Source organism: Gracilibacillus alcaliphilus, assembly GCF_016909015.1.
GTDB lineage: Bacteria > Bacillota > Bacilli > Bacillales > Amphibacillaceae > Gracilibacillus > Gracilibacillus alcaliphilus.
In genome coordinates this window covers 1-57671 of record NZ_JAFBFA010000033.1, presented here as the reverse complement: position 1 = coordinate 57671, position 57671 = coordinate 1, and the positions used below count along the sequence as shown (strand labels likewise).

The window sequence follows — 57671 nt, the reverse complement described above, 5'->3', positions numbered from 1 at the left end:
GGAAGCAAGAGTAGCGGATGTGGCAAATGATTTTGTTTATTACTACACGGCTTTCGGCGAAAAAGGATTAAATTCTCTTATTGGTTATTATCATAAAGCAGACGGTAAGACATGGCCATTAATGAAAGAACATGTGTTGGAACTTGCGGCAGCGTATTTTCCAATCGAAATTGCCGAGTTTGCCATTGCTTCTGGAACAGAAGAACATGAAAAACTGGCAAAAAAATTATTGGGTGTATCCCAAAGTATTGATAACTAATTACCTTGAAAGTCAAAGTATTGTATGGCCTTTTTGATGAGATGATAAACACTTTCTAATTAAGGAAATACTGCACTAATCCAAAGCAAGGAACGAGTGATATAGATTGATATCCAGCGTGGTATTGCATTGTTCGGAATATTGACCACTAGTATGATATTATTTGTATCTATAATGATGGATTGGAATTGTACGGAGAAGTGGGTGACTTAACAGGATTCTTATTGACATGTGTCATTTTTGCAATCAGTTATCAGCAAATATTGGATGCGTCACTTTCACTTTGGTTCATGCAAATGGTTGTGGCATTTGTTGACCTATGGAAAATAGTAAAGCAACAGATTGAAATGATATTAGAAGTCTCGAATGGATATATTTAAGTAGAAGGTATAAATCTAAATCCAAGTAATGGACAGATTAGAGTCAAAAAAATAGGGTTTGTTCGAACCGATGTTAAGTTGAGTTCGAACAAACCTTGTTTTTTAAATATAAAGTTTATAGCAAAATGGATTGATTGTTATCCAAAACTATGATAAATTAATATAGATACACTAAAATATTATTATATTTGTCTAAACTTACCCTATCTTAATTATAGAACATTTAATCCTACTTAGTCAACCCTTATTTTTAAATTTTTTTTGGAGGGTTTAGTACTAAGAAAATAGAATTGCAGAAACGGAATTATCAATAAATAGGAGAATAACTTGGTTTAGTGCTGGACAAATGGGAGGGGAAAAATGAAAACATTCGTAGCAAAGTTTTGGGAGTTGGATAAAACACAGCTTATGCACGTTGGAGGCAAAGGATTAAATTTAGGAGAACTATTAAAAATTCCTGATCTTCAAGTGCCTGAGGGTTTTTGTATAACGACAGCCGGATATCAAAATGTTATCAGCAAAAATGATATATATATAAAATTATTGAATCAGCTAGTCGAGTTAAAAGCGGAAGACCGAGAAAGAATTAGCGAAATTAGCCAAAAGTTACGCCAAACGATTACAGAAACCGAAATCCCTTCCAATATGGTGAAAGAAGTCTTCCAGACACTCTCTGAATTTGGAGAAGAACATGCTTATGCAGTTCGATCCAGCGCAACTGCTGAGGATTTGGCAAATGCTTCTTTTGCCGGCCAATACGACACGTATTTAAATATTATTGGTAAAGAAGCTATTTTACAGCATATTAAAAAATGTTGGGCTTCCTTATTTACGGATCGTGCAATTACTTACCGGATACAAAACGGATTTGACCACAGTCAAATTTATTTATCTGTAATTGTACAAAAAATGGTCTTCCCTCAGGCTTCGGGTATTTTATTTACAGCAGATCCTGTTACTTCCAACCGAAAACAGCAATCCATCGATGCAGGTTTTGGGCTGGGTGAAACGTTTGTTTCTGGTTTGACATCAGCTGATTACTATAAAGTAGAAGAAGGAAAAATCATTGAAAAGATAATAGCAGATAAAAAATTAGCTATCTACGGACGAAAAGATGGAGGGACAGAGACACAACAGTTGAACCTAGAACAAAGAAAGGTTCAAACACTTACGGATCAGCAAATTTTACATCTAACCAGAATCGGAAGAAAAATCGAAACTCACTTTGGGCAGCCGCAAGATGTTGAATGGTGTCTTGTTAATGATACGTTTTACTTTGTCCAAAGTCGTCCTATTACCACTTTATATCCTATCCCTGAAGTGAATGATACAGATAAGCACGTTTATTTATCTGTTGGCCATCAGCAAATGATGACAGACGCGTTGAAGCCTTTAGGGCTATCTATATGGTTATTAACCACTCCCGCTCCAATGCACCAGGCTGGAGGGAGATTGTTTGTCGATGTTGCACCACGACTTACTTCACCTGACAGCAGGAAAATGTTGATAGAAACGCTTGGAGATTCTGACCCGCTTATAAAAGATGCCTTAATAAATATCATTGAACGAGAAGATTTGATAAAACCTTCGACAAATGCCAATAAAGAATCATTTAGTAACCACATGGCCAAAGATACGAATGTAATCGACTTTCAAGCACAAATTGAAAATGACCCTGCAATTGTTTCTGATTTGATTAGGGATAATCAACTATCAGTGGAAGCATTAAAACAGAATATCCAAACTTATTCAAGAGCAGAATTATTTGATTTTATCCTAGAAGATCTTCAGCAACTAAAGAAAATCTTATTTAATCCACAAAGTTCAAAGGTAATTATGACAGCTATGAATGCTTCCATATGGATTAACGAGAAAATGAATACATGGCTGGGTGAAAAGAACGCAGCAGATACCCTATCTCAATCTGTACCAAACAACATTACTTCAGAGATGGGACTGGAATTATTAGATGTTGCAGACCTCATTCGTCCATACTCGGAAGTAATTGATTATTTACAAAATGTTAAAGATGACGATTATCTGGATGAATTGCCAGCATTTGAAGGCGGTCAAAAAATCCAACATGCTATCTATACTTATCTGGATAAATACGGCATGCGCTGTGCTGGGGAAATAGATATTACCAAGCCCCGCTGGAGTGAAAAGCCATGTATACTCGTCCCGCTGCTTCTTAATAACATTATAAACTCTGAACCTGGTGCTAGTAAAATAAAATTTGAGAAGGGAAGACAACATGCTTTTATAAAAGAACAAGAATTACTTGAGCGCTTGCAACAATTACCTGAAGGGAAACAAAAATCAGAAGAAACGAAAAAGGTTATCAGCTTTATCCGGAATTTCACCGGGTACAGGGAGTATCCTAAATATGGAATGATCCAACGTTATTTTATCTATAAGCAAGCGTTATTAAAAGAAGCTGAACAGCTTGTACATGCCAATATTATTTATGAGAAAGAAGACATATATTACCTGCATTTCGAAGAACTTCATGAAGTGGTGAAAACTAAGAAATTGGATTACCAGATTATCAGGGAACGAAAAGATGCTTATAAATTATACGAAAAACTTATTCCACCACGTGTGATGACATCTGATGGTGAAATTATTACGGGTAATTACAAACGAGAAAATATACCAGATGAAGCGATAGTTGGTCTGTCTGTTTCTTCCGGAGTTATAGAAGGAAGAGCACGAGTAATCCTGAACATGGCGGATGCTGACTTGGGAGGTGAAGATATATTAGTCACTTCCTTTACTGATCCCAGCTGGACACCATTGTTTGTATCTCTCAAAGGGCTGGTCACCGAGGTTGGCGGACGGATGACTCATGGTGCAGTGATTGCGCGTGAATACGGCCTGCCAGCAGTAGTTGGAGTAGAAAATGCAACTAAACGTATAAAAGACGGGCAACGAATTCGGGTGCATGGAACAGAAGGATATATCGAAATATTGTAATTAGTGAATATTTCCACATCTAATCATCAGTATGTAAAGTATTCTTAAACGCTTTTAAATCTTTTAGACCTACTTTTCTTTCGTGTGTGCTGAAGGTTATAGAAAAGAAGTGTACAGGAATCGAAAACTGCAACCGACAGGACATTAACTTTTCAGCAATATGCTGAAAAAATTTTAGTATGATGTACAACTCAGGCTATCGCTATTAACAGTTGGCGATAATCCGGGTTTTTACATGAAACAGATATTATGATCTGTAAAAATATTTGATTTAAGGAGTGAAGCAATTGACAGGTCAATTAGTTCAGTATGGACGGCACCGCCAACGCAGGAGCTATGCACGTATTAATGAAGTGCTAGAATTACCTAATCTTATTGAGATTCAAACCGCCTCTTATGAATGGTTCTTAGAGGAAGGTTTAAGAGAGATGTTCCGGGATATCTCTCCAATTGAAGACTTTACTGGAAATCTATCACTTGAGTTTGTGGATTATCGTTTAGGTGATTCGAAATATCTTGTGGATGAAGCAAAAGAAAGAGACGTGACATACAATGCTCCTCTGCACGTGAAGGTTCGTTTAATTAATAATGAAACCGGAGAGGTAAAGGAACAAGAAGTATTTATGGGTGATTTCCCCTTAATGACAGATACGGGAACATTTATTATCAATGGGGCAGAACGTGTTATTGTATCACAGCTTGTACGATCACCAAGTGTCTATTATAACGAAAAAATCGATAAAAACGGAAAAAAAGGTTTTACTGCAACTGTCATTCCAAATCGCGGTGCATGGTTGGAATTTGAAACAGATGCGAAAGATGTTGTTCATGTCCGGATTGACCGAACACGAAAACTTCCGATCACTGTGCTTTTGCGTGCACTTGGTTTTGGGACAGATCGGGAAATTATCGATTTGATCGGTGATAATGAATACCTTCAGAACACGCTTGCAAAAGATAAAACGGAAACAACTGAAAAAGCACTGCTTGAAATCTATGAACGCCTACGTCCAGGCGAACCACCAACAGTTGAAAGTGCTAAAAGCTTATTGATATCCCGCTTTTTTGACCCAAAACGTTACGATCTGGCACATGTCGGCCGTTATAAAATCAATAAAAAACTCCATATCAAAAACCGTCTGTTCAACCAGGTTCTGGCTGAAACAATTGCCGACCCTGACACTGGTGAAGTTTTAGCAGAAAAGGGCGATAAGCTGGAACGTAAATTGCTGAACAAACTTATCCCTTATTTAGAGAGAAAAAAAGAAAAACTTGGTGAAAAGTTGCTTGAACCTCATGGAGGGATTCTTGGTGATGGAATTTCTCTTCAATCTATTAAAATTACAGACCCAACCGATCCAAGCGGCCTGAGAGAGCTCCATGTCATAAGCAATGGAAATGTCGAAAAAAACATTAAGAATTTAACACCTGCTGATGTTTTATCAGCAATCAGCTACTTTTTTAATCTTTTGCATCGTGTTGGAGATACGGATGATATCGATCATCTTGGAAATCGCAGAATCCGTTCGGTAGGGGAATTAATGCAAAATCAATTCCGTATCGGTCTGTCTCGTATGGAGCGTGTAGTGCGTGAAAGAATGTCCATACAGGAGACTTCCAGCGTTACACCGCAGCAATTGATCAATATTCGTCCTGTGACTGCTTCCATCAAGGAGTTCTTCGGAAGCTCACAGTTGTCTACGTTTATGGATCAAACAAACCCGCTGGCAGAACTGACAAATAAACGCCGTCTGTCTGCACTTGGGCCTGGTGGTTTGACACGTGAGCGTGCAGGGGTCGAAGTTCGCGATGTTCACTACTCCCACTATGGCCGTATGTGTCCAATTGAGACTCCTGAGGGTCCGAACATCGGTTTGATCAACTCGCTTTCCAGTTATGCAATAGTCAATAAATTCGGATTTATTGAGACACCCTATCGCAGAATCGATCATGAAACCGGCAAGGTAACCGAACACATTGATTATCTGACAGCTGATGAAGAAGATAATTATGTAATTGCACAGGCAAACGCACCATTAACAGAAGAGAAAACCTTTCAAAACGATGAAGTCATCGCCAGATTTGGCGGGGGAAACACGGTTGTTCCACGTGAGCAGATCGATTATATGGACGTTTCTCCTAAACAAGTTGTTTCAGCAGCGACTGCGTGCATTCCATTTCTGGAAAATGACGACTCTAACCGTGCATTGATGGGGGCGAATATGCAGCGGCAGGCAGTTCCGCTGATGAACCCGGAAGCTCCAATTGTTGGGACTGGTATGGAATATGTAAATGGGAAAGACTCTGGTGCTGCTGTTATTTGCCGTCATGATGGAGTTGTAGAATATGTGGAAGCGAAAACCGTTATTGTACGTCGTATTTCTGAAGTGAATGGCAAAGAAGTAGCAGGCGATGTGGACCGTTATGGCCTACAAAAATACAAACGTTCCAACCAAGGCACTTGTTATAATCAGCGCCCGATTGTTGCAGAAGGAGATCGTGTAATAAAAGGAGAAGTTCTTGCTGATGGTCCTTCTATGGAAGACGGGGAACTTGCATTAGGGCAAAATGTTCTTGTAGCTTTTATGACTTGGGAAGGTTATAACTATGAGGATGCTATTATTATGAGTGAACGTCTTGTTAAAGATGATGTATATACTTCTATTCATATTGAAGAGTTTGAATCAGAATCACGTGATACAAAGCTTGGACCAGAGGAATTTACTAGAGAGATTCCTAACGTTGGGGAAAGTGCACTCAAAAATCTTGATGAACAAGGAATTATTCGTGTCGGTGCAGAAGTAACGGACAGTGATATTCTTGTAGGAAAAGTCACACCTAAAGGAATGACAGAGCTTTCCGCAGAAGAACGCTTATTACATGCGATTTTCGGTGAGAAAGCACGTGAAGTAAGAGATACATCCCTACGCGTTCCCCATGGTGGCCATGGAATCGTCTTAGATGTAAAAATCTTTAATCGTGAAGATGGCGATGAGTTACCACCAGGTGTGAATCAGCTTATTCGTGTATATATCGTTCAAAAACGTAAGATTCACGAAGGAGATAAAATGGCAGGTCGACACGGTAACAAAGGGGTTATCTCCAAAATTCTGCCGGAAGAGGATATGCCATTCTTGCCAGACGGTACACCAATCGATATCATGCTGAACCCATTAGGGGTGCCATCACGTATGAATATCGGACAGGTGTTTGAGCTGCATTTAGGAATGGCTGCCAGACAGCTTGGATTACATGTAGCAAGTCCTGTCTTTGATGGAGCAACCGAGGAAGATGTTTGGGAAACCCTTGAAGAAGCTGGCATGCCGAGAGATGCGAAAACCATTCTTTATGATGGGCGCACCGGAGAGGCTTTTGATAACCGTATATCCGTAGGTGTTATGTATATGATCAAACTTGCACATATGGTTGACGATAAGCTCCATGCCCGTTCAACTGGACCATACTCGCTTGTAACGCAACAGCCGCTCGGTGGTAAGGCACAGTTTGGCGGACAGCGTTTTGGTGAGATGGAAGTCTGGGCATTGGAAGCTTACGGTGCTGCCTATACACTTCAGGAAATCTTAACGGTTAAATCAGATGATACGGTTGGACGTGTGAAGACATATGAAGCTATTGTAAAAGGTGATAATGCACCAGAACCAGGAGTTCCTGAGTCGTTTAAAGTACTCATTAAAGAGCTTCAAAGTCTTGGTATGGATGTGAAGATGCTCTCCGGCGATGAAGAAGAAATCGACATGCGTGAGTTAGAAGAGGAAGAAACCCAGCAGGCAAGCAAGTTTAATTTAGAAATACAAGAAAACTAAAAACTGCTTAGCGGCAGCAAAGGTTTGGTGGACAATTTATGCCGCACCTATTTAAAAGGAATGTGGACAAAGGAAAGCTATAAGGTACGATTAATCTCTGAGGGAACTCTTTTTGACATAATTTCACGGCTATTTAGTGAAGATATTGGGTAATCAGAAAATAGTGTGGAAGGACGGTTAAAAAGAACCCTCCTCTATTTCCTTAGGTAGTGTAGAAAAATTAGCATTATAGATTTCTTCGTATATCTCCTTTATATCCAGTTTATTCCCGGATTAGGAATTGATCAGATAACATTTTCCGACAGTAATTTCAACTTCTTTGAATTTCGTTTTAACTTTATGATAGCCAGCTGCAAACAAAATTTCTGCTCCAAAGGCTCCAAAAGGTATGACTGGAAAATTATCTAATGTATTGACTCTTACGTTAACGTAAGGATGTATAGTAATCATGACAAATGGTGTGGAGGTTCACTATGTACAGTACTGGAGAAGTAGCAAAAAAAATGAACATAACCGTTCGAACACTTAGATATTACGATGAGATCAACCTGTTGAACCCGTCTTATACCGCAGAATCGGGTTACCGTTTCTACTCAAAATCAAATATTGTTACATTGCAGCGGATTATTGCCCTAAAGGAACTCGGCTTTCCATTAAGCAAAATTAAAACCATCCTGGATCAAAAAAATTGGGAAAATGTTTTTGAGGAACAGTTGATGCTTATCACTAAGGAAAAAGAAAGACTCCGTTATTTAGAAAAAACGCTACGACTTTCTCAGCATTTATCCCAGATTGGGCAAGACATTAGCTGGAGAAATATTTTTCAGTTTACCAAGCAAACGGAAGAAGATCGATATAACAATCATTTATTTATTAAGCAATATTTTGATGAACGCGAGCTAGACATTTTGAAAAAACCTAGTTTGGATCTGGGTAGAAGCGAATCCAAAGAATTGGTTGAAATGTTGAAGACGGCCAAGGAGCAAAAGAATGAAGATCCTGAATCGCTCAAGTCACAACATTTGGCTTATAAACTAGTATATTTTCTTGAAAATACTTTTTATGGTGATTCAGCACTTATTGAAAAGTATTGGATGCTTCAAAAGCAACCGCCAAAGGAAGGAAATTTGTTCATGTTGGATGATGATGTCATTTACTATATTGAAAGCATCATGGATTGTTATGAAACAAAATGGGGGGAGGTCGGAAAAAGTCAATCGTATCATCGGGAATGAGTTGAACTAAATGAAACGATGGATTTGAAGAGGTATTAGGCATCCGCTTTAAACCAGGAAGCCAATGTTTCATTCAATCGGTTAATAATTGAAAGAGCCTCTAGTAATGAGAAGTTGAAAACAATATCCACGAAAATTTTAGCAAAAGAGTTGTCACTAAGTTGCTACGCTAATATTTCCAAGCTGTGGTTTGCATAAAATGACCATAGATTTTCCATAATGATCTAAAGCTTCGGGTGCCTCGTAAAAAAACGCACTAAAAATATGCTAAAAGCTCCTCTCTTCATTTCTTTGGATAGTATTTTCAAATGAAGCTTTTGTAATGAAAACAGCATCATGATATACAACAAGTAATTAACATCAACGAATCCAGTTATGATGGAATATGATTCATGACAAATGTAACTACTTTTCATGGTATACCTCAGGCATAATACTTGATAAGAAAGGTGTATAACATGAAGAGGCCTTCACATGGAGTAAATGAAACAGATTCATTGAAATATGAATGGATGAAGAGACCTATTTGGACAATGCCACTGACCGTAGTTGTTTTTTTGCCTTATATGCTGGAACGACACCTGCAGTCATTCTTTTGGGGGATGACAGTTCATTTGGTACTGTGGAACAATTAGAATTAGCTGCCGGAATCGGAGTAAACACTCGTTTCAAACATCATTTCAGTAACTCTAGGGGTAACTGAATGGCAAAACTGGAACAGTATTCAAACAGAAATATATTTCCCTTCTCTGATCATTTCATCCCTCAGTATTTTGCTTGTTCAGGCATTTCTTGAAGACTTACTATTCCGGGGTCACCTTATGGATACATTATCGTACAAAGTCTCCTCCTGGATGGTATTGTTACTCAGTTCCATAACATTTGGATCGATCCATATCTTTTCCAAAGCCCTGCAGCAGGGATAGGGGAACAACTAATGTTCGTAGTCTTTGCTGCAAGTTACGGATTTACATTAGCAGCCTGTCGGATCAAGAAACTCTATTTGGTTACCAATCGGATTACACACAGGACATAACTTGCTGTGGCAACTATTTGTAACTATTGATGATGGTCCTTACAGCTTTCATCTTATGATTGTGATTATAGGCATGATATTGGTTGGATTCATACTATTAAATTGGAAGCGGTAGATAAATAAACTATGATTTGCAGATTTATGCTATGAGGGGTGAACTTGTGTATGGAAGATAACTGGATAAAATATTGAACTATAAAAATTAATGAGAGGTTGTTTGTGACATGAAGAACTTAAAAAACCAAACGGGCAATGGTTCTTCTTACTCGAGAGGATTAGCTCGTGGGTCTGTATTAGCGAAAGAGCGTTTGCTTGCACCAGATTTAGCCCGAGGGTTTATGCTTTTAATCATTGCCCTTGCTCATGCGCCATTATTGCTCGATCGTCAAGATGGTGGGGGCGTTATAGATAAAGCTGTTAATTTTGTCAGTATCTTGTTCGTGGATAATCGAGGACTTCCATTGTTTGCTATATTGTTAGGCTATGGGTTAGCCATGATGGTTAATCGTCAGCTTAGTGCAGGGACATTAGAAGTAGAATCTAAACGATTATTGCGACGTCGAGGGTCCTTCCTTTTATTATTTGGATTTGTCCATACCGTTATTATCGGCGGGATTGATATTCTAGCTTTCTATGGTTTCTCCACGCTTCTTATTGGATGGATTTTATTTCGTCAGAATCGTGTACTTAATCGTGCTATTCTGCTTGTTTCCTTATTTTTTCTTTTTCTGCTTCCTGTTGTGTGGATAGGTATGGCGCATGTAATGAATGCTTCTGGGGTGAGCATGGAAACACTGGGACAATCAAACTCGGAATCATATATAGAAACTACGCTCTTTAATTTAATCAGTTTCCCTTTCATGATTTTGATTCAACTTTTCATGTATCCCATGCTCTTGCCGATACTGATCGGGGTATGGGCTGCACGTCATAACTTGCTGCTTGTTGGCAACCGAAAGCATTTAGTTCGAATAGCTGTCATAGGCACTTCCATCTCAATCCTTGGGGGACTTCCGCTTGCCCTTGACGGGACACCGCTATGGAGTTCTTCCCCAACGATAGAAGGATTGTTTATAGCTCTTCAAATGATTACGGGGCTCGCCGGTGGTATAGGGTATGCAGCCATATTCGGACTGATTGGTTCCTTTGTCAGTCGTACAGGTCTAATGGTTCGCTCGTTGACCGCGTTAGGACAACGATCACTCACTTTTTATGTCTTTATCGAAGCTTTGCTGGTCATCACCCTATCACCAGTCGGATTTGGACTGGGTCGAGTATTGCATAGTACAGGGGCAGTTATTATCGCTGTGTTTGTCTGGCTCACTAGTCTACTTTTGGCCATGATGATGGAGTATAAAGGAATGCGCGGCCCTCTAGATGCCTTGTTGCGTAGACTTATCTATCGAAGTTAGTACTATTCGTTGTTTTACCCCAAACGGTCGATTTATTGAAAAAACATACAGCGGTTATAATTAGCCGCTGCTTTCTTCTGGACAGAAATTCCATATCCATACCTGTTTTTAAACTAGGACGAGAATGGCTGCCAGATTGGCTGATTGTTAAGAGTAAACTAAAAAATACATGATACGAGTGTGAATGATAAATTACCTATTTATAGATCTAGGTGAATTAGAAGCCGTGGAGAACAAACCGTAGTTCGAGAAAGTTGATATGAAAAAATTTATTTTCCTATTATAAAATCTTTGACTAATCAGCGTAAAATTGATAACATTGTTACTTAACATAACAATGTTATCAATTTGGAGGTATCTATGAGTTATAATTCAAAATTAACTAGGAAAAGAATTTTATCAGAAGCACACCATGCTTTTTTGAGTCAAGGTTTCCAATCTGCCAGTCTTCGTGATATTGCTAAAAAAGCTCATGTGACGACAGGTGCAATGTATAATCATTTCAAAAACAAAGAAGTCTTATTTGAAGCATTAGTTGAATTGTCAGCATCTGAACTTTTAAACTACATTCGACAGACATACCAGCAAGTAGATGGAGAAGATAATGAAACGATAGAAAAAACATCCCTTCATAGCACAGATAAGATAATCGACTATATTTATAACCATTTTGACGATTTTAAATTAATTTTCTGCTGTTCAACAGGTTCGAAGTATGAGAATTATCTGAGCGAATTAGCCGAAATAGAGGAAGAGTTTCAAAGAAAAGTTTTAGATAGAGAGGGGATTAAAGTAAATGATCACTTTTTACATGTTATTTGTGTAGCGGGCTTTCAAGATTTATACGAAATCGTTGACCACGATTTATCTAAAGAAGAAGCCATAGAGTATATGGATACGGTGAAATGTTTTCGAATGGCTGGGTGGAAAGCAATACTAAATGAGAAATAAAGATGATCTAAAAAATGAGGGGATTAAAACATGTGGAAACGTACAAACGTTTATTTCGATATATCCCGGACAAACAACATCTCATATGGATAGTTTTGTTATTTTTTTGTATTTTCGGGTGTATCTTCTGTATCCCAAAGTCTGGATAACTGATTATCTAGAGAGTCAAAGTACTGTATGACATTTTGGCGAAATTATAAAACGCTTTCTATAAAGAGAGGTGAAGAAAATGAATACTGATACTGTAAATTCGATTAATAGCCAGATCAACACTGCGCCGATCGAAAATAAAGAACGAATGATAGAGATTGATATCCTGCGTGGATTTGCATTGTTCGGAATATTGGTCGCTAATATGATGTTATTTGCATCCCCGTCTTTATATACCAGCATGCTTGCAGGAGGTGGTATGGAGGGAGGAGTGGATCAGGTCGTACAACAACTGATTTACCTCTTTGTTGATTATAAATTTATCACCATGTTTTCGTTTTTGTTCGGGGTTGGTTTTATGATTTTTCTTGAACGTGTCAGACAAAAGGGCAAAAATGGTGTGATACTTTATATAAGAAGGCTTTCCATACTGCTGGTCATTGGACTTATCCATAGCTATTTCATTTGGTTCGGTGATATATTACTTGTTTATGCCATATTAGGCTTTTTTCTCTTGTTGTTTAGAAATAGCAAGCCAAGAACACTGTTCATTTGGGCAGTTAGTCTGCTGGTGATTCCATCTGTATGGATTGCAATGAACACATTTATTCCTCAGGTTGTCACGTTCGGACCGCCGCTAGCTCCACCTTCTGAGGCAATCCATCAATTAATTGATGATTCTTATCGTGCTTACGGTTCTGGAAGTTATCTGGATATGCTTCAGCAGCGTATAGTGGATATGTCGATGGTGCAGGAGAGTAGTGTGACATTAATCCCAATGACATTTGCCATGTTCTTGTTCGGTGCTTATGTGTGGCAAAAGAACTGGTTACACCGTTTGAAGGCCAACAATCGGCTTTTACGCAGGGTTTGGTATTATAGCGGTTTAATAGGAAGTATTTTTTTAATCGGTCAACTCATTTTACATGCTCAAGTCGATGCTGCGAAGAGCGGTTACAACTATGCCCATTTTGCAGGTGCACTTATTTCGGGACCAGCTATGAGTATCTTTTATATAACCACTTTATTTCTGCTTCTGCAAAAAGACGTATGGCGCAAACGATTATCTCCGCTTCAAGATACAGGGCGCATGGCACTGACACATTATTTATTGCAATCGGTAGTCGGTACCTTTTTGTTCTATAATTATGGATTGGGATTGTACGGTGAAGTGGGTGCATTTGCAGGCTTTTTATTGTCATGTATGATTTTTGCAATTCAAATCGTTATCAGTAAATATTGGCTGCATCACTTTCGCTTTGGTCCATGCGAATGGTTGTGGCGTTCGCTGACCTATGGAAAATGGCAAACTAATAGACTGAAATGATTGAGGAGGAGACAGACTAACATTAGTTGCAATACATTTAAATATTACAGATTGGAAAGGTTAATTTTTTTAGTGAGAAAAAATCGAGATATAGGTAGAATGTAGACAGGTTAAAAGAAACGGAAGAAAAATTATAGACAAAATGAACACAAGAATTGCTCCAAAACAAGCTGATAAAATAAGAAACAGAACAAAGATAAAGGAGGTCACTTTTAGAGGTGCGAGGGTATTAATTGATTACGATACCCGCCTTTTAGGAGTATTAGGTAAGATGACCTTAAAGGGCAGTTACCAGTTGAAATGGTGGTTGCTTTGGAACAATGAATGGAGGAGTGTTTGTATACCTTATATCTCTATGATCGCAGTAACCATTATAGCATTCTGTATGACTTTATTTTTACGACATCGTCATAGCATAGCTGTAAAGATTGGTTTTATTAGTTGGATATCATTAACTGTATATTTCATAATGGAATACATCGTTATTCAAAGGAATACTGTCTCCTACAATTTTCTTGAACAGCCTGTAAGTGACCTTGTTGTAACTACTTGTGGCACAGATACATATGTACTAGCTACTTATGAACTGTGCTCCCCAACCACTTACTGATGAACTGGATGCTTACTGTTACAGGGATCGTTATATTTATTGGAGCAATTTGTTTTACATCAATTTTGGTCTGATGGGAAACTGAGCCGAATTGCTACTGCTTTGCTAGTTATATATGGACTGACTGGTACGAGTGCCAGAATCATTCCTGCTGATATGAATTTTCTTTTGCATACTTTGGGCTCTCTTCCGGCAATGGTGGAATAGCAATTAACAAAGTAAATAACTTATCGATACTGGCAATAAAGTAAGGCTGCTCAGGGGTGGGCAGGGAAATACCCTATTGACCCTACAGCCATATTCAGATGGATACCCTGTTTTTCCGGAAAAGACTATACAAACGAGATTAAAATAAAACATTTGCTGAATCACACGTCTGGGTTGTTTGGTGATGCCTTAGATCAACCAAAACAGGGCACTTCAATGATCGATTTGCTCCTTGATGAATCCTCTCATCTTTGGACGACACAGCATATCATTCAATGGTCAAAAGAACACTTGACCTCTGCCTGTTAATTTTAATCATTGAGAAAATCATTTCAAAAACTTATCGCGAGATACTTCACGACTATCTTTTTCGACCTCTTGGGATGGATCACATATGCTTCAACTCTCTGAACCAGCGATAAAAAGACAATACCCTGTTGCAGACTGCTTTTTACACAATAAAAATGTAGTAGCAAACATTCGTCTTGGGATGGAGGAGGCTAGTGGAAGAGTAGCTGCTACAACTGAGGATTTATTGAAATTTATGAAGCCTTGGTAAGCTATAAACTCCTTCGTAAAGAGACCATGGAAAAAACTGAAGGATTGGGCTAAATATTCTATAGGTATGGATTACGGTTATGAACTCTTGAATTTTAAACACGCTCCTAATCATGCCAAAGAGATATAGCATATGGGGGAATGCAGGTTCAACGGGCCCTTTTATGTTTTACCAATTCGAACTGGACGCTTATTTCATTGGCAGCTTAAATCATTTTCGATACCACAAAAAAGGTATTATGCTCATGTTTAAAATGATTGATATTCTGTTAAAAAGCTAATGGGCCATTCCAGTTCAGGCAGGTGCATTTAAAGAGTAATACAAGCAGAGTTTTCATTGCTTCAGAATAAAAGAACATGAACAATGGACAAAAATATATTCCCAAGTATAGATAACTAATTATTTTAAAAGTAAATAGATTTTTTATTGACTAAATGGTCATTCAAAGATAAAATGTAGATAAACTTGAATTTGATGGAGGGATTTTAATGGATTTGTACTATGAGATTAAAGGTAATGGACAACCAGTTGTTCTGATCCATGGCGGAGGTACTGATTTGCGGGAATGGAATTTACTGGCACCTATACTGGCTAAGCATTATCAAGTAATTTCTGTTGATGGCCGAGGTGTCGGTCAATCACCAACTCCGAAAGGCCAAGTTAACTATGTGGAAGATATACGGTTTCTTATAGATGAGCTTGGGCTTGGTAAGCCAGCCATCATCGGTCATTCCATTGGTGGGCAAATTGCAACTGAATTCGCTTTAGCCTATCCGGAAAAAGTCACAAACCTTGTTTTAATTGCTCCTGCTTTATCAGGATTTCAAGGTTACACGGAATATGAGCAAATAATGCAAAAGGTGATGGGGGCTGCCCCGGATGTGGAGAAGATGGTAGATTTGATGCTGCATTCTCCAATGTATCAAGTCGTTATCCATAGTCCGCAAAGAAATCTTGCCACGCAAATGCTTCAAGATCAGTTCCAACGAGTGTTGGATGGACCTGCTTTTGAAATGATATGGCCCAATCCGCCAGCCATCGATCGATTAGAAGAGCTGACTGCCAAAACATTATTTATTATTGGCGAAAAAGACTTAGCTGAAAATTTCCTTGTTCTTGAACACTTTAGAAGAATTCCAAATGTCCATTTCATTGAAATACCAGGTGCTGATCATATGCTGCCCCTGACACATTATGAAGCGTTGAATCAGGAAATCACTGCTTTTATGGAGGAATGAAGTTAACATGCCACGTACACCAGAAGAGAATAATCGTATTCGCCAAGCATCCAAAGAAAAAATTAGAGCTACAGCTATGGAGTTATTTATGAAACAGGGATATTACGCTACTTCTATAAGCGATATAGCTAAACAAGGGGGGATTTCGAAAGGTTTGCTCTATAACTATTACAAAGGAAAAGAAGAGCTGCTTGCTGAAATGGTAGAGACAAGAATCAGAGAAGTGGTGGAAGTCATGGAAGAAGCAACCACTTTAGAGACTGCTAGTGAACAGCTTGAATATATAGTCAATGGCGCCATTGATAATATTTATCAAAATCCGCAAGTTCATCGGTTCTATCTTCACTTGCAAACTCAGCCGGAAGCTGATGAAGAATTGATAAAATACAGTTATCTCATTATTGAAGAAAATGCCAGGCAATTTGAATTGCAATGTGAAATATTTGAAAGAATGGGAGTAAATGAGCCGAGGGAGCGGTCGCTATATTTTTCGTCCGTGCTTCAAGGCAGCATGCTGATGATATCTACCTATCCGCAGAAGTTTCCCATTGAAGAGATAAAAGCACAAATTATTCATGAATTTTGCAGACCATTTAGTGTATAAGATAGACGATGGAACATAGCTACAGTTCAATTAACGGGCCCGATTTTTATGGGTGATAGAAGTACGACCATACTTAAAAAAGATTGGCATATCGATAAAATACTTTAATTCAACTGAATTAGTCAATCACTTTAGATTTAATCAAAAGATAATCCGTACAGCCAATTGTTAATTATAGTAGTAATGGCTGCTGTTACGCAATTAGAGCAAAATCTTACTCGTATGCGCCACAGTGAAGAGATTGAGTTGGCTATAAAAGAAGGATGGTTAAAGGGCGGTTAAAAAATACTATGAATAAAATGAAGGAATGAATCATGCAGTAAAAATATATTAAAGAAGGAAGTGTGATTTTAAATTAAATTTGAAAGAGTAACGAGGCTACTGATCAAAATAAAGATAGCCTCGTTAAGTAGGCGTTAGCTTAACTTACGATGTTGTGTCATTCGACTATTTGAATTACAATGCCTTAAATGTGACCACTACTTATCCCTATACTTATGATCCGATCTTTCATATCTTAAAATCTTCAAACTAGCAAAGCTTGCTAAAAAACTCCCTGATGTCGTCGACGAGTAAATCCGGTACTGCCATAGCAACCATATGACTAACACTTGTATGATTTGACCAGTGCACGATATTGTTCTTCCGTTCGGCCAGACGACGGAATACAGGGCCTCCTCCGTGGGAAACGCCAGTCGGTACTTTGGTTTGATCAATTGGCATACCAGCAGCCCCTTCATAGTAAGTCCAGGACGAGGACCCTGCTGTCTTTGTCAGCCAGTATAATGTCGCATTAGTGAGCAATTGATCCAGATCAAGGTGTTCTTGAGGCATTTCAAATTCGGTACTTGGCCAACCATCGAACTCTTTGAACCTCTCTACAAGATATGCAAGTTGTGCGACTGGAGAATCACTCATCCCGTAACTGATCGTCTGTGGCCGATGAGTAAGATACGGGGCATAGCCACTTCCTTCGGTGAACAGTTCGGCCATTTGTTCTATTTCTAAGCTTTCCTCATCTCTCAGACCTGCTAATTCGTTGGGATTACCTGTTGGTATACCTAACCCACCGGTAATGTGAACACCGACCATGTGTTCAGAATCAATGACTGCGAGTTCCGGGGAGACCAATGCACCTGCATCATTACCGTGAGCGCCATAGCGATCATATCCTAATCTCCGCATCAGTTCTACCCATGTTTGAGCGACTCGCGTGATATTCCACGAAGTTTCGTCCACTGGCTCGGAAAATTGCGAAAAAGCGAATCCAGGGATAGAAGGTGCAACCACATGAAAAGCTATATGTGGGTCTCGGCCGTGGGCCCTTGGATTAGACAGTGGCCCTATTATTTTCATGAATTCGGCTACTGAGTTCGGCCAACTGTGTGTGATAATCAAAGGAAGAGCGTTAGGTTCGGGTGACCTTACATGCAGGAAGTGGATTTTCTGACCATCGATCTCCGTCATGAATTGTGGAAATGCATTGAGCCTGGCCTCATTTTCACGCCAGCTATAGTCGGTCAGCCAGTAGTCCGTAAGATTTTTAAGATAAGTCACCGGTATTCCGCGATTCCACCCACCTCCGGGCAATTGAGCAGGCCAACGTGTACGGAGAAGTCGTTCTCGCAAGTCTTCCAGGTCTTCTTGGGGAATTGCGATACGGAACGGGCTGATTTCGTTTGGTCTAGCTTCATTATTTTTCTGTTGCTGTTTTGATTGAGTCATTAAAGTCATTCTCCTTCGATTCATATTATGGTCGTTCTAAGGCTTATTATAGCTGTGCAATACTGACAGGAGTATGTCATAATTTATAAAAATATATATTGAAATAACCCTGACAATATGTAGTCAGGGTTATTATGATACTTTATATACTGGGGGTAATGGAATGAGGTTAGGGCGATTATTAGGGATTGTTATTCAATTATTGTCTACAGAGAAGCTTATCACTGCAACGGAGCTTTCAGAAAAATTTGAAGTATCGATTCGAACCATTTATCGGGATATTGACTTAATTTCCCAAGCTGGCGTCCCAATTAGTTCCCATGTTGGGATAGAAGGCGGGTTTCAGATAATGGATAATTTTACATTAAACAAACAAGCCTTCACTTTAGATGACTTATCTGTTGTTTATCAATTATTAGAAGAATTTGGAACCTCACATTTTAAAAGCATCTCTGAAAAGCTTGCTGTCATTCAACCTATGGTTAAAAAGAAGGATAATCAAATTTTGATTTCGATGAGCAACTCTGAAAATGAACGTTCCATTATAAAGCTTTGGCTGGATGCAATCAACCAAAATAAAGTGATTTCTATGAATTACACAGATGCTGAAGGAAACATTTCATGCAGGGAAATTGAGCCTCGAAACCTACTTCTCAAAGGAACTAAATGGTATGTGGAGGGGTATTGTTTAAACAAACAAGCGGAAAGAATGTTTCTTTTATCAAGAATAAATGAAATTGCTATGTTAGATAAGTATTTTGAAGTCAGAGAAAGAGTTTATTCTGAACCATCACAGCAAACAACTATATATCTGCATTTACGTTTCTCTAAAGATATTAAACAGAGAGTTATCGAACAATTTGAGGATGTAAGGATACACAGTGACCATATTGACGTCCACACAACTATATATGACCGCGACTATGCAGTATCACTGGCACTTAGTTATGGTTCTAAAGTAAAAATTATTGCCCCTATTGAGATAAGAAATGCTTTTTTGAAAGAATTGAAAAAAATTAATCATGTTTATTTCAGAGGAGAGAATCTGTTATGACAATTTTAGTCACAGGTGCGAAAGGAACTATTGAATCACATAGGTAAGCTATTAGCAGAGAATGAATATAGAGTCAAAGCCTTAACAAGACGTTTTGAAAATGCTCAATTCTATGAGACTGGATTAAAAGTGTTTCCAATAGTTGGAAATATCCTTAGAAAAGAAGGAAGAAAATTCGCACAATGGGTAGACGAAAGTAGCTATTTATTTTCTGCCTGAAAAAGGTGAAAACAAATGAAGGAGATGGCCATTGAAGTTAAAGACCTTGGAAAATGCTTTGGAAAACAGCGGGTAGTTAATGGTATAAACCTGTAAAAGGTAAAAAAATTACAGTGATTATCGGATGTACAGATGTCATGGAGGTCCCTCGTTTAGCATGCATATGGCCTGCTACTGTCATTTGCTCTAAACTCAAACTTGAATCTTAATTGCTGTATTCCGGTTCTGTGACCAAGGTGTTATACTTATTCTAGCCTTTCTAATAGAGTTTGCGCAGAGATCAGCGATTTCAATATTTAAACTGCCCTGATTTTAATTCAATCAAATGATGAAGAAATGCTTCTAGATTTGTTGATTATATAATGGGAAAAGAAACTGCCCAAGGGACATTTTAAAAGGCTTCAATGTGTTAAGTAAAGCAATAGCATAGAATAAGGTGTTAAATACGAAGATCAGTAATAAAAAGGCGGAAGGAAACGATGTATAAACAATCAGATAGAAAAAGAGCTGCTCGTCTGATTCGAAACATAACGTACGACAATAGTCGTAAAAAGGGTCTTATCTATGATAAGCCCTTTTTTGTATGGGGATTTTAGACAGCAGTATGAAGCATCTGCCTTCCACAGCCAGTATAGTAAAAGAAGAATCACTGTCTGAGTCATCAAAATTATTTGTTGAAACGAACGTCTGCAACTCGATTTCATTTAAAACGAAAAATAATGAAGGGGATGAAAGAGCAATGAAAACATTAAACATTGGAATGATCTCTGGAAACACTCATACGAGACGTTTAAGTCCACGAGAAGGTGATAGGAGATGAGTGATATAAATAAAAAGGCTGAAGAGGTCTCTCAAGCAACATGGCGCGAATGGCTGGGGGTAGGAGTTTTATCTTTAGCAGCTTTCATGCTTTCATCAGATATGACTATTTTATTTCTTGCCATGCCTTCGATTGCAGCTGATTTAGCACCAAGCGCTACACAAATGCTATGGATTATTCATATTGGTGAATTACTAGCTGTAGGATTTGTACTAACAATGGGGCGCCTGGGAGATAAAATTGGTAGGAGGCGTCTGCTTATCATTGGTATATCGATATATGGATTAGGTTCCCTTCTTGCGGCATTTACAACTGCGGCTTGGATGTTGATTGTTGTACGTGCATTTCTTGGCATTGCAGCTGCCACAGTAATGCCGTCCACGATGTCATTATTACGGAATATGTTTTTCGATCCAAAGCAATTTTCAGTAGCCATTGCTATTAACCTTAGTGCACTTTCTGCAGGAATGGCCTTAGGTCCCCCAATCGGAGGTTTGCTTTTGGATCATTTTTGGTGGGGAGCAGTATTTCTCGTTAATGTTCCAATTGCCATTGGACTGTTGGCGATATCGCCGCTTTTACCTGAATACCGCAACAAAGATGGCAAGCGTTTGGATGTTGTCAGTGTCATGTTGTCTTCTCTGGGATTGGTAAGCTTAATTTTTGGATTACAAGAAATGGCTAGCAATGGTTTCAACATGTTGTACGGTGGATCGATTGTGATTGGTATTGTGGCTGGCATTTTCTTTATTAGGCGACAAATGAATTCAGAAGCTCCATTACTGGATATGCGCATGTTTCGAATTACCACTTTTAATATTTCATTAATCACTTTAATGCTTATATTGCTTGCCACTGGTGGTGCTGAAATGTTTTTTGCACAACATTTACAAGCTGTTGTCGGGCTCACGCCAACGGAGGCCGGTTTTTTGCTTATCATCCCCGCACTCTTGTCAATGGCTGGTACTTTAATATCCCCGGTACTTACACGATGGATGCGGCCAGCATATGCCATGGTTTTGAGTCTTCTCATTGCTGTAAGTGGCGCACTGCTTATTACATTAACTGCTCATGAGGCTGGGGGAATGATCTTAATTATTGGTGCATCTCTTCTTGCATTTGGAAGAGGACCAACGATGACAATTGCTAGTGAGCAAATTATTTCCAGTGTTCCCCAAGAGCAAGCCGGTTCTGCTTCCGGGATGTCCGATGTCAGTAGTGGACTAGGTTATGCACTGAGTATTGCATTAGTAGGGAGTTTTGGCATGATCGTTTATCGTGGAGCATTAGCGAGTTCTCTACCCTATGAAGTTTCTACCGAAATAGCAAACAAAGCTATGGAAAGCATTGGTGTAGCCGTTGCAGTAGCAGAGGGGTTCCCAGAAATGCTTCAAGCTGTCCAATCTTCTTTTACAGTTGCGTTTCAGGCGGTATATGGAGTAGCCGCAATTGGTTTGTTAGTTTTAATCATAATCATTGTATGGAAGTTTAGAGAGGAGAGTTGATTTGAGCAAACGAAGCGCTTATTAAGAATAAGATTGCAGCGATTAATAGCTGTTGAGTCAATAATTTTGTAAAATTTACATCCTCATTTAAGCTAGTCAATAAAATTTGCAGTTTAATTTTAGCATGGGCTACAGATTATTTAGAATTAAATTTTGAAACTAATATGAGGATTGAATATGAAGTAGTTGATAGGGGAATTTGTTTATCGCTTTATTTTAATAATCCAGACCAAAATAAGCTTGAATTGACCTATTGGAAAGAAAGCTTATTTGAGTAAATTAAAGGTACACGTAAAGACGGCATTTTACGTGTACCTTTTTACGACAAGAGAAACGCAATTTTTTATCACTAGCAGGTAACAAATAACTCTGACCATAATTGGAGGCAGAAAAATTCGTTGCTGCTAGTACCATTTTATCGATATTTCGCAAACAGTTTCCAAACTAATTCATTTCTAGTAGTCACGCCTACCTTATAGAAAATAACTTTAAAATAATCTTGGACCGTATAATAGGAAATGTTAAGTTTGTTTGCTATTTCTTTCGTAGTAGCCCCTGGCAGACAAGCCTTCACTACTTGTTTCTCTCGAGCTGTTAAAGCATATGTTTCCATTAAATGTTCCAGCATTTCTTTGGCAGAAGCTCTGTTTATTGTAATAGCAATTGCTGTATTTTTTGAAATATCCGTTTGCAAAAAGGAAGCGGATGCTACTAACTGCATTTTATTTGCTACAGGAATAAAAAGTGTTAAGTTTTTTTCTTTCTGTGCTACAAGTTTCGAGCATATAGCCTGAATAGGCTTAGGAATACTGCTTCGATTCTGAGAACGTTCAAATTCTTGCAATAAGGTAATATATTTTTTACCTGCTTCATTCATTGACTGTAACGATAAATGCTGATCTACAATTATTACACCCGGATCAGTGGACATGGCTTCAGTACTTTCTTCAAATTCCATATAAAAATAATCTCTTAATGCTTTACCTATTACGGAGGACAAAGCATCTAACAGTAACACTTCTTTATCCGTGAAATATGTACCCGTCTTTTTTCTGAATAAGGTTAAAAACCCGTAGCATTTGCCTTTATCCATTAAAACCACACGCATTTCATCAGAGAATTGATGTGGCTTTAATATGTCTGTAAAACGTCTACTTTCCTGTTTACCAAAGGTGTCACTTAATCTAGCAGTTTTCACAGAATCTTTCACTAAATCTTTATATAAGTGCACATCGTCTTCAAAATACTCAGAAGTTAATAACTTTTGATGAATTGGTTCAAGTGAGCATTCTGTTATCGCTCCGACTGTAGTTAATGTTACAGGGTTTACTACTGTACAACAATACGCATCGAAAGAAATTTGCTGTTTTAAACTAAGAATCATACTTTTTCTATACAGATAAGAATCAGTATATCTATCCGAAAGGCTGTCTGACTTCTCTTTCCAATAATCAATAGAGCATAACAACTAAATGTGCCCCCTTATTTATGGGATAGTATCTTTGGAATAGTATTTTATAATTGATAATGATTATCGATTATAACAGGAAGAAAGTCAAAAATGAAGAGATTATTATTGTAAATGGTAGACACCATATTTTTCTTAGTAAGAAAAAACATGTAATCCGTGATATCACAGCGTTTTTTCGCTAAATATACCGGAGATAAGATTAATGCAATATTGAAAAAGAAAATGTATTAGAACATACTAATCCGTACCATAAAATTCTCGGCAATAGTAACAAATTCTTTAATATCGGAAAAAATAAATAGGGTGTAAAAAAAGGGGGGGATAGGCATGGTGAATTCGGTTATGATTATCGGTGGTTACGGCGAAGTAGGTGGAAATATTGCAAAGCAATTAATACAATCAACAGACTTACGAATCTTGATTGCTGGAAGACGGTTAGAAAAAGCTGTATGTTACTGTCAGCAACTTGGTGCTAGCGCTCATCCTGTGGAAATAGATATACGAAAACCAAAAAGTTATGCAGCAATTTTGCAAACAGATGTAGTGATCATGTGTATGGACCAGCAGAATACAGCTTTGGTTCAGTATTGCTTAGAGCATCATATCCACTATATTGATATAACAGCAAATTTTGCTTTTCACAAGCAAATAGAACAGCTCAAACCTTTGATACAACAGTCCACCGTTATAATGAGTGTAGGTTTTGCTCCTGGCCTCTCTAACTTACTTGCTAACCATCTTATAGATCGTATGGAATTTATTGAGGAATTACATATAACTATTTTATTGGGATTAGGAGAAAAACATGGAGTCGGGGCAATGCAATGGCTGCTTGAACAGATGAATCAAACTTATCACATTAAAATGAACGGTGCTACGCAAAGTGTCAGAAATTTTTCAGAAAAAAAGATTACGTATTTTAAACGATTAGGCAAAAGAAGTAGCTATTTGTTTAACTTTTCAGATCAGCATGTTCTGCAACGAAATCTGCCTCAGAGCGAAGTACAAACTTATCTTACTTTTGATGTCGAGTGGATCAATCGGTTACTAGCTATTTTTCATCGGTTGAAAATAACGCGGCTCCTTAAGTATTCCTGGGTAAAGCGTGGGTTAATTAAAATGATTCAAGGCTTCCGCTATGTTTCATCAAGCTCAGATATTTGCGCAATAAAAGTAGAGGCTGTGAACAGGAAAAATAAGCAGATAAATGAAATGCACCAGATATGGTATGCAAACAATGAAGCAATGACGACAGCTTATATAACAGCTTTAGTTGTTAAACAAATGATTCATACCTCTTTACCTTATGGCACCTATCATATAGACGATCTTTTTTGTCTTGGTGAGAGTGATATAAACCTTATAAAGAATAAGCTTTCCAAGTGATATAATTAATGAATTTTTAACAACACAATTGTGGCAGTTGACTCTAAACAAAATAACAGGATGAAGCCAATGTTCAAAATGGAAATCAGTGTATCGAACATTCGAATGAGATGGAGTAAAAGGGGGATGGGTATGTTGGATAAAAAAAATCATTTAACAGAAAGTTATATAGATAATCCAAAGAAACAAAAGGTATTATATAAGCGAATATTAATTATAGTTGTTATTTCACAAATATTTGGAGGAGCAGGATTAGCCGCAGGGTTGACAGTAGGTGCATTACTTGCAGAAGAAATGCTTGGAACCAATGCCTATGCTGGTATTTCAGCAGCTTTATTTACATTAGGATCAGCTGGAGCGGCATTAGCGGTAGGGAGGCTTTCTAACCGTTATGGGAGACGAATGGGACTTACTATAGGGTTTACAGCTGGAGGGTTTGGGTCAGCCAGTGTTGTGGTTGCAGCACTTACAAATAATATATTTTTATTATTTGTGTCCCTTTTCATTTATGGTGCAGGCACAGCAACGAATTTACAAGCTCGTTATGCCGGAACTGATCTGGCAACCAGTAAGCAGCGAGGAACTGCAGTAAGTATAGCGATGGTTTCAACAACATTTGGAGCAGTTGCAGGTCCCAATTTAGTGGATGTAATGAGGAATGTCGCTCATTCTATTGGAGTTCCAGAGTTAGCAGGTCCTTTTATTTTGTCAGCTGCAGCATATGTATTAGCAGGTCTTTTTTTATTTGTATTTTTACGTCCCGATCCATTCTTTATAGTTTTAAAGATAAATGAAAATAAGCAGCATAAAAAACCTAATAATATAGTAAAGGGAAATCAATTAAATAAGGGAGTTGTTACTGCTGCTTTTATCATGATACTTACTCAAATTGTGATGGTTGCAATTATGATCATGACACCTATCCATATGGAAGATCATGATCATAGTTTAAGGATGATTGGACTTGTTATTGGTTTTCATATTGGTTCCATGTATCTCCCGTCCCTTGTTACAGGAATCCTTGTTGATAAAGTTGGTCGCATGAATATGGCGATTGCTTCTGGCGTTACATTACTCCTTTCCGGTGTTACAGCGGCAATCGCACCAGGAGATTCTCTAGTTCTTCTCATTATTGCTCTTTCCTTACTAGGAATAGGGTGGAATTTTGGTCTGATTAGTGGTACAGCTCTGATTATCGATTCAACTGAACCTTCTACACGTGCCAAGATACAAGGAACTGTTGATGTTTTTGTAGCTTTATCAGGAGCTTCTGGCAGTGCATTATCAGGCATGGTTGTTGCTGGTTCCAGTTACGAAATGTTATCTTTACTAGGAGGATTTTTAGCTTTATTACTTATTATATTTATGATGTTGTCCCGAAAAAGTAAATCCAGCTAACTTCTAGATAGAAAAAATCAATTTTTTCTCCTTAAAACCGAGAATTATTTTTTTAGACGTGCTGATTAGCTAGATTCTTGTATAATTCATAATAAATGTTGAGGGTAGCTAAGAAATACTTGATCTCCCGCCTAAATAGATTTATTTCCACTTTCTATTTGGAGGCAGGAGTTTTTACGAACGTTTATCTGTGATAAACAACCCGAGAGATTAAAATACATACCATTATCGCAGCAGCAATGCTTTTCTAACTTCACTTCCTTTTGTCTCTTCATCTTTAAAATGATTAACGATAAATTCTCGGAATGCAATGGCTGCTTTTGATAAATAACGGTTTTTCTGCCAGGCTATCCGAAATATTCGTTCACCTGTTGGATTCTCGATTGGTATTTTGACTAAATTCAGTTCTTTTCCACTTTTACAGCCGCCAACAATAGCAACACCAAATCCTGAACGAACAAGGTCAGCAATACTTGCAGGTTCTTCCGTTTCACATACCATTCTCGGACGAAAACCAGCTTGTTGGCAAAGTTCATCATTCATTATCCGTAAAGGTAACGTTTCTTTATAACCAACAAAAGGTTCATCTGATACTTCACGAAGATGAATCGTTTTTCTGTTTGCATATTTATGTTCATGGGGAACTGCCAGATAGAGTTTCTCGCGAATCAAAGGGATTTCGCTGTAATCTTCCTGTTGAATAGGCAGTGACGTTAAATGAAAATCAATTTCCTGGTTTGCTGCCAGACCTTCGACATCTTCTGCGGAAGATTGGTATATCTGTATATTAATATCTTGATGTGCAGATAAAAAGTTTTGTAATGGTTCCCTGACTTGCTCCATATTCATAATGGCTAGATGAAGCCGGCCTTGTTTTAAGCCTGATAGATCTTCTACTTCCCGACGCCCTTCATCAAGCAAATGAATCGCAGCCTTTGCTTTTGCTTCAAAAGCTTTTCCATATGGATTCAAACGAATTTGACGGGCTTTACGATCGAATAATGGAACTCCCAAATCCTCTTCTAATCGCTGAATCGTTCTGCTTAAAGCGGGTTGAGCAATATGAAGTTCTTCCGCCGCACGGGTCATATGTTCTAACCTTGCCACCGTCAAAAAATATTTAAGTTGTAGCAGTTCCATCTACTTTCCCTCCTTATTCATTACATTGAGTATATGTAAGTATAGCAAAAGGTGTATTTTTCATTATCTATTTATGATTATATAATGAATATTGTCAGCCAGCAATACCACTTAGATATGAGGCGTTGCACACAGGACGCAAACAGTATGGATAGAATTACACAGAGTTTATTCGAACAATGATTTTACAATGGTGATATCGATGAGGTGTGCCGCTATGTTCCACATCGTATTATAGATGGTTAGCTTGATTTATTTTGAAATAGAATAACATTGCGTGTTTGACAAAAAGAATCAGATTAGAGGAGAGGATATATATGAAAGCAGCTGCATTTCATTCACCAGGAAACCCTGATGTATTGCAAATAATGGATTTCGAAAACCCGGTTCCGAAAAACGGGCAAGTCCGGGTAAAGGTAAAAGCAGCCGGCGTACAGCCCGTTGATTGTGCCATTCGCGGTTACGGATTTACTCCACCTGGGGTGGAAATTAAATACCCTCAAATACTTGGAAATGAATTTTCAGGTGTTATCGATAGGCTTGGAGAGGGAGTAGAGGACTTTTCCGTTGGTAGCGCAGTGATTGGCTGGTCACTTTTATCTAGCTATGCTGAATACGTCGTCGTACCAACCTCCCAAATCGTCAGAAAACCTCAAACGATGCCGTGGGATGAAGCTGGTGTACTAACCGCTTCAGGACAGACTGCACATACCGCATTAAAGGAGCTTGGAATCGGTAAAGGTGATACTGTCCTTATTCACGCAGCTGCAGGAGGAGTTGGAACATTCGCTGTTCAATTAGCTAAGGCTTGGGGAGCAAATGTCATTGGTACTGCTAGTTTACGCAACCATGACTATTTAAAATCATTAGGAGCTACTCCAGTCTTATATGGGGAGGGGCTTGTTGAGCGAGTATGTGAGATTGCTCCAGGAGGAGTTGATGCGGCCTTAGATGCAGCAGGTGAAGACGCATTGCGAGCTTCTATAGAGCTTGTCCAAGACAAAAAAAGGATTGGTACCATTGTTTCTTTTGATCTTTCAGAGTCTCTAGGAACAATTTCTATCCGAAGTAAACGCAGCATATCCAGACTATCTGAACTCACACAATTATATGAACAAGGTCAGCTTCGTATCGTCATATCACAATCATTCCCGCTGCATCAAGTTGTTGAGGCTCATAAGGTGGTAGAGACTGGTCATGGGTATGGAAAGGTTGTTCTTACAGTAGATGAAAGCAAATACGAGGAGTGTATACGATGAAACTAAACCATATTAACCTTGCTGTCACTGATGTTAATGAAACTCGAGAGTTCTTGGAGACATATTGTAACCTTCAAACCAGAAATATTCATAAAGATTCATTTGCTATTCTAGTAGACGAAGACAGATTATTACTTGCTTTGACGAAAAGTAAACACGTCAGCTATCCTAATTCCTTTCATATTGGTTTTGAGCAGGAGAGCGAAGAACAGGTAAATGAGATCAATCGACATTTAAAGAAAGATGGATTTGATGTAAAACCGCCAAAAAGAGCCCATCGTTGGACATTCTATGTGAAAGCCCCAGGTGGATTTTATATCGAGATTTTCAGTTGAACGATGCGAATGTATTCTACAGCAGAAGTTATTACACTGAAAAAATAAGAACAGCAGTTTTTTCTAATGATGGCCCCACAAAAAATGCATTCTATTTTCACCTAAACCGCCTTAACAAATTGCTCCCGTTTGAGCAATTGAAAAGAAGATTTTATTATTCGTTTATAGTATACTAATCAAAAGGAGGCGTTTTAAATGAGTACAATGATTTTTGTTAACTTTCCAGTCAAAAATGTTGCAGAATCCACTAATTTTTACGAAAAACTAGGATTTACAAAGAACGATGACTTTTCTAGTGATCATGCAAGTTGTATGGTTTGGGACGATAATTTTTATATTATGCTGTTAGAACATTCGTTTTTTCAACAGTTCCTCAAAGATAAAAAAATTGCTGATACGCAAAATGAAACTGCTGCCTTAATCTGTTTTAGCCTAGAGAGCGCAGAAGCAGTCAAAGAATTTGGACGAGTAGCAAAAGCAAATGGCGGCGATGCTTATCATATCGATATGGGTATGCCGGAAGAACAAATGTATGGCTTAGAGGTATCTGATATTGATGGAAATATGTTAGAACCGATGTGGATGAAACAATAGTTATTACATGCATAGCAGAAATACGGAGATGTACAGTAATAAAGATAGGAAACAGCCTGGTATTGCTAGTTTAGCGGTATCAGGCTGTTAAATTTCTTTTTATCGACAATTTTTATTATAGACAATCAAAATATCCTAATATCTAGTGATCTGTTGCCGTAATAATCCTTGAAATAATTTCAGATATCTCTTTTGGACTTTGAATCATTCCTGTTTCGATCCATTTATTTAGTACTTCGATTGTACCTGACACATGAAATGAAACTTGATATTCCTCAAAAATGGAATCTTGAAACTGACCGTTTCTCTTTCTGTCTCCCAATTCTTTTAATACAATAATTTCCTTGATTTTTGATGATAAAGCATTATTCTTTTTCTCATTCATAAAAATTTCAAAAGCAGCTTTGTTTTGAATAATAAACTCTGCTGTTTTTTCCATAAAAGCAGCTAATGTAATAGGTTCTTCTTTCCCGTAAAGCTCATCAATCCATTCCAAAAGCTGGTTTAATAATTCGCCTTCCAATTTTTCATAGAGGTCAAAAATATCTTGATAATGTAAATAGAAGGTGCCCCGTCCGATATCCGCCATGCTGCAGATTTGTGAAACGGTAATTTTTGTTAATTCATTTTCTTGTAAGAGAGTTAAAAAGGCTTGTTTGATTGCTTTTTTGGTCTTCTTAATCCGCCGATCAGCCATTTATTTACTCCTTTCTGGACATGTATTGAAAAACTGTTTATTATCTAACATGTCAATCAACATTGATTAATGTTTTCCTATTTTTCTAATTATATAATACACTTATAAATTAATGAACAAGTGTTTAAAAATAATCAGAAAATAGTGCTATATTCTTACTATTTTATAGGAGGAAAATATCGATGGAATTTAGAAAAGCAGAAAAAAAAGATGAGCATTGCAATGCTGAATTACTTGCGGAATCATTTATAGATTATCCGCTTTTTACTGTAATAGAGAACGATAAGAATAGAAGAAAGAAACTCATTTATGAATTTCAATATATCAACACAATGCTTTTTGTACAAAAACATTGTTGTTTTATAGCTATTGAAAATCAACATATTATAGGAGTTGCACTTCTTAAAAGCTTAAAAGGCAAACAAGATTTCCTGAGTTATCTTAGATTTGGTCTTGCTCGGCTAATAAGAAAAGGTATGTTGTTAAAAGCCTTAAAATATTTAAAGTTAGTGACTAGTACAAATGATACGCTCCATAAACGTTCAAATAATGGCTGGTATTTGGACTCATTAGCTATTTCCAAAGAAGTTCAAGGAAAAGGAATGGGAAGTACCATACTTAAAGGTTGTATATATCCATATATAAGTAAAGAGGGGGGAGGGGTAGTACTATTGGCAACCAATACGGAAATGAATAGGAAATTTTATCTGAAGAATGGTTTTAATGAATGTAAAGAAGAAGAGTTATCTCTTGGCAGGGAAAAAGTGAAGAATTGGAGCTATTGTATGCAAATTACTTCCCCCCACTAAGACAGAATAGTCTAAGATATAATAAAAAGAGCTGCTGCAAAGGCAGAATTTCTTCCTCACATTTTACGTTTACATTTCGTTAATTGGACAATTAAGGTTAAATGAGACGGAAAGCAAATATAAGTGGATGCAGGTTTTTGATGAAATCAAAGTAAGAGGCGTAGACCAAGCATAAGGTAAAAAAGGAGGGGAATTATGGACAAGATATTAAATAAAATAGCCAATTTAATCCGCGGTAACGAAAGAACAGTTATAATCAGGTGAATATTATAGAAGGTATGAGCGTTGCATTTACTAATCCAGATCTATTTGATTTAAAAGTTTACTTATATACGGATGGAGAAAGGTTCTTAGTAGGAGAAACCCTGTTGATTGCGGGAATTGTCCGTGTTTTAGGCAGTATCCTAAGTGGAAAAGGGATGAATAAACTGCACAATAAAAAGCGATTGTTGCTGCCGGTATATTGTGTACCATTACATATCTTCTGTCAGTTTTATTAACGTTTCACTTACAGACAAGATAATAGGATCTATTAGCCCCAACTGTCTCTTTATTCGTTGGGCTGTGTATTTTTTTACTTAATTGAGAAAAACTTGACACATACTATCCGATGATGAAAGATGCGAACGGATTGCAGATATGTTACCATGAGGTAAATATTCAGCTCGTTTTATTCAATGTTACAAATGGTCAAACAGGAGGGGGGGTACCATGCAAATTATTGCTAAGCAACCATATGTAAAAGTAATTCGTCAAATCCGTGCATTAGAACAAAAAGATACAGAAGAACAGCGTTATCTATATCTATATAAAGACAAAATAGTTTCCAAGCATCGAGAATTCCCAATAGAGAAAGTATTGGATGTTACGTATCGTTTGACAGGAGAAAAGGGAATGCTTTATTTACATACACTTCAAGGAGTCTACGCCTACATTATCACATCTTCACCAGAGTCGTTTATTGCTGCCTTTAAAGCTCACACAGAAAGTACTATTTATCATGATTAAAGTAAGATACTTTTTTCTAGGTGAGTTTTCATTCTTATCTCCATAAGCCAGTTAGTTTCCTTCTAGATTTAGGGATTTTCGGACGGCGTTTTCCACGATACTAAACCGCTTTTAATAGACAGCCGATACTTCGTAAAAAAGAGGTTATTATAAACTTTTATCCCACTTTTTTTCTTTATGCATAAGCTGATTTTAGAGGTGATTGAAATGGTGTATCTGAATCAGCAAAAAGGTATTTATGCAAAAGATATACAAGGCGCTTCGTCCAATCAGGATATATTTATTTATGATCATGCCAGTGAAAAAGAACAAAAACAGCTGGAAATCCAGAAAGAGGAAGCAAACAAATTACAACAGCTTCATCAGGATATTTTTGTAAGAAATCAACAATTGAAGCGTTTGGAGAAAAAATTGAAAGAGATAGACGAAGATAAAAAATATGATCAGCAGCTGCAAGCAGAAGTATTAAACCGCTTAGACGTGCTGGATGAACATACAAACAATAAAAACAAACAACTAAAAGATGTTTTTGCCATGTATGAAATGGCAAAGGAAGAAACACAGGAGATGAAGCATAATCAGGAAGCTTTTCATGCCAAACTTGAAAAAATAGAAATCACGAATGAAAATATCTCAAGAACTATGGAAAAACAAGATACAAGACTGGATGAAATACAGCATCAAATAAATCAGAAAGAAGAAGCGTACACAGAACTTTATGAAAGGCTTGACAAGCAAGAAGCATGGCTGGAAAAACTAATGAGACAGGTGCATGATTTAAGGAGTATTATTTATGAGCGAGCAGATGAAATCATCAACAAGGTCGAAAAAAGTATTCAATTATTCGGAGGTAAGTGGAATATTGTCCAGCGAAATGATGAAAAACTATCCAAAGAATCTGTAGAGAAATGAGTTTACTAAATCATATAATGGTGGATCCAATCCAGTGATAAAATTAAATACTTGTTAACATGGGCTGTATTATGAGCTATTTCTTTATATTCAGGCGAAATGATAGTAACAGCTCACTAGAATTAATTTCACCAAAGAGATAAATACTAACAACTGTAATGATATTAAGTGTGTAAAGCCAAACTAACAATGAAAATTATTAAACTAATGAAGAGGCTGAATCAGATGTAAATAAATGATTCGGCTTTTCTATCGAATTTTTATTTTCCTTTGAGACAGCCTCATTCATTAGTGCAGTTACAAAGGGTGAAATACAGTATAGTATAACGTCTCTTAATACCTATGTATTGGCATATGGCAATGATTTTTTCAGAAAAGAAACCTATATATATGATCGACTACAGCTTAAACCTATGCAATGCTAGCTTTCCATTTTGAAAGTTAGGGTGTACTCCGATCAAGGTAAAGAATCCATGTATAAATTAAGCATATTATTTATTCGCTAAACAGTATGAAACAATATTATGTATTCTCATATATTTGTATATAATTAATAGACGGATAGTCGGTTTATTAAAGGAGGATTTGCTTTGGCGCGTAAAGTTAATAAAGTAGAATATCAGGCTAAACGTAATAAGATTCTAGATGTAACCTATCAATTAATTGTGACAAAAGGTTTTGAGCAAATGTCTATTCAAAATATATTGGATCAGCTTCATATTTCTAGGGGAGCGTTTTTTCACTATTTTAGTTCAAAGCAACAATTATTAGAAGCGTTAATAGAGAGGATGTTAGACGACATTGAGCAGCAAGTGTCGTCCCTTATAAACAGTGAACATTCTGCAACAAAAAAGCTGCAAGTTTTTTTGTGAAAGTAAGTGAAATAAAAATTGCACAAAGACAGCTCTTTTTACAACTTTTAGAGGTTTGGTACTCGGATAACAATGTCCTTGTTCGGAAAAAAACACGTGAGAAAAAATTACGACGTTTTGAACCATTAATAAGACAAATTATCTACCAGGGTATAGAAGAGAATAGTATGAATGGGATAGAAACAGAGCACACATCCGAGGTTGTTCTGTGTCTTTTATTAGACTTATCTGATTCATTTGCAAGCAACTTATTAACAAGAAAAAATGATCCATTGGATTTGGAAAATAAAGTTTTTGCATACACTCAAGCGATTGAACGTATTCTTGGTCTTCCGGCTCATTCTTTATGTTTAATGGACAAAGAGAAGATTTATAGGTGGGGAGAAAGAGAAAAGCAATGCTGATAAAATCGCTAAGATCGAAAGCGTATAGGGGTGAAGAAATGTACAAAAATGACGATATGTTAAGTCTAATGAAACATTATACACTTGAACGCCGAGGGGCAGTGATTCACTATTGGATAACTCAGTACGATTACAATGAACCATTGGTTATTTTCACACATGGAGCCTCTCTTGATCATCAAATGTTCGATATGCAGGTTCAGGCGTTACAGAATGCTGGATATCCCGCTCTTACGTGGAATGTTCGTGGACATGGCATGTCCAAACCTGTAGGGAAGGAATTCCATGTTCAGATTGTTGTGGAAGACTTAGAGAAAATCATTTATAAACATCAGGTAGAAGAAGTGATTCTCGTTGGTCATTCTTTTGGTGGTTATGTTTCGCAGATGCTGACATTTCTTCAGCCAGAAAAGATAAAAGCGATAGCCGTCATTGGATGTACGGATATTACGGAAGTTCCTTCATTTGGCATGCGAATCGCCTATCGTAATATGTCACGAATGTTTCGTATGATGCCTGAAAGTATCTTACGGAAGAAATTTGCTGAAGGGATGGGAGTGACAGAAACTGTACAGAATTATGCTCTGAACACAAACAAAGAGTTATCTCGTGAGGCATTTATTGAAATTATGGATGGTGGTGTTCGTGCTATATATGAAGATCCTCATTTTGGGAATGATTACTTTATTCAGCACCCCTTTTTGCTAACTCATGGTGAAAAAGACAGTGCGGAAAGAGGGACCTTTGTCAAAAAAGCACCAAATTGGGCTAAGCGTGAACTGAATTGTCAGTATGAAGTGATTCCGAACGCAGGGCATAATGCGAACCAAGACAACCCTGACTATTTTAATGACGTCTTGCTTCATTTTCTAGGTGGTTATGAAAGACGCTGTTGAAATAAATAACGAATTAATTCACCGAGAAGGAAAAAATCAACATAAAGATTATGGAACAAAGCTAATGAAATTTTCGGAAAAGCATATGAAGCAATGGGGTATGGAATGATTATGGCATCTACTCAAGTAGATGTGGGTGCTTAACATTTTTATAGGAAAAAAGGGTATCAGGATGCGGGGATTGCTTATTAATATTCCAAAATATAAGCAACCAATGGAAATGTGTTTAGCAAAAAGATATAACCAATTTTAACGTGGGCACACAACTGAATTTAATAAAACTAGCCTATGCAGTTAGCTTGCACAAGTTAACTGTATTTTTATGTTCAAATTAAAATAGAAGATGCGATAACTAATATAGTGGTATCGTTGCTATTCGGACAAGCTGGACATTTCTAAGCTCGGTAAAAAGGACTGGCTTACCTGCTTTGGCGGAGGGGTTCACGTTGACATAATGATGGACCATATTGTACATAAATGCCATATGGTTTGAAACAAAGAATGTCCACATACGTGGAATAATTTAAAAAATAAGTGGGATACTACGTACGAAAAGGGTATAGAATATGAATGTTTAGATCATAAGAGAGTGGGATTTTCGTGTTTAACCGAAAAAAATTTACTTTCAATAAGCAAAATAAAGGACAGCAGGTTGATAAAGAGGTTTTAAAACCTCTTTATTCTAATTTGGAAAAAAATTTAGAGGTACTAAATTTTCTTTATAAAGATTGCTCAGATGTAGTTTTTCGTTCATTTGTAATTGCTGGTCATATCAAAGCTCAATTAATTTATATAAAAGGTATGTCCAATATTGAAGAAATAGACAATAATGTATTAACACCGCTTATGCAACAGACTGATCAGAATTCTATAAATCCTATATCATTGATTGAACACAGACTGTCTGTTGCCGAGATAACAAAGATTGAATCTTTTGACACTTGTGTCGAACAGTTATCCGTTGGTAATCCGATTTTATTATTGGAGGATAATCGACAAGGGTATGCATTGGGATTGGCTAAATGGGAGAAGCGTGCCATCGAAGAACCATCTGGTGAGTTGGTGGTTAGAGGCCCTCGTGAAGGTTTTACGGAGAGTGTGGAGGTTAATACCTCTTTGTTGCGAAGAAAGATCAAAAGTCCCCAACTAAAAATGAAAACCTTAAAAGTGGGTAGTTACACACAAACTACAATTATGATAACTTATATTCAAGATTTATCAGATGAAACACTGATTGAAGAAATCACTCAACGTATTAAACGAATTGACATTGATGGAATATTAGAATCTGGGTACATAGAAGAATTAATTCAAGACAATTCTTACTCTCCGTTTCCACAAGTACTTGTTACAGAGCGACCTGATACAGCAGTTTCTAATTTGCTTGAAGGACGTGTGGTCATTGTTGTTGATGGTACACCCTTTGTTTTGGTTGCTCCAACCACATTCTATTCCTTATTTCAATCTGGAGAAGATTATTATCATCATTTCATAATATCTACAGCAACCCGCTGGTTACGTTTTTTATTTTTATTTATTTCTCTCCTGTTACCATCTTTGTATGTTGCTGTGATTACCTATCACCAAGAGATGGTACCGACTACATTACTGCTTACCATGGTCGATTCACGCGAGGCAATTCCATTTCCTGCGCTGGTGGAAGCTTTGCTTATGGAGATTACATTTGAAGGGTTGCGGGAAGCAGGACTTAGACTTCCTAAACAAGTAGGTGCTGCCGTTAGTATTGTAGGAGCATTGGTTATTGGCCAAGCAGCAGTAGCTGCTGGATTAGTCTCAGATCCGATGGTCATGGTTGTTGCCCTTACTGGTATCGCTTCCTTTACAATTCCACGTTACAATATTGCTATTCCTTTCAGATTATTACGTTTTCCAATTATGTTACTGGCCGGAACGTTCGGGCTGCTAGGCATCATGATGGGACTTTTGGCTATTATAATACATCTGAGTACGTTACGTTCTTTTGGTGTGCCTTATCTCTCTCCAATGGCTCCAATGAAAAGAAGAGATCTGAAAGATACTTTAATACGGGCTCCCTTATGGAAATTAAATACGCGCCCCCATTTAACGGGAGAATATAATAAATATCGTCAATCTTCTAACCAAAAGCCTTTTCCTAATAAAAATGAGGAAGAGTGACGTAGAGGTGGTGAAATAAAAAGATGGAGAAAGGAAAAATATCAGCTTTACAGATGAGCGTTATGATGTATCACGCTATTATAGCGACAGGGATTCTTTTTATTCCCAAAACAGTCTTTGATGCTGCCCAGCAGGATATTTGGATTTCTCCTATATGGGCTTTTCCTTTAGGTTTGCTAAGTGTATATATTGCATATAAATTGCACAAGCTTTATCCCGACGATACGATTATGCAATACAGCCAACATATTCTTGGTGCCTTTTTTGGTAAGGTACTCGGATTGATCTTATTGCTGTTGCTGTATACTTCTATCAGTGTGATGGTTTGGCAATATGGAGAATTTGTGGTTAGTGAATTTCTCCCTCACACTCCAAAGTATGTGATAGTAGGTATGATGATCCTGTTGTGTGCGTTTGCGGTACACGGAGGACTTGAGGTTATAGGAAGGCTAGCTGAAATGGTTTTTCCATTTTTTTCTTACTTTTTTTAGTCATCGTCGTCCTACTCCTTCCAGATATAGAGATAAAGCGAATGCTACCAGTGATGGAGAATGGTATAATGCCTTCCATCAAAGGTTCAGTGGCGTTATACACATGGTTCGCTCAATTTGGGATTATCTATTTCTTTCTTCCATATTTAACTAATCGAGAAAAAGGAATGAAATCGGGGAGCATTTCGGTACTAGCTGTAACGATAACATTAATGCTTACTAATATCATCGTTATTCTGGTCTTTGGACGTGTAACGGAGAATTTTACTGCTCCACTTATGAGCGCTACGAGATATATTAGTATAGCCGAATTTTTATCTCATCTCGAAGCACTTGTTATGGCGATTTGGATTGCCGGGACATTTATCAAAATTTGTGTGTTTTACTATGCAATAGTGCTGGGTACTGCCCAATGGTTTAACCTTTCCAATTATCGTTCTCTTGTCTTGCCAACCGGTTTTCTGATTGGAGTGTTTGCGATGCAGGCGTTTCTTAATTCCGCAGAGGCATCCGAACATTTTCAGGAGGTTTCCCATGGATTAACGGATACTTTGCTGTATGGACTAATAATCCCAATGTTTCTACTTTTGATAACCTACATACGTAAAATGAAGACTTTTAAGCAGAAAGGAAGAGGTGGAAAGTGAAGGGACTGAAAATAATATGGTTTATCGGTATCTTCTTATTTTTGCTTACGGGTTGTTGGGACCGAAGGGAAACCAATGATCTTTGGGTTGTAACTGGAGTGGGATTGGATCAGACGGAAAATGGAGAAATAGAATTAACAGTTGAAATACATTCTCCAAACAGGGATGGAGGGGAAGGGATGGGTGGAGAGAGTAATCAGGCAGGGGGCAATAAAATGATTCATCAAACAGGGAAAGGCATATCGATACCAAAAGCCATTGAGGATCTTGATACACAACTTCCAAGAGAAATTCTATGGAGTCATACGAAAGCGATTGTGATCAATAAAGCTTTAGCCGAGACAGGAATTCGTGAAGAATTAGATTTTTTTATCCGTCATCCCGAGCCGCGCTTGAGAAGTTACGTATTTATTAGCAAGGGGAGTGCGAAAGATATTATGGCTTTGCTTCCACCTTTGGAAAGAAGCTCGTCTGAAGTACTAATAGAATTAGCTAAATCGGAAGTGTTAATGAAAGTAACATTATTTGATTTAATGGAAATGTTGAAAGGAGAATCGGACGCTGCCATTCTTCCTATGGTTGATAAATTACCGCCTGAAGAGGAAGAACAGTCCTTAGAAACGATTGCGTATATTAATCATTCAGCTATTTTAAAAAACGGTAAAATGGTCGGTTCAATTGATGATCGGTTAACTAGAGGAGTGCTCTGGTTTAGAGATGAGATAAAAGAGTCTACTGTCACTATACAACCTGAAAATGCAGACGGTCTTATTTCTATGAATTTAATTAAGGGAACAACAAAGTTGATACCTGAGATAGACGGCAATGAATTGAAAATGACCATTCAAATTGAAACGATAGATGATGTGATACAGAATAAAACGGATTGGGACTTAAATGAAATCGAAATACAAAGAGCGCTGGAAAAGGAGCTAGCGAAAAAGATCGAAATCCGTCTAACAGACACTCTAGAAATAGTACAAAAAGAGATGGAAGTAGATATTATAGAATTTGCTGAGGAATTTCGACGAAAGCATCCTGAAAAATGGAAGGATATCAAAAAAAATTGGGAAGAAAGGTTTCCTTCGGTAGAAGTAACTTTTGATATTAAGGCAAATGTTTTAAGAACAGGGCAAGGAAATGTACCTTGGTAAAAAGAGGTGAAGAACATGAAAGGTGTCTACATTTTTAGCGTAACGGTAATGGTAGTGTTGATGTTTATTTATCAATGGCTAATAATAAAATCAACGGAGAAAAAAGAAAAAATGGTGTTTTCATCCTTAATACTATTAGGCTGGTCGCTAGCTGTAGCTTACATTGTTTTTCCGAATATGGATTCACCAGCGAAAATTATGGATTACGTTCTAAAGGGTTTGAGAAATATTTTCCTTGGAATATTCTCCTGATATATAAACTGACACAGTTTCTTCCTATATTCACTTTAGAACATTTTTATGTTCTTAATATAACAAAGTCCATTTATAGTTGAAATGACACACAAATGTCTAGAGTGGGAAACGCATTAATAATAGAGACCCAGAACCATAATACTTGATCAAGAATTGATGGTAACGCTCTAAATCATACAGATAGGATTTCAAACTTGCTTCCGAGTGGTTTTTATCAACCTGTATATAAAAGAAAAACTCATCTCTGGTTAAAAGATGTAGTATCTAATTAAGTCGTAAATGATAAGGAAGAGTGAATGATGGCGGATTCAGCGACAAAAGATTTAATTCATTCAATAACATTCAAAATTAAAAATCCTTGTTATTCTGATACATTGCTAAAACTTCTGCTAACGCATTGGTTATTTGCTGTAATAAAGATGTTGGAGAGACTACTTTAATGTGTTTACCCATTTTGCTTACTAAAGAGGAGATAAATTTAAATCCTTTTCCTTCAGATAAGATTCAAAAGATACATATTATCGCCTATGAGATAAGACGTTATCTATCCCATAGACGGTTCGTATAGAACATTCTACTGTACTTCAGCATGGTTTCCCATAGCAATAGACAATCTATTCCATGTGTTAATTTGAATAATAACCATTACAAGTTCAACATATTCCTTTTCATTGTAATATTGTCTCACCTGTTCATACAATCTATTACTGACACCGTTTTCTGAAATTAGTGTCATATGCTCCGCTAACTCAAATGCTGCCTTTTCTTCCTCAGTAAATATCTCCGTCTCTTTCCAATTGTCTAATCTATTCATTTTTTCAGTGGATACTTTTAATTTTTCAGCTGCTTTAGTATGCATATTCAAGCAATAGGAACAGCCATTTATTTGTGATACTCTAATTTTAATAAGTTCTTTTAACTTTTTGTCAATGCTAGTTTTCCGTACATATTTTTCAGATTCCATAATCGTCTCTAATGCATCTGGCGCAACTTTAAAATAATTTATTCTGTTATCCATTTTCATCATTCCTGCTGCTTTTACAATCCCTTTACTGACTAGTTTTGCCATAACCATCCCCCTTTTTAAAATCCATAACATTACTTTAAAAATTTCTACTGCAATGACAATCCTATTCTTTATACCGATAAAAATACATCATTTGTTACATTTTTAAAGTCATTGTATACTAGCAATAATGAATTAGCAATATCATATGCATAAGATCTACAAATCACTGTAAAATGTAGATTTTTAATGAGGAGCGAAAAAAATGTCTACTCCAACAAATAACCCCTCTGCTATCAGATCTCGTCAATGGTTGACGGAAGCTTTGTTATCCCTTATGAAAGAAAAGTCTTATGATAGAATCACAATCACGGAGATCGCCGAAAGAGCAGATTTAGATCGAAGTACTTTTTATCGGCACTTCCATTCCAAAGAGGCTATACTGGAACAATATCTTGATCAGCTGGCACAAGAATATTTGCAAAGACTAGCTGTTGGAGAAAATATGGATATGGGGAAGGTAGCCAAAATTTTCATCTCATTTTGGATTCATATAGATTTTATTCGCACAGCTCGAAAAAATGATTTAGATAGTCTACTATTGAAGACTTTCAACAAGCATTTACCTTCTATCCACCAACTGACCAAAGATAAATTTGCTTATTCTATAAGTGAAGAGAACATGGAATTTGCTTTAGCATTTAACGCAGGTGGAATGTGGAATATTCTGATGAAATGGATAGATAGCGATTTTGAACACTCTTATGACGATTTAGTAAAAGCTTTTGAAGAAATAAGCCGGTTTAATTTTTTTAGGTGAGAAGGTCTACATCTCATCGCATTCAAGTCTAAAATCGGCATGAGACTTATGGATCTATATTAAACGATTTTGTAAAGCGGAGTGAAGCTTTGGAAGTCGAATCAGATGAATCAACTGGAGGGAGAAGGGCCTGACGCGGTATGATTTTTTACAAAGAGTCCAGAGATAGGAGGATCATTTATTTAGGATTAATTGTTGCAGCTGTGATTGGATTGCGATTTGTAGGTTAAAGTTAGCGTACAACCTATTGAAAATTGCCCATTGATAAGAGGTTAAAGTAAAATGAGGCAAGTCAGGTGTATACCACTCTGACTTAGGGGCTAAAAGTTACTTGATTTTTCCGCTCTACTCGATTTAACAGAAGCTTTGCGCCTAACTGATTAATCTTCAGTTAGGCTTTTTTGTGGTTGATAAATATAGGTAAAGCAGATATTTTTTACTCCCGGTATTAAAATATCGCTACTAATTTAGCGTTTATTCTAAATGAGTCTTTTCTTGACATTGCCTAAGATGGAAATCCGACTTTTCTAAAAAAGCAATTTTATCTTGTAGTTCTTTTTGCTGCTGTGCTATTTTCTTCTGGCTGTCTTCAAGTACCAACTGTTGTTGTTTTAATAGTTTTAAAACATCTGGATTCAATTCGTTAGGGTGATAGAGATCGGCATATTCTCTAATCTTTTTTAAGGGGAATCCAGCTTTTTTAAGCACAATAACTACTTCCAGCCATTTCAAATCATCTTCTGTATATATACGCCTATTTTGACTATTACGACTAGAAACCAAAATTCCTTCCGTTTCATAGTAACGTAATGTATAAGGAGGAATATTATATTTTTCAACAACTTTACCAATTGTAAAAACAGTCATTTTTACTCCTTTCTGAAATGTTTTCTATTTGACATCAAGTATACTTTAACAGCTAGGATGAATCTATTAAGATGAACTATTAACACCTTAAAAAAGTAAAGGTACCGAATTCGTACATGTTTCTGACCGTAGCAAATTTGTAGGAGTAATTAAACTCATTAAATTAGATGATTTTAGAAAAAATGATGTAGTATGTACTCCAATATGATAATTAAAATAATATGTTGTTTCCGTATAAATTATGTTGAAACCTTTACAAATAGTTTATACGGAAACGGAGACGAAAGGATACGTTAAATCTCTCATCCAAAAACGATGACCAGAATCATTTTTAAGTTGATTTTAACTAGTTTTATCTGCTTTTATTATTAAAATGATGAATTCCTCTATTATTTTCTAATTGATCGTCAACCACTCCACTTTGATAACTTTCATTCAATTGATTTTGTACTGCTTGTATGCCTTTGTTGTCTTCAAATAATTGCTTTTTATTTTTTTTATTTTTTTTATTCATTGCTAACACCTCCTTATCTTTTAGTATGCACAAAACATGCTAACAGCCTTGGTAAAATCGATTCCAAATAATGGATGTAAAAATAATATAGAACACAAAAACACAATTGTCGATGTCGACGAGCAAAATCTTTAGCACTCAATTTAATTACCCACTCTAACATGCAGATATTCTAAAAAAACTTGTTACTTACTTTAAGATCGCACTTTATAACACACAACTTTCTATCATGACGGATAAGAGATGTGTTCACTTTTTTGTTCCGCTTTGTAGACGACATAGGTATTTCCTTAACAAATCAAATTTTGCACAATTAAGAACAGGTATTCAACCCTAATTTCATGCATAAGTGCAATTTAAGTTATTGGGTTGTATCAGAAGGGGGAGAGCATTACTGAGATTGCAAACGTTTTACAATGCAACCGAAACAAATAGAAATTATAGTAGCGAGTGTAGATTGCATGAAAAAGCCTCTTTCATAAATGTATAATGCTAACCACAAATAAACTTTATGAAAGAGTACCTTCTTTTTTGATTATTGTAACGGTGTACATACTTCGAGTTATTTTAAAGCTATATCACGTAAAAAAATAAAACATACTGTTAACCGGCCTTTTCCTCTTTACCTGCCGAATGGGGTTGGTGCGTTCTTGGCTATTTTCTTTCATTCCTTGTTTTTGTATTTACCTTTCTATCCCGTTTTGTCCCTATCTTTTAAAAATCATTCCTTACTTTTATCATCAGATCTTTCTACTGTAAATTCTTCAGCTACTTCTGTCTGATATTTTATATTTCTGTTTGCAGGATTTTCTCCTTCACTAGGTAAAGTATTATTTGCTAAATAGCGGTGAAAGAATATTTCAAACAAGCTTACGACTAATGCTGCAATTATAGAGATGGTAAAGACGTTGTTGTTGAAAGTCATCCTGTCTACAAACCAATAAATAATTATCCATGCTAATCCAAAATCAGCAATTGTTGCTACAATATTGTTTGTTCGGGATAATATAAGCATGTCACCGATTAAATAAGCTGCAACGCCTAAAATAGCAGATAATAGTAAAACCTCAGCAAAAGTCAGTTCATACATTAATCCGAGGATAATATATAGAAGGACTAGAGAGGCAATAAACTTTATTAATAAAGCTTTAACATGTTTCATCAATGAACCTCCTTTGAAAATTTTTTCGTGAAATTTAACATTTTTACCCATTACATTTAGTGTGTTTGTTATTACTTCTGATATTAGAGTGTTTCAGTTGCTCCAGCTATTACATGCAAATTGATCATTTGATTATGATCTTGTTTTCCGATAAATAAATTTCTCTTTTGAAAGAGATACTTTTAAGATGCCTTTAAATATGCAAATTATCCCTTGTTTTATATGGGTATTTTTCCTAATAAAGTAGAAACGCAAGAAAATCACCAATAAAATAAATTATTTTCCCTTACAAAAAAGTATAATTGAACCAGCAGTATAAAAAGCGAATTTAAATACATATATCCTTCTTTATCATATAAAATATGAGTTACTTCCGAGGCGATCTCTTCCATAATATACAATGGATAAATATCAATAATTTGAGAAAGATAGACGATAAGTGCTTTTTAACGAAAGGTGGCACTGAGCTTGAATTTAATTAGGAGGATTTCAATGGGAATTTTAAGCGGAAATTCAAAAGAGCAACCCATGCACTATGGAGAAGTATTTGGTACATGGTCGTTTCTATTAACGACTAAAGGAGCAATTGCGGGTTATCAAACTTACCTAAATCATGCAGGTGATGAAGATTTGCAAAAATTACTTGAGGAAGCAATTCAGGGGGGGCAACAAGAAGTTACACAAATCGAGGCTTTATTAAAAGAGAATGGGGTAGGTTTACCTCCTACACCACCTGACCGCCCCGCTGCTCGCTTAGAAGATATTCCTGCTGGAGCACGTTTTTCTGACGCTGAAGTAGCTGCAATGCTTTCAGAGAATATTGCAGCCGGATTAGTAGCATGTAGTACAATTATGGGGCAGTCGATTAGGGAGGACATTGCTATGATGTTCGGACAGCTTCATGTTCAAAAAGCGACACTAGGTGGTAAAGTTTTACGATTAAATAAAGAAAAAGGTTGGTTAATTCCACCACCATTACATCATTACAAAGCTGAAAATGATTAATTAATTATTAAATTAGCATAAAAATAAAAGAAAGGGTTACAGCTTGGAACCCTTTCTTTTATTTAATAAACTCAAGTATTTTACTGTATAAACGCTTTCCATGACTATGGAATCAAATTATTTAATTGGTTAATATGATCTCTATCTTCATCTAAAATTTCTTCTACGGTCTGTCTACTTTCTAAATCGAGGTCTCCCCTCACAATTTCTTCTGCTATTTTCATTCCTTTTTCTTGTCCATTAATAGCATTCTTCAAGATTCCTTCTACGGAATCAGGAAAACCTTTTAAGTTCAACATTCCCTCTCTAATGGAGAGCATTACGCCATTATCTTCGACAGCTTTACCACCAAGATTCTGTACTCTCTCAGCAATTTTTACAGCATGTTTTTTATGTTCCTGTTGAATACGCTGTAGTTCTTTTTTTATAAATGGATCAGATACATGTTGGATGTAGTATTCATATGAATGAATCGCCATAAACTCTCCCTTTAAAAATGCATTTAATTCTTTGATAACATCTTCACTACTCAATATATTTATCCTCCTCATAACATATTTCATTTATTTTTTCCTTTCATTTGATATTTATACTTACAACTTAAATCGCAACCACCTGTATTTCGAAAAGCGAATCAGTCAGCCATAGCAATTGCCCTACTTCCAACATTCATATAAAAATCCTATTTGCCAGTTTTTAATATATAGAAAATATTTCGTAAGTGATTTATTATATCTTGCTTTAATTTGCAAAGAATATGCGAATGGTTAATATATCATCTTACTGTAGAAATCCTTTTAAAATTTAAAGTGGGTAAACTTTTTCCTACATTGTTTTACTTCTTTACTCATTTTTTTGACAATGCTCCAGATGAATATTCGCCTACTCTAATAAAGTCTCTCTCAAACATCTGGATTCAACTCGTTAGGATGATACAGTTTAGAATATTCTCTAATTCTTTTAAGGGGAGATCCAGATTTTTTTAATAACGACTTCCATCTATTTTCAACCATTTGGTAAAAAGTCATTTTTTATTCCTCTTTTTAAAACGTTTTCTGTTTGACATCAAGTATACTTTAACAGCTAGAATGAATCTATTAAGGTGAACTATCTACATCCTAAAATAAACTGGAAAGAAGGGGTAATAATGGATTATTTACAACAGGCTGTAAAAGCAGCAAAAGAAGATATGAAAAATGGAGGAGGACCATTTGGTGCAGTAATTGTGAAAGAAGATCAAATCGTAGCTGCTGTGGGAAATACGGTTACCAGCGAGGTAGACCCGACCGCTCACGCAGAATTAAGGGCTGTGCGGGTGGCGTGTCAAAAGCTAGGAACCTTAGATTTATCAGAGTGTGAAATGTATACAACCTGTGAACCTTGTCCAATGTGTCTGGGGGCAATTTTATGGGCAAATATTAAAAAGGTATATTATCACAGTACGCACGAAGACGCTAGTAAAAATGGATTTTCAGCTGAAAAATTGATTTCTTACTTTAATGGTGAAAAAAGTACAGATATTGAATTTGTACAAATTTGTGATCATAAAGAGGCAGAAGAACTGTGGGGAACAAATTAAATTATTCTGTTATTTTAAAATTTGAGTTTTTTCCATCTCCTACTGAACGTTAGTTGAATCAATTGAGTGTCGGAAAAGGTACAAAAGATAGGCATATTACCGTAAGACATTCTGTTGAAAAAATAGCATTTGTTGATAGTGTTGAATAAATTGATGGTCAGGCTCTATTAACTTATTTAAATCAGATTAGTAGAGCCTGTTTTACTATTTATATAACACTTATAATTAATGTAAACATTCTAGCTGCTCTTTTGAGTAATAGAGTGAAATCTTCTGATTAGCTCTCAAACGAATGACCAGATCTGGGTTAGTTATAAATAATTGCCCAAATGCAATGAGATCAGCCTGATTTTCTTCTATGATGGCTGCTCCTTTATTAGGGTCTATATTACCAACAGCTATAAGTGTTTCATCCCAACACTGCCTAAATAATTCATGAAGCGATCTTTGGTCGTTTTGAAGCGTATCACCATAATTGTCTACAGATGGATGAGCTATTTTTAGTTGATGCTTAGAAAGAATTCCTGTTATAGCGCATACCATTTCTTCTGGACACTCCCATACATAACCCTTATCGTCATCTTTCTTTTCAGAAATTCGGATGCTGATTCTATTTTTAGGTACAACCTCCTTTACTTCTTTAATAATTAAATCTAAAAATCGCAACCTATTTTGTAAAGAACCTCCAAACTCATCTTGACGATCATTCGTTTTCTCACTGATAAATTGATCAATCAGGTAACCATGTGCAGCATGTATTTCAACACCGTCAAACCCTGCTTCCATCGCATTTTTTGCTGCCTGTTTATAGTCATCTATCAATTGATATACTTCCAAATTACTTAAAGATTTAGGTGCTTGGAACGGTTTCCTTAATCTATGCACATGCCCGTTTGCACCTATGGCAGATGGGGCAACAGGAGTATACCCTTTTAAAATGTCCTGATGACTTACTCTGCCCACATGCCAAAGCTGAGCAAAGATTTTTGTTTTATATTGATGTACTTCTTGTGTGACTTTTTTCCAGCTTAAGATTTGACGATGCGTATATATCCCTGGTATCCCATAGGTTCCTTTGGCCAATTCATTGATGGCGATACCTTCTGTAATGATTAAGCCAGCGCCGTACCTTGCTCGTTTTCCATAATAGTCTGCAATCAAGTAATTCACTTCACCTGTTTCATTATCAGCAAATCCTCTTGTCATCGGAGCCATCACAATTCGATTATCTAATGTTAAGTTCCCAATTTTATAATCGGAGAAAATAGAACCCGTCATATTTATCACCTCATATCAAATTTTAATTCGATGCCAATTTGTTTACAATGGGATTTTTAAGCTATATACTATGAAAAACTTTAAAATTTAAAGTAATGAGAAAGTAGGGGAAAAGAATGTTAGATCCTATTGATTATCAGATATTAGATTTATTAAAAAGAAATGCCAGATTGACATATACAGAAATCGGCAAGCAAATAAATATGTCATCTCCTGCTGTGAAAACGAGGATAGAAAGATTAGAAGATCATGTGATAAAGCGTTATACAGTCGAGGTAAATAATAAAGAGCTCAATAAAGGAATTCATGGATTTATTTTATTTCAAACAAAAAGCTGTGAAAAATTAACGAATTATTGTAAAAAGAACAGTAATATTATTAATTTATGGAGAATTAGCGGAGAGTATAATTATATGGTCGAAGTTGTTTGTGAAGAAATGGAGGAACTGGAGCAAATCTCTAAAGATACCACACACTTTGCTTTTTCCAATATATTATCTGTTCTGGGAACTCATCAAGTTAGTAATGACTAAGAATAGAAATTCATCAAAAAACCTGACGATTTGAAATAAAGTCATCAGGTTTTTATCGTTGATAGTTAGAAACTTGTTCATCCTTACACATCAACTTTCTGATTCAATTCGCCCCAGTCACACATCATATTTAAGATTGGAAGAAGAGACCGGCCTAGTTCAGTCAGTGAATATTCCACTTTTGGAGGAATTTGCGGATACTCTTTACGTTCCACAATTCCATCAGCTTCCATTTCTTTTAACATCACACTTAGTGTTTTATACGAGATAGAGGCTATATTTCGCTTTAATTCATTAAATCGCATGACATCATTTTCAGACAGCCAATAGAGAATAATCATTTTATATTTCCCGCCGATAATAGATAACGTGTATCCAAATCCAGTGTCTTTTAAAGCAACACCATTCGGAACACAGGTTTTGTTCCATTTGCTTTGCATACAATTTCTCTCCTTACGCCTATATTTTTTTGTTAGATATTCCATTCTGATCAGCTTCCGCTTTTGTTCAGGCTGCTCTCCGTGCAAAAGAGGCAGGATTTGACGGAGTAGAGGTACATGGGGCAAATGGATATTGCTTAATCAATTTGTAACAGATTATACCAATCAACGAACCGATGAATATGGTGATTCAACAGAAAAAATCGTATTCGTCTTACTGTAGAAGTTTTACATGCCATTCGTACAGCAGTTGGTTCAGACGTTATCGTAGGTGTTCGTATCTCTCAGGGGAAAGTGAATGATTTTCACCACAAATGGCGTTTTTCTAATGTTCAAGAGATTCCTGACAATATATAAGGTATGGTTGAGTAAATAAATTTTTCTGGTGTTACGTGCTGTCCGTTTTCCTTCCATTCCACAGAAGCACCATAGATACCCCAGCTTAACATAACAGCCTTCATCTTTAATGCTTGTTTTTTTTCGGAGGAATAATGACCTTCTAACATATTATAAAATAGATTTTCTAGTTTTTTTCTGATAAAAGTCCCGGTCTCTTGTTCATATCCTTTTTGACAACGAGCAGGCAAGGATTCTTGAAATTTAATTATAGCAAGAAAAATACTAGTAACAGCCTCTTCATCTAATAATCTATTTTTAAACATTGAATCATTCAAATGAACATGAAATATTTCAGATAACTTTTATTTAATAAGTCAAATTTATCTTCAAAATGATAATAAAAAGTTGCACGGTTAATCATTGCTTCTTCGGTGATATCCTTGATTGTTATGTCAACAAATTCTTTTTTATTTGAGAGATCATAGAAGGAATTCTTAATCATTTTTTGTGTGCGGAGTACTCGAGGATCTTCCTTTACAGAATCAGTCATATAAGTCACTCTCCCATATTTTTCATACAATTTATAAAGTGTGTTGTAAAAGCAACACATCTCTAAAACTATTGGTATTTATAAGTTTCATTATGTTATAGAATGCAATTGTAAGCAAATACTTTACCTTCAAAGTAAGATGTAAAGTATATTTTGAAGTAACTATTTAGGAGGAATAACATTGGTTAAAATCGGTATTATTACAGGAAGTACAAGAGAAGCACGAGTCAATTTACAAGTTGCTGAGTAGGTAATGGGCATCGCAAATAAAAGGACCGATGCCACATTTGAATTGGTAGATATTAAAGAATATAACTTGCCAAAATTTAATGAGACTATTCCAGCGGTGATGTCAGAAAGTTATGAGACGCCAGAAGTGAATGTCTGGTCGGATAAGGTTAAAGAATTGGACGGATTTGTTTTTGTCACACCTGAATATAATAAAGGTATTACTTCAGCCTTGAAAGATGCCATTGATTATCTATATACTGAGTGGAATAATAAAGCAGCTGGTATTGTAAGCTACGGTTCTTCACTCGGAGTAACAGCTGCTAATAATTTAAGGTTGACGCTGACCGTACCTAAGGTTGCGACAGTTGGTACACAACCTGCATTAAGTCTTTTTACTGATTTTGAAAATATGAGCAGTTTTAAGCCTGCAGGGTTTCATGAAGAAACAGTCCAAACGATGTTGAATGAAGTTGTAGCCTGGTCAACAGCTTTAAAAACGATTAGAAATTAACCAATGAAACGTTATGAGGGAAGGGGAGAAGACCGAAGGAGAGATTGAATTTGAAAAATATACAAGATAACATAGTTATCATAGCAAGTACGAACAGAGGAATTTTTAACGTTTGGCAATGGTGAAGGTCGAAAAAAAAAATAATTAAGCACTTAACTATTTGACAATGAATTATTTGCTGTTATAATAAACTCAATCATTTGTCGGAAAGGAGATGCGTTACATATGACAAACCCGCTCGATAATCCGGATATCGAGATAGAACTCTTTCTTACATTACATCAAAAAACAAATAAACTAACAAAAATACTCGATTCAAAGATTAAAATATTTGATTTGAATTTAGGCAGGCTATGTTTATTATACATGCTGGAAGTAAGAAATTATGAAGCATTGCCTTCTGAGCTAAGTGATGAATTGACTGTCACTAGGTCAAATATCAGCGGCTTATTACGTGCATTAGAAAAATTGCATTATATCAAAAGAACATTTGATGAAAATGACCGCAGACGAATTAAAGTGACCATGACGGAAGAGGGGAAAAAGATCCTGGCAAAAGCATGGCCGATTTATGAAGAAGTTGTAAAAGACTTATTCAGCAGCTTAAATAAAGGTGAGAAGGCACAGTTATTAGCTAAGATGGCGCGCTTATAATCCCTATTTGAGAGAATAGGGTTTCATTTTCGCTTATAGTTAAGTGCTTAACTATTAATTGGTTAATTTATTTTGAGGGGGAACAATAATTGAGAAAAATGATTACTGTTTTATGTGTATTATCTTTTTTGGTCGGTTTTGATTTGATTGTTACAGTACCAATGCTGCCGGCGATAAGCGAGAGCTTGAATATAAATATGGAAATCAGCGGAGTACTATTTATATCTTATGCTCTGGCATACGCTTTATTCGGGCTTATCACTGGAAGCATATCGGATAGAGTGGGGAAAAAGAAAATACTGTTAGTTGGAATCACCATCTTTTCCATCGCAACTTTTGTTACAGGATTGTCTAATTCATTAGTTGTGTTGATTGGGTTCAGGGTTTTAGCAGGGCTGGGAGCGGCATTAATTCAGCCCACGGTCTATTCAATTGTGGGGGAAGTGGTAACGTATGAACAAAGAGGAAAGGTGATGGGTTCTGTTACTGCAGCTTTGATACTGCCAACCGTTATCGGAATCCCTATTGCGGGATTTATCACAGATATGTTTAATTGGAGAGTTCCATTTTTTACGATTGGCATAGTAGGGGTAGTGATGCTCATTGTTACTAGAACATTTATACCTCGATTTAAATCGACAACTTCCAGTTCTGTGGTCAAAATGATAAAAAATGCACTTTCCAATCGGATTGTTACACGTACATTACTGATTTCCTTTATGTATTATGGGGGATTGGAGGCTATTTTTTCAATTATAGGTATTTATTATAACCAATATTACAATTTGTCAGCTTCCTTTATTGGCGGAATTCTATTGTTTGCAGGTATTGCAAGTGTTTTGGGCAGTATTATTAGTGGAAAAGTGATGGGGAGGCCGCATAATAAAAAACGACTATTGTTGGCAGTATCTATTGTTTCCTTATTCTCCATCTTATTTTTAACGATTAATGATAAGCTGCTTTACGTTTCTATCCTGTTAAACATTATTTGGTCTTTTTCTTATGCATTCGGTCAAAATATTATTAATACCTATATGTCCAATCAGGATGACCAAATCCGAACAACGGTGATGTCTTTAAATAGTTCAGCCATGTATTTTGGAGCAACAATTTTGAGCATGATTAGTATTACGCTTTTAAATATATATTCCTTTATTGCTGTAGGTATATTATGCGCTGTTATTTATCTATTGTCCGCATTGTTGACATTCAAACTACAAACTAGATGAGAGCAAATAACATCCTATTTTATCCGATGTAACCTAAAAATAAACCACTTGTTATCTCCTAGTTAAGATATAAGTGGTCCTTTTTTAGTTGAAGCCTATAGAATGTATGGAATCACTGGCTTAATGAAGGAATGGAAAGAAATTGCTTCTTTTCTTCTTCATTTCATATTCAAAGCCTTATTCATATTCTACTTTTGGAGGGATTTGATGATAGACAAAACGATTGATAATACCATCGTCTTCTAATTCACTGGTTCGTTTCTTCCCACGGTGTGTTTATGTCAATCGGAACATTAATCGCTGCCGATTTAGTACCGGCTAATCGTAAGGCAGGGGCAATTTCTATTGTATTGGCAGGCTTATCTATTTCAACCGCAACCGGTGTACCTCTGGGAACATTCTTTGGTCTTCAATTAGGATGCAGAACAGCATTTATGTTTATTGTTGTAATTGGAATTATTGCATTAGTTGCAGTGTAATTATGATACTTTATGGTGTCATTTTATCCGCATGGAGACGTATGTTGGAGATGGAAGAAAACAGATTGAATCCTGCGTGATTATTTACGAGTTGTAATTAAAAGGCTGTCGTAACTTCAAAAAGATGGAAGATTGATTCATTTAATAATCAATCTTCGAAGAATTAAGTCATCATCTAAAACACAGAAGCTGTTTCTCTTAGTCTATATTTTTAAATAGTAAAATATTAAAAAAAGATTTAATTGAAATGCATAGTGTTAAACTTATTAAATCAAGTACTATTGAATTTCCCAATGTACTTATGGATCTGAAACAAACCAATAAAGAAGAGGGAAGTTATATAAAAGAAATAATATCGAAATATATTACATAACATATTTTATTACGTAAAATATAAATTTGACGTAATAAATTGCAATTCTGATTAAATTCTTGTAAAATCTACCCATGAGGTGATCTAAATGGAAAATCGTTCTAAGCAGCAACTATACAATAAACTTCAAGCACTTCTCAAAGAGCTGCCCTGGTATGTTGAGGAATATATTAACCACAAAAAACGAAAATTATCAGCAGCTTCACTGCTCAATTATGCACACGATTATAAAATCTTTTTCAATTGGCTTGTTGCCGAAAATTTCTATTCCGGTGAACTAAAAGACCTGCCGCTTGAGTTACTTGAATCACTAACTGTTCAGGAAGCTGAAGGATTTTTGAATTTTCTTCAATACCAATTAGATAACAAAGAACTCACGATTAACCGAAAGCTATCTGCTTTAAAGTCGCTATTCAATTACTTGCAAAACATTGCTGAAACACGTGATTTACAACCATATTTAAAACGAAATGTGATGGCAAAGCTTGAATTCAATGATATAAAAGAAAGCATGGAAACAACTGCAAATAAAATGGAAGGGAAAATTTTAATTGGTGATGAATATGAACGATTTCGCCAATTTGTTGCCTTTGACTATGGTGAGCTTTATAAAGACAATAAAAAACTCGCAAACTTTCACCTCCTAAACCGTGAGCGTGATACAGCTATTGTCTCACTTATTTTAGGATCTGGATTACGACTTTCAGAGGTAGTGAACCTAGATTTAGATGATATTGACCACAGCAAATTTACTGCACGTGTTATTCGTAAAGGAAACAAAGAACAATATGTTTATTTCAGTAAGCAAGCGATGGATGACTTAGACGAATATTTACAAATCAGATCGGAGCGTTATCATGTTGAAAAAACGAATAAAGCTTTATTTATTGCCGCTGCAATGGGACCAAAAGGAACGCCAAGGCGACTAACCGCACGCTCTATTGAAAAATTAATAGAAAAATACGCCAATGCTTTCGGAAAACCATCATTATCTGTTCATAAATTAAGGCATTCATTTGCAACGAGGTATCACAATGAAATTAATGATGTACCAAAGTTAAGGCGCCAACTCGGACATTCATCGATACAAACGACGATGATTTATACGCATATTAACAATGATGATTTGAAAAATGCCGTAAATAAGATGGATATACCTAAAGATGATGAATGATTATCCGTGTATGATAAATTCACTTTAAAGATATTGCTAAAGAACGGAAAATGCATCTCAATCACTTATCGGATTCCATTTAAAACTACTTATGATGAAGAATTGTTAACTGATATTAAAAAGTTTGCCCGAGAGAACAATCTATTTATTAATGGCGTGATAGAGCATAGTATACATTTTGCTTGAATGGTTGTAATAAAACAACCTATTTTCTTTGAAAAAATTCTAGTAGACATAATATAAATTATAGGTAATTGTAAAACTAACAAAAATCCTGTCTCATTTAAAAAGTATACTAGTGATAATGAGACAAAATAAAATTTTTAGACTACTTAAGAAAAAAATTGTCTTGGTAAACAAATTAAATTCCACAGCTCATTTCATAATTCAAAATTCGGTTCATCAATCATTAATTAGATATGTTAAACCATCAAATTATCATCAACATACTGTCTCATCACACTCTTCTATAACAAAGAAAACGGCCTTGATTTTGCTTCTCTAAGCCGTTTTCTTTAATAATGATAAAAATTCACATGCAATTACATCTCTTTTTTAGTTAAATTTCGAATGGCCGGTCCTTCTAACACATTCCCATCGATATCATATCTTGACCCATGACATGGGCAATCCCAGCATGTCTCACTTTGATTCCAATTTACTTCACAGCCTAAATGTGTACATGTTGTGTCAACACCATGTAATTGATGTTGATCATCTCGGTAGACTCCGATAATTTGGCCATTGTCATCTCTGATTTTCTTTGCTTGTCCAGGCTTTAGATCATCGATCGATTCATCATTTACCTGAATTTTCCCCTGAATAAATTCCTTTGCCACATTTGCTCCATTTTTCGTTAATTGTTTTAAATCTGGATTGGCATGAAAGCGATTTGGCTTATATAGGTCTTCATATGGACTATCATGCTTCAGGATCAAATCTGTTATTAATTTTGCCGCTACCATACTGTTGGTCATGCCCCACTTACGAAAGGCTGTTGCTAGGTAAATATTAGGATAATCCTCCTTCGCCCTTCCGATATAAGGAATGTGATCTGGCGGGATATAATCTTGCGCAGACCATTGATAGGCTGGTTCTTTTGCTTGTAGATGATCCATCGCATACTTGGTTAATTCGTCATAAGGACTAGTTTCTTTTGCATACTGTCCTGTTTTATAGGATTCTCCGCCAAACAGCCAATATTCCTTGTTATCGACCGTTATAGAACGCAGAGAAAGCTTCATTTCATCATCAATACTTAAATACATTCCTCCGGGATAGGGTTGCTGCGATTCAAAAGCCGTCACATAGGAACGGCTGGGGTAGGTCTTGATGCTAAACATTTTTAAAGGGTCGTACATCGGAAAATGTGTAGCAATAACTGCGTGTTGACAGGTAACACGGCCGTCTGCCGTCTGAATCACTGGATTTTCTCCTTCTTCGATATCGATGGCTAATGTGTTTTCGTATATTTCTACATTCATGGCCTTTAATTGCTCTATTAAGTAGTTTAAATAAGCAATTGGGTGAAAATTCGCCTGTTTTCTTAATTTCAATGCTTGTAATACCGGTATATCAAACGGAATGGAAGGAAGTAATTCTCCATCTAGCCCTAACTGCTGGTAGGCTTCATATTCCTTTTCCAATTTAGGTACATTTTCTGTTGTATCTGTAAATAAAAACGAATCCTCTTCACGGAAGCTGCACTGGATCTGATTCGTTTGAATAATATCACAAATGCTCGCGAACGCTTCTAACTGACTATCCTTGTATTGAGAAGCTGTTTCAACTCCAAAATCTTGAATTAATTTATGATAAATATCTCCATGCTGAATCGTAATCTTTGCTGTGGTATGCCCAGTTGTCTTCCCTGCAAGTTTATCACGATCAATTAATATGACTTGAAGTCCTTGCTTTGCTAGTAAATAAGCGGTTGTAATCCCTGTTATTCCAGCACCAATCACAGCAACCTCAGATTGCTTGCTTTCCGATAAACGTGGAAAAGTGCTCATAGATATCTCTTGCCAAATTGACTGCTTTTTCATTTTGAAAACTCCTTATTTGATCATTCATAAGCATAGTATGACTCAATTACATAAATTTATTTCTCTTTTTTGCAGTCATGACGTAATTGTGCTTCCCCCCTCCTCCACTTATCCATACACATTATTTCTACTTGGAATATAGTATGACTGTAAGAACTAAACAATATCAAATTTTGATGTTGCTTGGTAAGAGAAAGGAGGATATCTATGTCTGAGTACGGAGGTGGCGGATACGGATACGGCGGCGGATTTGCGCTGATCGTTGTTTTGTTTATTCTGCTTATTATTGTAGGTACCAGCTTTAAAGGATACTAAATAGAAATAGACTGTCAAACAAAGTGCCTCTTTCACATAGTGGAAATAAGGCACTTTGCTCCATAATTGCGTGTTCAAAAAGTCCAACAAATCGGATTTTTTGAACATTCTCTATAAGTTAATAATAAAAAGGGAAAAATAAACGCCTTATGCCAAAGAACGGGAAACGAAAGCGTCTAAAACGGCGAAATCTCCATGGATAATAAAAACCACCATATCCATAGCCGAATTGGCGTTCCATTCCTTCTGCACTCTCTGCATCACCGTCTGGGATAAGCATCGTTACGCCATCCTCATCAACATCCTCAATAATCCCGTCCAACATTTGTCCTTCCATGGTCTGAAATTGCACAAAATGCAAATAGAGATTTTTACATGTCTCATGCATTTGCTGCTGGTGTGAAACATGGTCTGTGTGTAAATTATTCCTATTTTGATCAGCAGGGAATTCATTAGCCGGATTATGCGGATTCATTCCAGATTGATTATACATTGTATCCTTCCTCCCTCAATATACTTTCATTTTCTTAAAATATCGCTGTTTTTCTCTAATTTTCATTGATTAATATTAAAAACATTAGGTAAGTCAAG

The 57671-nt window shown here is 36.4% G+C and carries 53 protein-coding genes and 6 pseudogenes (1 of these 59 running past the window's edge); 42 read left to right on the top strand and 17 right to left on the bottom strand.

Going from position 1 to position 57671, the window contains the following annotated elements; translation table 11 throughout:
- From JOD18_RS19205 to JOD18_RS19145, 13 genes are all read left to right on the top strand, one after another.
- Positions 1-259, top strand: partial view of a macrolide 2'-phosphotransferase gene (locus tag JOD18_RS19205; RefSeq protein WP_204670734.1) — the 3' portion only. It extends 662 nt beyond the left edge of the window; 259 of the gene's 921 nt are visible here — the last part of the coding sequence; the start codon falls outside the window, past its left edge; it ends in the stop codon at positions 257-259.
- Positions 260-447: 188 nt separating this feature from the next.
- On the top strand, positions 448-639 hold the full coding sequence (locus JOD18_RS25135) for a hypothetical protein (RefSeq protein WP_239588235.1): 192 nt from the start codon (positions 448-450) through the stop codon (positions 637-639).
- A gap of 360 nt (positions 640-999) precedes the next feature.
- Positions 1000-3615, top strand: coding sequence for a phosphoenolpyruvate synthase (gene ppsA, locus JOD18_RS19195; RefSeq protein ID WP_204670732.1), 2616 nt, complete (start codon positions 1000-1002; stop codon positions 3613-3615).
- Between the two features lie 287 nt (positions 3616-3902).
- Positions 3903-7439, top strand: a complete 3537-nt coding sequence (rpoB, locus tag JOD18_RS19190) for a DNA-directed RNA polymerase subunit beta (protein WP_204670731.1) — start codon at positions 3903-3905, stop codon at positions 7437-7439.
- A 473-nt stretch (positions 7440-7912) separates the two neighbouring features.
- Positions 7913-8674 carry a MerR family transcriptional regulator gene (locus JOD18_RS19185; RefSeq protein WP_204670730.1) on the top strand — a complete coding sequence of 254 codons (762 nt, stop codon included), beginning with the start codon at positions 7913-7915 and terminating at the stop codon, positions 8672-8674.
- A gap of 458 nt (positions 8675-9132) precedes the next feature.
- Positions 9133-9309, top strand: a complete 177-nt coding sequence (locus JOD18_RS19180) for a hypothetical protein (protein ID WP_204670729.1) — start codon at positions 9133-9135, stop codon at positions 9307-9309.
- Positions 9310-9348: 39 nt separating this feature from the next.
- On the top strand, positions 9349-9600 hold the full coding sequence (locus tag JOD18_RS25065; protein WP_420827811.1) for a CPBP family glutamic-type intramembrane protease: 252 nt from the start codon (positions 9349-9351) through the stop codon (positions 9598-9600).
- A 334-nt stretch (positions 9601-9934) separates the two neighbouring features.
- Positions 9935-11122, top strand: coding sequence for a DUF418 domain-containing protein (locus JOD18_RS19170; protein ID WP_204670727.1), 1188 nt, complete (start codon positions 9935-9937; stop codon positions 11120-11122).
- Between the two features lie 360 nt (positions 11123-11482).
- Positions 11483-12073 (top strand): TetR/AcrR family transcriptional regulator, encoded by a 591-nt coding sequence (locus tag JOD18_RS19165; protein ID WP_204670726.1) that lies wholly within the window; start codon positions 11483-11485, stop codon positions 12071-12073.
- Positions 12074-12302: 229 nt separating this feature from the next.
- Complete coding sequence (locus tag JOD18_RS19160; protein ID WP_204670725.1) at positions 12303-13550, top strand: DUF418 domain-containing protein; 1248 nt, start codon at positions 12303-12305, stop codon at positions 13548-13550.
- Between the two features lie 1211 nt (positions 13551-14761).
- Complete coding sequence (locus JOD18_RS19155; RefSeq protein ID WP_204670724.1) at positions 14762-14926, top strand: hypothetical protein; 165 nt, start codon at positions 14762-14764, stop codon at positions 14924-14926.
- Between the two features lie 488 nt (positions 14927-15414).
- On the top strand, positions 15415-16164 hold the full coding sequence (locus tag JOD18_RS19150) for an alpha/beta fold hydrolase (protein ID WP_204670723.1): 750 nt from the start codon (positions 15415-15417) through the stop codon (positions 16162-16164).
- Positions 16165-16171: 7 nt separating this feature from the next.
- Positions 16172-16768 (top strand): TetR/AcrR family transcriptional regulator, encoded by a 597-nt coding sequence (locus tag JOD18_RS19145; protein WP_204670722.1) that lies wholly within the window; start codon positions 16172-16174, stop codon positions 16766-16768.
- Positions 16769-17299: 531 nt separating this feature from the next.
- Here the strand turns inward: JOD18_RS19145 and JOD18_RS19140 are convergent.
- Positions 17300-18493: an epoxide hydrolase family protein gene (locus JOD18_RS19140; RefSeq protein ID WP_204670721.1), complete on the bottom strand. Its 1194-nt coding sequence runs from the start codon at positions 18491-18493 to the stop codon at positions 17300-17302.
- Between the two features lie 163 nt (positions 18494-18656).
- On the opposite strand from JOD18_RS19140, the gene JOD18_RS19135 reads away from it, so the two are divergent.
- Positions 18657-19547, top strand: coding sequence for a helix-turn-helix transcriptional regulator (locus JOD18_RS19135; RefSeq protein ID WP_204670720.1), 891 nt, complete (start codon positions 18657-18659; stop codon positions 19545-19547).
- Positions 19548-20582: 1035 nt separating this feature from the next.
- A complete protein-coding gene (locus JOD18_RS19130) occupies positions 20583-22091 on the top strand; it encodes an MFS transporter (RefSeq protein WP_204670719.1) in 1509 nt (502 codons plus the stop codon).
- A gap of 415 nt (positions 22092-22506) precedes the next feature.
- On the opposite strand, the gene JOD18_RS19125 is transcribed toward JOD18_RS19130, so the two are convergent.
- Positions 22507-23559: a helix-turn-helix transcriptional regulator gene (locus tag JOD18_RS19125; RefSeq protein WP_204670718.1), complete on the bottom strand. Its 1053-nt coding sequence runs from the start codon at positions 23557-23559 to the stop codon at positions 22507-22509.
- 330 nt (positions 23560-23889) lie between these two features.
- Between JOD18_RS19125 and JOD18_RS19120 the strand changes: the two genes are divergently transcribed.
- A complete protein-coding gene (locus tag JOD18_RS19120; protein ID WP_204670717.1) occupies positions 23890-24948 on the top strand; it encodes a saccharopine dehydrogenase family protein in 1059 nt (352 codons plus the stop codon).
- Positions 24949-25053: 105 nt separating this feature from the next.
- Positions 25054-26346 (top strand): MFS transporter, encoded by a 1293-nt coding sequence (locus JOD18_RS19115; protein ID WP_204670743.1) that lies wholly within the window; start codon positions 25054-25056, stop codon positions 26344-26346.
- Between the two features lie 225 nt (positions 26347-26571).
- Here JOD18_RS19115 and JOD18_RS19110 read toward each other — a convergent pair whose 3' ends face one another.
- The gene (locus tag JOD18_RS19110) at positions 26572-27486 is read right to left on the bottom strand and encodes a LysR family transcriptional regulator (protein WP_204670716.1); all 915 of its coding nucleotides are present in this window, start codon (positions 27484-27486) and stop codon (positions 26572-26574) included.
- A 317-nt stretch (positions 27487-27803) separates the two neighbouring features.
- On the opposite strand from JOD18_RS19110, the gene JOD18_RS19105 reads away from it, so the two are divergent.
- The 3 genes from JOD18_RS19105 to JOD18_RS19095 all read left to right on the top strand — a co-directional run bounded on the left by JOD18_RS19105 (position 27804) and on the right by JOD18_RS19095 (position 29674).
- Positions 27804-28745 (top strand): NADP-dependent oxidoreductase, encoded by a 942-nt coding sequence (locus JOD18_RS19105; protein ID WP_204670715.1) that lies wholly within the window; start codon positions 27804-27806, stop codon positions 28743-28745.
- Positions 28742-29080 carry a VOC family protein gene (locus JOD18_RS19100; RefSeq protein WP_204670714.1) on the top strand — a complete coding sequence of 113 codons (339 nt, stop codon included), beginning with the start codon at positions 28742-28744 and terminating at the stop codon, positions 29078-29080. The genes JOD18_RS19105 and JOD18_RS19100 overlap by 4 nt, the downstream gene beginning before the upstream one ends.
- A 195-nt stretch (positions 29081-29275) precedes the next feature.
- On the top strand, positions 29276-29674 hold the full coding sequence (locus JOD18_RS19095) for a VOC family protein (RefSeq protein WP_204670713.1): 399 nt from the start codon (positions 29276-29278) through the stop codon (positions 29672-29674).
- A gap of 142 nt (positions 29675-29816) precedes the next feature.
- Here JOD18_RS19095 and JOD18_RS19090 read toward each other — a convergent pair whose 3' ends face one another.
- The gene (locus tag JOD18_RS19090) at positions 29817-30371 is read right to left on the bottom strand and encodes a TetR/AcrR family transcriptional regulator (protein ID WP_204670712.1); all 555 of its coding nucleotides are present in this window, start codon (positions 30369-30371) and stop codon (positions 29817-29819) included.
- 182 nt (positions 30372-30553) lie between these two features.
- On the opposite strand from JOD18_RS19090, the gene JOD18_RS19085 reads away from it, so the two are divergent.
- The 11 genes and pseudogenes from JOD18_RS19085 to JOD18_RS19035 all read left to right on the top strand — a co-directional run bounded on the left by JOD18_RS19085 (position 30554) and on the right by JOD18_RS19035 (position 39973).
- Entirely contained in the window at positions 30554-31180 is a 627-nt protein-coding gene (locus JOD18_RS19085) for a GNAT family N-acetyltransferase (RefSeq protein WP_204670711.1), read from the top strand.
- A gap of 245 nt (positions 31181-31425) precedes the next feature.
- Positions 31426-31536, top strand: a pseudogene (locus JOD18_RS24400) (uridine kinase); the annotation flags it as partial.
- 355 nt (positions 31537-31891) lie between these two features.
- Positions 31892-32188, top strand: coding sequence for a hypothetical protein (locus tag JOD18_RS19075; RefSeq protein ID WP_204670709.1), 297 nt, complete (start codon positions 31892-31894; stop codon positions 32186-32188).
- A gap of 207 nt (positions 32189-32395) precedes the next feature.
- Positions 32396-33100, top strand: coding sequence for a hypothetical protein (locus JOD18_RS19070; RefSeq protein WP_204670708.1), 705 nt, complete (start codon positions 32396-32398; stop codon positions 33098-33100).
- A gap of 590 nt (positions 33101-33690) precedes the next feature.
- The gene (locus tag JOD18_RS19065) at positions 33691-33972 is read left to right on the top strand and encodes a TetR/AcrR family transcriptional regulator (RefSeq protein ID WP_204670707.1); all 282 of its coding nucleotides are present in this window, start codon (positions 33691-33693) and stop codon (positions 33970-33972) included.
- On the top strand, positions 33969-34376 hold the full coding sequence (locus tag JOD18_RS19060; protein WP_204670706.1) for a hypothetical protein: 408 nt from the start codon (positions 33969-33971) through the stop codon (positions 34374-34376). The genes JOD18_RS19065 and JOD18_RS19060 overlap by 4 nt, the downstream gene beginning before the upstream one ends.
- A 38-nt stretch (positions 34377-34414) precedes the next feature.
- Positions 34415-35272, top strand: a complete 858-nt coding sequence (locus JOD18_RS19055) for an alpha/beta fold hydrolase (protein ID WP_204670705.1) — start codon at positions 34415-34417, stop codon at positions 35270-35272.
- A gap of 600 nt (positions 35273-35872) precedes the next feature.
- Positions 35873-37429 carry a spore germination protein gene (locus tag JOD18_RS19050; RefSeq protein ID WP_338029573.1) on the top strand — a complete coding sequence of 519 codons (1557 nt, stop codon included), beginning with the start codon at positions 35873-35875 and terminating at the stop codon, positions 37427-37429.
- Positions 37430-37452: 23 nt separating this feature from the next.
- Positions 37453-38567: pseudogene (locus JOD18_RS25060) on the top strand (GerAB/ArcD/ProY family transporter).
- Positions 38564-39721 carry a Ger(x)C family spore germination protein gene (locus JOD18_RS19040; protein ID WP_204670704.1) on the top strand — a complete coding sequence of 386 codons (1158 nt, stop codon included), beginning with the start codon at positions 38564-38566 and terminating at the stop codon, positions 39719-39721. Before JOD18_RS25060 ends, JOD18_RS19040 begins: the two are co-directional and overlap by 4 nt.
- Before the next feature lie 15 nt (positions 39722-39736).
- On the top strand, positions 39737-39973 hold the full coding sequence (locus JOD18_RS19035; RefSeq protein WP_204670703.1) for a hypothetical protein: 237 nt from the start codon (positions 39737-39739) through the stop codon (positions 39971-39973).
- A gap of 99 nt (positions 39974-40072) precedes the next feature.
- Here JOD18_RS19035 and JOD18_RS25055 read toward each other — a convergent pair whose 3' ends face one another.
- Both JOD18_RS25055 and JOD18_RS19025 read right to left on the bottom strand, forming a co-directional pair.
- A complete protein-coding gene (locus tag JOD18_RS25055; protein WP_204670741.1) occupies positions 40073-40240 on the bottom strand; it encodes a site-specific integrase in 168 nt (55 codons plus the stop codon).
- A 310-nt stretch (positions 40241-40550) separates the two neighbouring features.
- Complete coding sequence (locus tag JOD18_RS19025) at positions 40551-40994, bottom strand: carboxymuconolactone decarboxylase family protein (RefSeq protein ID WP_204670740.1); 444 nt, start codon at positions 40992-40994, stop codon at positions 40551-40553.
- A 253-nt stretch (positions 40995-41247) separates the two neighbouring features.
- Between JOD18_RS19025 and JOD18_RS19020 the strand changes: the two genes are divergently transcribed.
- Positions 41248-41802, top strand: a complete 555-nt coding sequence (locus tag JOD18_RS19020; protein WP_204670702.1) for a TetR/AcrR family transcriptional regulator — start codon at positions 41248-41250, stop codon at positions 41800-41802.
- Positions 41803-42276: 474 nt separating this feature from the next.
- Here JOD18_RS19020 and JOD18_RS19015 read toward each other — a convergent pair whose 3' ends face one another.
- From JOD18_RS19015 to JOD18_RS19005, 3 genes are all read right to left on the bottom strand, one after another.
- Positions 42277-42669 (bottom strand): MerR family transcriptional regulator, encoded by a 393-nt coding sequence (locus JOD18_RS19015; protein ID WP_204670701.1) that lies wholly within the window; start codon positions 42667-42669, stop codon positions 42277-42279.
- A gap of 352 nt (positions 42670-43021) precedes the next feature.
- Positions 43022-43183, bottom strand: a complete 162-nt coding sequence (locus JOD18_RS19010) for a hypothetical protein (protein ID WP_204670700.1) — start codon at positions 43181-43183, stop codon at positions 43022-43024.
- Positions 43184-43904: 721 nt separating this feature from the next.
- Entirely contained in the window at positions 43905-44345 is a 441-nt protein-coding gene (locus tag JOD18_RS19005; protein WP_204670699.1) for a YndM family protein, read from the bottom strand.
- Positions 44346-44837: 492 nt separating this feature from the next.
- On the opposite strand from JOD18_RS19005, the gene JOD18_RS19000 reads away from it, so the two are divergent.
- Positions 44838-45350 (top strand): DUF3231 family protein, encoded by a 513-nt coding sequence (locus tag JOD18_RS19000; RefSeq protein WP_204670698.1) that lies wholly within the window; start codon positions 44838-44840, stop codon positions 45348-45350.
- Between the two features lie 104 nt (positions 45351-45454).
- On the opposite strand, the gene JOD18_RS18995 is transcribed toward JOD18_RS19000, so the two are convergent.
- The gene (locus tag JOD18_RS18995) at positions 45455-45883 is read right to left on the bottom strand and encodes a DUF2383 domain-containing protein (protein WP_204670697.1); all 429 of its coding nucleotides are present in this window, start codon (positions 45881-45883) and stop codon (positions 45455-45457) included.
- Between the two features lie 614 nt (positions 45884-46497).
- Between JOD18_RS18995 and JOD18_RS18990 the strand changes: the two genes are divergently transcribed.
- Positions 46498-46929 (top strand): nucleoside deaminase, encoded by a 432-nt coding sequence (locus JOD18_RS18990; RefSeq protein ID WP_204670696.1) that lies wholly within the window; start codon positions 46498-46500, stop codon positions 46927-46929.
- 225 nt (positions 46930-47154) lie between these two features.
- Here JOD18_RS18990 and JOD18_RS18985 read toward each other — a convergent pair whose 3' ends face one another.
- Positions 47155-48207 carry an oxidoreductase gene (locus tag JOD18_RS18985; RefSeq protein WP_204670695.1) on the bottom strand — a complete coding sequence of 351 codons (1053 nt, stop codon included), beginning with the start codon at positions 48205-48207 and terminating at the stop codon, positions 47155-47157.
- A gap of 116 nt (positions 48208-48323) precedes the next feature.
- Between JOD18_RS18985 and JOD18_RS18980 the strand changes: the two genes are divergently transcribed.
- The gene (locus JOD18_RS18980) at positions 48324-48740 is read left to right on the top strand and encodes an Lrp/AsnC family transcriptional regulator (protein WP_204670694.1); all 417 of its coding nucleotides are present in this window, start codon (positions 48324-48326) and stop codon (positions 48738-48740) included.
- A gap of 83 nt (positions 48741-48823) precedes the next feature.
- Here the strand turns inward: JOD18_RS18980 and JOD18_RS18975 are convergent, their stop codons facing one another.
- Positions 48824-49180: a winged helix-turn-helix transcriptional regulator gene (locus JOD18_RS18975; RefSeq protein WP_204670693.1), complete on the bottom strand. Its 357-nt coding sequence runs from the start codon at positions 49178-49180 to the stop codon at positions 48824-48826.
- 59 nt (positions 49181-49239) lie between these two features.
- Between JOD18_RS18975 and JOD18_RS18970 the strand changes: the two are divergent.
- Positions 49240-49498 (top strand): annotated as a pseudogene (locus tag JOD18_RS18970) (oxidoreductase); the annotation flags it as partial.
- Positions 49499-49512: 14 nt separating this feature from the next.
- Here the strand turns inward: JOD18_RS18970 and JOD18_RS24855 are convergent.
- Entirely contained in the window at positions 49513-49842 is a 330-nt protein-coding gene (locus tag JOD18_RS24855; RefSeq protein ID WP_338029571.1) for a hypothetical protein, read from the bottom strand.
- Positions 49843-49850: 8 nt separating this feature from the next.
- Positions 49851-50069, bottom strand: a complete 219-nt coding sequence (locus JOD18_RS24850) for a TetR/AcrR family transcriptional regulator (protein ID WP_338029570.1) — start codon at positions 50067-50069, stop codon at positions 49851-49853.
- Positions 50070-50250: 181 nt separating this feature from the next.
- Between JOD18_RS24850 and JOD18_RS18960 the strand changes: the two are divergent.
- The 3 genes and pseudogenes from JOD18_RS18960 (at position 50251) to JOD18_RS18950 (ending at position 52694) form a co-directional block, all read left to right on the top strand.
- Positions 50251-50811 (top strand): annotated as a pseudogene (locus JOD18_RS18960) (NADPH-dependent FMN reductase).
- A gap of 225 nt (positions 50812-51036) precedes the next feature.
- Complete coding sequence (locus tag JOD18_RS18955) at positions 51037-51465, top strand: MarR family winged helix-turn-helix transcriptional regulator (RefSeq protein WP_204670692.1); 429 nt, start codon at positions 51037-51039, stop codon at positions 51463-51465.
- A 98-nt stretch (positions 51466-51563) separates the two neighbouring features.
- Entirely contained in the window at positions 51564-52694 is a 1131-nt protein-coding gene (locus tag JOD18_RS18950; protein ID WP_239588236.1) for an MFS transporter, read from the top strand.
- Between the two features lie 180 nt (positions 52695-52874).
- Here the strand turns inward: JOD18_RS18950 and JOD18_RS25050 are convergent.
- Positions 52875-52964: pseudogene (locus JOD18_RS25050) on the bottom strand (winged helix-turn-helix transcriptional regulator); the annotation flags it as partial.
- On the opposite strand from JOD18_RS25050, the pseudogene JOD18_RS18940 reads away from it, so the two are divergent.
- Together JOD18_RS18940 and xerS are read left to right on the top strand one after the other, a co-directional pair.
- Positions 52958-53167, top strand: a pseudogene (locus JOD18_RS18940) (MFS transporter); the annotation flags it as partial. The pseudogenes JOD18_RS25050 and JOD18_RS18940 sit on opposite strands and share 7 nt — an antisense overlap.
- A gap of 467 nt (positions 53168-53634) precedes the next feature.
- A complete protein-coding gene (gene xerS, locus JOD18_RS18935) occupies positions 53635-54720 on the top strand; it encodes a tyrosine recombinase XerS (protein WP_204670689.1) in 1086 nt (361 codons plus the stop codon).
- A gap of 542 nt (positions 54721-55262) precedes the next feature.
- On the opposite strand, the gene JOD18_RS18930 is transcribed toward xerS, so the two are convergent.
- Positions 55263-56765 carry an FAD-dependent oxidoreductase gene (locus tag JOD18_RS18930; RefSeq protein WP_204670688.1) on the bottom strand — a complete coding sequence of 501 codons (1503 nt, stop codon included), beginning with the start codon at positions 56763-56765 and terminating at the stop codon, positions 55263-55265.
- A gap of 207 nt (positions 56766-56972) precedes the next feature.
- Here JOD18_RS18930 and JOD18_RS18925 point away from each other — a divergent pair, with 207 nt between their 5' ends.
- Positions 56973-57080, top strand: a complete 108-nt coding sequence (locus tag JOD18_RS18925) for a YjcZ family sporulation protein (RefSeq protein WP_204670687.1) — start codon at positions 56973-56975, stop codon at positions 57078-57080.
- Between the two features lie 118 nt (positions 57081-57198).
- Here JOD18_RS18925 and JOD18_RS18920 read toward each other — a convergent pair whose 3' ends face one another.
- Positions 57199-57573: a hypothetical protein gene (locus JOD18_RS18920; protein ID WP_204670686.1), complete on the bottom strand. Its 375-nt coding sequence runs from the start codon at positions 57571-57573 to the stop codon at positions 57199-57201.
- Positions 57574-57671 lie beyond the last annotated feature (98 nt).

Coding starts and splice junctions, on each gene's coding strand:
- ppsA (WP_204670732.1), top strand. CDS start 1,000: ATGAAAACATTCGTAGCAAAGTTTTGGGAGTTGGATAAAACACAGCTT.
- JOD18_RS19185 (WP_204670730.1), top strand. CDS start 7,913: ATGTACAGTACTGGAGAAGTAGCAAAAAAAATGAACATAACCGTTCGA.
- JOD18_RS19180 (WP_204670729.1), top strand. CDS start 9,133: ATGAAGAGGCCTTCACATGGAGTAAATGAAACAGATTCATTGAAATAT.
- JOD18_RS19170 (WP_204670727.1), top strand. CDS start 9,935: ATGAAGAACTTAAAAAACCAAACGGGCAATGGTTCTTCTTACTCGAGA.
- JOD18_RS19165 (WP_204670726.1), top strand. CDS start 11,483: ATGAGTTATAATTCAAAATTAACTAGGAAAAGAATTTTATCAGAAGCA.
- JOD18_RS19160 (WP_204670725.1), top strand. CDS start 12,303: ATGAATACTGATACTGTAAATTCGATTAATAGCCAGATCAACACTGCG.
- JOD18_RS19155 (WP_204670724.1), top strand. CDS start 14,762: ATGCTTCAACTCTCTGAACCAGCGATAAAAAGACAATACCCTGTTGCA.
- JOD18_RS19150 (WP_204670723.1), top strand. CDS start 15,415: ATGGATTTGTACTATGAGATTAAAGGTAATGGACAACCAGTTGTTCTG.
- JOD18_RS19145 (WP_204670722.1), top strand. CDS start 16,172: ATGCCACGTACACCAGAAGAGAATAATCGTATTCGCCAAGCATCCAAA.
- JOD18_RS19140 (WP_204670721.1), bottom strand. CDS start 18,493: ATGACTCAATCAAAACAGCAACAGAAAAATAATGAAGCTAGACCAAAC.
- JOD18_RS19135 (WP_204670720.1), top strand. CDS start 18,657: ATGAGGTTAGGGCGATTATTAGGGATTGTTATTCAATTATTGTCTACA.
- JOD18_RS19130 (WP_204670719.1), top strand. CDS start 20,583: ATGAGTGATATAAATAAAAAGGCTGAAGAGGTCTCTCAAGCAACATGG.
- JOD18_RS19120 (WP_204670717.1), top strand. CDS start 23,890: ATGGTGAATTCGGTTATGATTATCGGTGGTTACGGCGAAGTAGGTGGA.
- JOD18_RS19115 (WP_204670743.1), top strand. CDS start 25,054: ATGAGATGGAGTAAAAGGGGGATGGGTATGTTGGATAAAAAAAATCAT.
- JOD18_RS19110 (WP_204670716.1), bottom strand. CDS start 27,486: ATGGAACTGCTACAACTTAAATATTTTTTGACGGTGGCAAGGTTAGAA.
- JOD18_RS19105 (WP_204670715.1), top strand. CDS start 27,804: ATGAAAGCAGCTGCATTTCATTCACCAGGAAACCCTGATGTATTGCAA.
- JOD18_RS19100 (WP_204670714.1), top strand. CDS start 28,742: ATGAAACTAAACCATATTAACCTTGCTGTCACTGATGTTAATGAAACT.
- JOD18_RS19095 (WP_204670713.1), top strand. CDS start 29,276: ATGAGTACAATGATTTTTGTTAACTTTCCAGTCAAAAATGTTGCAGAA.
- JOD18_RS19090 (WP_204670712.1), bottom strand. CDS start 30,371: ATGGCTGATCGGCGGATTAAGAAGACCAAAAAAGCAATCAAACAAGCC.
- JOD18_RS19085 (WP_204670711.1), top strand. CDS start 30,554: ATGGAATTTAGAAAAGCAGAAAAAAAAGATGAGCATTGCAATGCTGAA.
- JOD18_RS19075 (WP_204670709.1), top strand. CDS start 31,892: ATGCAAATTATTGCTAAGCAACCATATGTAAAAGTAATTCGTCAAATC.
- JOD18_RS19070 (WP_204670708.1), top strand. CDS start 32,396: ATGGTGTATCTGAATCAGCAAAAAGGTATTTATGCAAAAGATATACAA.
- JOD18_RS19055 (WP_204670705.1), top strand. CDS start 34,415: ATGTACAAAAATGACGATATGTTAAGTCTAATGAAACATTATACACTT.
- JOD18_RS19035 (WP_204670703.1), top strand. CDS start 39,737: ATGAAAGGTGTCTACATTTTTAGCGTAACGGTAATGGTAGTGTTGATG.
- JOD18_RS19025 (WP_204670740.1), bottom strand. CDS start 40,994: ATGGATAACAGAATAAATTATTTTAAAGTTGCGCCAGATGCATTAGAG.
- JOD18_RS19020 (WP_204670702.1), top strand. CDS start 41,248: ATGTCTACTCCAACAAATAACCCCTCTGCTATCAGATCTCGTCAATGG.
- JOD18_RS19015 (WP_204670701.1), bottom strand. CDS start 42,669: ATGACTGTTTTTACAATTGGTAAAGTTGTTGAAAAATATAATATTCCT.
- JOD18_RS19010 (WP_204670700.1), bottom strand. CDS start 43,183: ATGAATAAAAAAAATAAAAAAAATAAAAAGCAATTATTTGAAGACAAC.
- JOD18_RS19005 (WP_204670699.1), bottom strand. CDS start 44,345: ATGAAACATGTTAAAGCTTTATTAATAAAGTTTATTGCCTCTCTAGTC.
- JOD18_RS19000 (WP_204670698.1), top strand. CDS start 44,838: ATGGGAATTTTAAGCGGAAATTCAAAAGAGCAACCCATGCACTATGGA.
- JOD18_RS18990 (WP_204670696.1), top strand. CDS start 46,498: ATGGATTATTTACAACAGGCTGTAAAAGCAGCAAAAGAAGATATGAAA.
- JOD18_RS18985 (WP_204670695.1), bottom strand. CDS start 48,207: ATGACGGGTTCTATTTTCTCCGATTATAAAATTGGGAACTTAACATTA.
- JOD18_RS18980 (WP_204670694.1), top strand. CDS start 48,324: ATGTTAGATCCTATTGATTATCAGATATTAGATTTATTAAAAAGAAAT.
- JOD18_RS18975 (WP_204670693.1), bottom strand. CDS start 49,180: ATGCAAAGCAAATGGAACAAAACCTGTGTTCCGAATGGTGTTGCTTTA.
- JOD18_RS24855 (WP_338029571.1), bottom strand. CDS start 49,842: ATGTTTAAAAATAGATTATTAGATGAAGAGGCTGTTACTAGTATTTTT.
- JOD18_RS24850 (WP_338029570.1), bottom strand. CDS start 50,069: ATGACTGATTCTGTAAAGGAAGATCCTCGAGTACTCCGCACACAAAAA.
- JOD18_RS18955 (WP_204670692.1), top strand. CDS start 51,037: ATGACAAACCCGCTCGATAATCCGGATATCGAGATAGAACTCTTTCTT.
- JOD18_RS18950 (WP_239588236.1), top strand. CDS start 51,564: ATGATTACTGTTTTATGTGTATTATCTTTTTTGGTCGGTTTTGATTTG.
- xerS (WP_204670689.1), top strand. CDS start 53,635: ATGGAAAATCGTTCTAAGCAGCAACTATACAATAAACTTCAAGCACTT.
- JOD18_RS18930 (WP_204670688.1), bottom strand. CDS start 56,765: ATGAAAAAGCAGTCAATTTGGCAAGAGATATCTATGAGCACTTTTCCA.
- JOD18_RS18925 (WP_204670687.1), top strand. CDS start 56,973: ATGTCTGAGTACGGAGGTGGCGGATACGGATACGGCGGCGGATTTGCG.
- JOD18_RS18920 (WP_204670686.1), bottom strand. CDS start 57,573: ATGTATAATCAATCTGGAATGAATCCGCATAATCCGGCTAATGAATTC.